Raw genomic sequence first — 57,671 nt, 5'->3', positions numbered from 1 at the left:
CTACCGGGCACGTGCTGTGCGGGCATCTGCATCCGCTGGCCGCGCTGCCCGGCATGTCGCGTCGCTGGCCGGCATTCTGGCTGCGCGAGCGCGTCACCATCCTGCCGGCGTTCTCGCATTTCACCGCCGGCATCGTGCCAACGCTGATCGAAGGCGAGCGCCTGGTCGCCTGTGTGGAAGGCGATGCGGTGGCGTTGCCGGTACGCTAGCGACACAGCAGTGCCGCTGCGATCACGCCAGCACGCATCAGATAGATCACGCGTGTGGCCCGCAACAACCCACACGCGCTACATCACGGCTTTAACGCCATCGGCCTCAGCACGTGTTTGCAGCTGCGGTTGCGGCACTGGTTGCGACAACGCCTCCACAAACTCCGGCGCCAACGCCAGCTTGCCGAACCAACCCTGCTGGGTACCGCTGAGCACACGCAGCATATGTCCGCGCCCGACAGGCACGCGGCCCATCGGGCGCATCAGCAGATCGCGTCCGTGTGCCCATAGATCGCGTTCGGACTGGAACAGCGGCGTCAACCAACGGCTCCAGCGGTGGTAGATCGCCACATGCGCCTGGCGTTCGCGCTGATAGTGCTGCAAGGCCGCATCCAGATCAGTGCCAACCCGCAACGCATCGCGCATCGCCAACGCGTCCAGCAGCGCCATGTTGACGCCCTGCCCCAGCTGCGGACTCATCGCATGAGCGGCATCGCCGGCCAGCACGAAACGGCCGCGATGCCAGCGCGTCACCACCGCGTCGCGGTAACTGGCACGCGCCAGTGCGCCATGCACTTGCACAGTTTCCAGGCGGGCGTGTGCATCCGGCCACATCTGCGCCACTTCATCGCGCCATGCCGTGATGCCGCGCTGTTCCCACGCGGCAAAATCGCTGCACGGCAGGCTCCAGAAAAAACTCAGCCGCGGCGTGTCGTCGCCGGGCCGCGTGCCCACCGGCAGCAGGCCGATCATCTTGCGTGCGCCGATATAACGCTGTCGCAGCTCATCGACGAACGGCCAATCCTCGCGTGGCAGCAGGCACCACAGCGCGCCCCACGGATAGACCCGATCCAGCCGCGTGCCCTGCGCCTGCGCGCGTAGCGTGGAGGCCGAGCCATCGGCGGCGACGATCAGATCGTACGGACCATGCCAGTGCCCGCGCTGGTCCTGCACACGCACGCCGTCGTGATCGATCGCGGTGATCTGCGTATCCACATGCAGCTGCGCCTGCTCCGGCCATGCATCGCGCAACAGCGCGAACAAGGCGCCGCGCTGCATGCCCAAGCCCATCAGCCGCGTATCCAGATCGCGATACTGCATGTCCATCACCGCGCGTCCGCACGGCGTCTCGCCATACAGCCGCCGCACCGGCGCGCCATGCGCAAGCGCCTGCGACAGCAATCCCATCTTCCACAACACCTGCAGGCCGCTGGGCTGCAACAGAAATCCTGCGCCCACCGGCCCGGGCGCGGCAGCGCGCTCGAACACATCCAGTCGATGCCCATCGGCGCCCAGCAGCACCGCCAGTGCCTGCCCCGCCGTGCCATAGCCCACTACCGCAATCCGTAATGCTCGTTGCATCGTCCCTGCTCTGTTTCGCTAGCACCGATCCCGCATGGACCGGTGCAAAAAAAACCCCGCCGTGGCGGGGTTCTTCAACCGCACAATCGAGTCACATCACTCGACCGGCGTGATGTTCGAAGCCTGGGCACCCTTGGGGCCCTGGGTCACGTCATAACTGACGCGCTGGCCTTCCTGCAGGCTGCGAAAGCCCTTGGAGTTGATCGCGGAGAAGTGCGCGAAGACATCGGCGCTGCCGTCCTCCGGTGAGATGAAGCCAAATCCCTTGGCGTCGTTGAACCACTTGACGGTACCGTTCGGCATGGTGATGCGAGACCTTTGCAATAATTAATGGGTGGTGTACGGCAGAGCGTACGCGCCGAGTATGCAAAGCTTATGCCCCAATGACAATCACCCGCGTGCAAGTTCGCCAATCAGCTCCGGCAATCCGGACGAGGCCGCATCGACGTTACTCAGCACCTCGGCCATGGTGATTTCCTGCGCGTCGCCGCAGCCGGCCGCCCAGTTCGCAACGATCGCCAAACACGCATATTCCAGGCCTTTTTCGCGTGCAAGCCCCGCTTCGGGCATGCCGGTCATGCCGACCAGATCGCAGCCGTCGCGACGCATGCGGGCGATCTCTGCAATCGTTTCCAGCCGTGGCCCTTGCGTGGTTCCGTAACATCCGTCGGCAACCAGCGTGACACCCGTCACTTTGGCTGCGGCAATGACTTTGCTGCGAAACATCGGCGAATACGGATGGCCGAAATCCACGTGCTGCACCTCGCTGCCCGGCTCTTCGCCGAAGGTGGACACGCGGCCCCAGGTGTAATCGATCAACTGATCCGGGCACGCCAATACGCGCGGGCCGAACCGCTCGGTGATGCCGCCCACGGTGTTGAGTGCCAGCACGCGCGAAGCGCCGATTTGCTGCAGCGCAGCGATGTTTGCGCGGTAGTTCACCTTGTGCGGGGGCAGCGAATGGCCTTCACCATGACGCGCCAGAAACGCCACGCGGTGACCCAGCAACATGCCGACGCGAATCGGCCCGGAGGGCGCGCCGTACGGCGTTTCGATCTGGTGCGTCTGCACCTCGTCCAGCTGCGCGAGCTTATAGACACCAGTGCCGCCGATGACGGCCAATGCGATGGAATTGGGGGGCACAACCGACCTCTGCTACGAAAAGACATGACGGCGCGCGCACGCGTGCGCGACGGACTGCCCGCAGCGATGCGGGCACACTGCGGGAATTACTGCTTCATCGCATAGATGGCGGGAATGCCGCGCAGCTGCTCGTTGACGTCCATGCCGAAGCCGAACACGTAGCGGTCGGCCACTTCCACGCCCACATAATCGGCAGCGACGCCGGGCACGCAGCGGTCATGGCGCTTGACGGTCAACACCGCCACACGCACGTCGGTAGCGCCCTGCTCCAGGCACCACTGGCGCACGCCCTGCAGCGTGTAACCCTCATCGAGAATGTCGTCGACCAGAATCACCCGGCGGCCGAACAACGCGGTGGCCGGGCGATGCTTCCAGACCAGCTCGCCGCCGGTGGTTTCGCCGCGGTAACGGGTGGCATGCAGGTAATCGAACTGCAGGTCCTGGCCGCGTGCGCCCAGCTCCAGCGCGAGCTGGCCGGAGAACGGCAGCGCGCCATGCATGATGGTGAGATATACCGGCACTTCGCCGGCATAGTCGCGCGCGATCGCATCGGCAATGGTGCCGACGGCGGCGTCGATGGCGGGGCGGTCGACCAGCAGATCGGCTTGGGCCAGGGCCTGGGAAATGGTGAGCGTGGACATCAGGCAATTGTTCCGAAAGGGGCGGAAGGGGAAGTGGTGAATGAGGCGTCGGTGCCGGCGAGCAGGCCATCCCAGCCCAGCGCGCCGCGGCCGATCAGGCCGATCAGTGCTGCGGTATTGAGGCTGCGGCCTTGCACGGCCTGCAGCGATGCATCGACCAGTTCCGGATGGCAGACCAGCACTACGTCGCAGCCGGCATCCAGGTGCGCATGCACCCGGCCCGCCACGCCACCGGCACTGAACGAGGCCGCCATGCCGATGTCGTCGGAGAACACCACGCCGCGGAAGCCCAGTTGCCCACGAAGGATCTGCTCGATCCAGCGCTGCGAATAACCGGCCGGTTCCGGCGCAACCTGCGGGTAGACCACGTGCGCCATCATCACCGCGTCGGCACCGGCCTCGATCCCGGCCATGAATGGCACCAGGTCCTCGGCCAGCAGCACGTCCAGCGGCCGCGGGTCGCTGGCATGGTCGACATGGGTGTCTTCCAGCACCGTGCCATGGCCGGGGAAATGCTTGAGCGTGGCGGCCATGCCGGCGCCGTGCAGCGCCTGCACATAGGCGCGGGTGAAGCTGGCCACGATCTGTGGGTCGTCGCTGAAGGCGCGATCGCCGATGGCGCGGTTGCCACGGCCCAGATCCACCACCGGCGCAAAGCTCAGGTCCACCCCGCTGGCGCGTACTTCGCTGGCCATCAGCTGCGCATGCGCGCGCGCGGCAGCAAGGGCGGCCTCGGGGTCATGCGCATACTGCACGCCGAAGCTCTGCAGCGGCGCCAGAGCGCTGTAACCGTCGCGAAACCGCTGCACGCGCCCACCTTCCTGGTCCACGCAGATCAATACCGGGCGCGGTGCGGCAGCGCGGATGGACGCGGACAGCTCGGCTACTTGCGTGCGCGAGGCGAAATTGCGCTTGAACAGCACCACGCCGGCGACCGCATCGTGCTGCAGCCAGTCGCGCTCCTGTGCACTGAGTTCGGTACCGGCAACGCCGATCAGAAGCATGTTGGGGGACTCCCGGGCCAGGCGCCACGTTGGCGCAGCGCGGCATTGTCGCAGATGCGCGTTGCAGCGTCAGATCGCGTATTCAGGCAGGTGCCCGAATTGGGGCGTTATGTCGCGTCGCGATGAGCTGCGCCAGCGTCCCCGCCCCGCGCTGCCCGACCGGCGCACCGTGCGTCAGGCCCAGTGCACTGCTTGTTAGAGCACCTCAAGATTCGCCCGCCAATGCGCGGCCTGCGCCTGCACCTGGGCCAGCACCTCCGGCGCCATGTCGTCGAGCTGCCGGTAGGGCATCGCCAGCCGCTCGTTGGCGTGCAGCAGCGTGCGCTGCCGCGCCAGGAAATCCCAATACAGCGCGTTATACGGGCAGGCCTGCGCGCCGACCCGCGCCTTGCGCTGGTACTTGCAGCCGCCACAGTAATCGCTCATGCGGTCGATATAGGCTGCGCCGCTGATATACGGCTTGCTGCCGAGCAGGCCGCCGTCGGCGAACTGACTCATGCCGATCGTATTCGGCAACTCCACCCACTCGAACGCATCGATGTAGACGCCCAGGTACCAGCGATGCAGCGCCTGCGGCTCCAGCCCTGCCAGCAGCGCGAAATTGCCGATCACCATCAGCCGCTGGATATGGTGCGCATGCGCGTTGGCCAGCGAGTTGCAGATGGCATCGGCCAGGCAGCGCATGCCGATCTGCCCGTCCCAGAACCAGTGCGGTAGCGGCGCATGCTGCGCCAGCTGATTGGACTGTGCATAGCCCGGCATCTGCGACCAATACACCCCGCGCACGTATTCGCGCCAGCCCAGAATCTGCCGGATAAAGCCTTCCACCGATGCCAGCGGCGCATGTCCGTCATGCAAGGCCGCCTCCGCGCGTTCGATCACCTCACGCGGATGCAGCAGCTTGACGTTGAGCGCGAACGACAGCAGCGAATGAAATAAACGTGGGCTGCGCGTGCTCATCGCATCTTCGTAGCGGCCGAAGTGCGGCAACCCGTGCGTAATAAACGCATCCAGGTGCTGCAGCGCTTCGTCACGGTCCAGCGGCCATGGCAAGGCATCGTCGTTCGGTGCGCCGAAGCTGCGCACGCCAGCCGCTTCGATGCAGCTCCACAACGCGCGATGATCGTGCGCTACGCGCCAGTCCTGCGGCGCCGGCGGATCGCCCGGCCACGGCGCGCGGTTGTCGTGATCGAAATTCCAGCGCCCGCCTTCCGGCTCGCCGGATGCATCAAGCAGGACCCGGTGGCGACGGCGCATCTTTCGATAGAACACTTCCATACGCCATTGGCTGCCGGGGCGGAAACACGCGGCCACCTCATCGCGCTCGGTCAGAAAATGCTCGCTATCGACCATGCGTGTGGCGAATGGCTGGCGCGTGCACCAGTCTCGCAGCGCTTCATCCAGCCGCCATTCGTCAGGCGCCTGATAGTCCAGATGGGTAGCGTGGTAATGCGCCATCAACGCGCCCAGATTGGCGGGAATCGACTGCCGATTGCTGGGGTTGTCGATGGCCACGTAACGCACACGATGACCGGCCTGCCGCAAGCGCGCGGCGAACGCGCGCATCGCCGCGAAGATCGCCAGAATCTTCTGCGCGTGATGCAGCACGTAATCGGTTTCTTCGCGCACTTCCATCAGCACGTAGACCACGCCCGCATCGGTCGCATCGAACCAGCTGTGTTGCGGATTGAGTTGATCGCCCAGAATCAGGCGCAGCGTGTGTGCGGGTGCCTGTGGGTTGAGGTCGGCTACGTGTGCCACGGCATTAATCGCGATCGCTGCGTACGGCATCGCTGGCGCGCACACGCTCCGCCAGCGCCACGCCGCTTTGCCAGGCGCCTTCCACCTTGCCGCCGGCCAACCAGTCGCCACACAGACCGATACGCAATTGCGCATCCCAGGCACAGCCGATCTGCAAGGGCGGATCTGTGCTGGCCACTATCCAGCGAGACGCAGCGCAGGACTGCGGCACTGGCAACCCAAGCGCGGCCAGTGTTGGCAACACACTGGCAATCACCGCCTCGGGCGTCGCGTCGAAATGCGCCTGGCTCCAATCGGCATTGGCATGCAGCAGCCAGGTTTCGCCGCCGGTTCGTCCAGGCTTGCTGGCGTTGCGTGCCACCCAGCGCAACGGGCCGGCGTTGACGAACAAGGCGTCGTAACCAGGGTCGACCGGCGTGTCGAAATGCAGCACCACCGCCCAGGCCGGCTGCATGTTTGCGCCAGCGGCAATCGTCGCGAGCGTGGGCGCGATGTGCTCCAGTAATGCAGCTGCTACCGGCGCCGGCACCGCCAGCAACACTGTGTCGAAGGCGTGTCTCGTATCGTCTCCCGACACAGCCAGACACCATGTGTCGCCGTCGCGCTGCAGAGATCGCACAGCGGTGCCCAATCGAACATCCAGGTCTGCCGCAAGCGCACGCGCCGGTGCGGCCATGTCCGGCACACCGACAAAGCGCGCCAAAACGCTCTGCGAGGGACGAAATTCGATGCCATCCCAACTCGCCACGCGCGCAGGCCAGGCCGCCGCAATGCCGGCCACAATCCATTCGTCCACCACCGTTGCAAACGCCGGATCGCGTGCGGTGAAATACTGCGCGCCGTGGTCGCACTGCCAGCCATCGCCTGCGCAACTGCGCATGCGCCCGCCGGGCACATTGGCTTGCTCGAACAGCGTTACCGTCCATCCCGCCGCCTGCAGCCGTTGCGCACAGGCAAGCCCTGCCAATCCGGCGCCGATCACCGCAACCGTCTTCGGGCGGGCGGGCTGTGTCATCTCGTCATGAGTTGGGAGTTGCAAGACGCCGCCGGCGGTTCACACTGCACAGCCGTCCGGCCCGCAGGCATCGGGACCACCGATCGGCGCCGATTCGGCCGCCAGCTGCAACAGTGCTTGCGCAAAACTCTCCGGCGGCTGTGCGCCCTGGATCAGGCTGCGTCCATCGATCACGAAACTGGGCACCGCACGGATTCCCAGCGCAGTGGCCTGCGCCAATTGCGCCTCTACCGCAACGATGCCTTCATCGGAGTCCAACAGTGCGCGCACGCGCGCCTCATCCAGACCGCCAGCGGCACCGGCAGACACCAGCGTTTCGGTCGCGCCCAGGTTGTGGCCTTCGGCAAAATGCGCATGAAACAGCGCTTCGATCACGGCCTCGACATCGCCCTCATGGCTCGCCAGCCAGATCAGCCGATGCGCGCGCAATGTACTGACCTGCACCTGCCCACGCCCGAAATCGAACGGCAAACCTTCGGCACGCGCAGTGGCCTGCGTCTGCGCCAGCATCTGATCCACGCGCGCAGCACCGCCGAACTTTTGCGCCAGCGCATCACGCAACGGTGTCGGTTCCAGTCCGGCGTCGGGATCCAGCTGAAACGCGTGGTAATGGATGTCCAGCGCAGGTGCCTGCGCACCAAGCGAGGCCACCGCCTGCTCGAAACGGCGCTTGCCGATCCAGCACCAGGGACAGACAACGTCAGACCAGATATCGATGCGCATGGGCGGGGATTGGAGATTCGTTATTGGGGATGCGCAGAGCATAAGCCCAATTCCAAGGCAGGGATTGGGGAGTCGCAACGCATCAGCCCAGGCCGACGCATCACCTCAGCTTTTACGAATCCCGACTGCCCAATCCCGAATCCCGGCTCTCCACCCACTGCGAGAACGGGTGCGAGGCCAGCGCCAGGTTGTAATAGCGCACATCGTCGGTGACTTCCGCGCCGACCCAGGCGGGCCTGGCAAACGCCTCGTCGGCACTCCCGAGTTCGATCTCGGCCACGACCAGCCCGGCGTTGTCGCCTAGAAATTCGTCCACTTCCCACACATGGCCCTGGTACTCGACCAGATGCCGGCGCTTGTCGATCAAACCGCCGACACATAGCGCCAGCAGCGCACGCGCATCGACCACCGGAATCGGGTAGTCGAACTCCTGCCGCGTATGCCCCACCTCACGCGATTTCAAATTGAGAAATGCGCTCTCGCCCTGGATGCGCACGCGCACCGACGCGTTCTGCGCGCCACTGCGCATCGCTGCCTGGTCGTTGATATAGCCCTGCGCCATCGGGATCACCGCATGCGCGGCGCTACGCCAACCGTCGCCGGTCACGAGAAACTTGCGTTCGATTTCAATGCCCATGTCCACAAGTATGGCGGGACCTGCAGAAAAATGCCTGGCCGACGCAGCCTTGCGACCTCTACACTCCGCCCCCTCTCATTCAAGGACAGAACGCCATGACAGTCAGCCGATACTCCACCCTGCACATTGCGGCGCTCACTGCTGCATTTGTGTGCGCAACTGCCACAGCCGGCGCTGCTGCAGCCACGCTCTCGCTGGCCCAGGCGCAACAGGCACTGGATGCGGCCATCGCCGATGACATGGCAGCCAACCCGCAGAAGCAGGGCGACGCGCTCATGTCCGCCATGTTCCGTCCGCGCTTGACCGCGTTGACCGGCTGCCTGCCGGCTGTCGACGCCAAACCGGAGACGCTCGATTGCATCGTCACCGGCCAGGCCGGGCCCAGCGAAAAACACATGACGCTGCGGTTTGTCCCGAAAGGGAGCGCGTGGGCGTTGCAGCACAGCGAGAAGGAAATGGAAGTCGCCGCGCCGGTACCGCCGCAGGATCGCGTGCAGGTGCTCCTGCGCGAGGCCATCAGCCAGATGCTTGCGCAGGAGAACGACGCGGCGATGCGCACGCGCATTCAAGACGCCGCGCGTACTGCGCAGGTCTCCGGTGTCGAGCGCTGCAAACTCGGCAGTGAGGCGCCAGTGGTCGAGTGCGACGTCATCGTTGAAGCCGAGGGCAAACGCGGCACGCGGCCGATGGCCTTCGCGCTGGTCGACGGGCAGTGGCAAAACGCCGTCGAAAAGAAAAACTAAGGACCAAAGTCACACCGTCCGGGCGACGGGTAACCGACGCCCGGAACATAATGGCCTAGCGCCGCTCAAACACCGCGATGCTTTCCACATGCGCCGTATGCGGAAACATGTCCATCGCACCGGCGGACTTGAGCGTAAAGCCCTGTTCGTTGACCAGATAGCCGGCGTCGCGCGCCAGTGACCCCGGATGGCAGCTTACGTAGACGATGCGCTCGAACTTTTTCAACGGCAGCTGCTGCAACACTTCCAACGCGCCCGAGCGTGGCGGATCCAGCAGCAGCTTGTCGAAGCCCTGCCGCATCCACGCGGTATGGTGCTGATCCTGGGTCAGGTCGGCCGCATAAAACTGCGCATTCTCCAGTCCATTGCGCTGCGCATTCTCGCGCGCACGCGCCACCAGCCCGGCATCGCCTTCCACGCCGACCACTTCGCGCACGCCGCGTGCCAGCGGCAGGGTGAAATTGCCCAGGCCGCAGAACAGATCCAGCACGCGGTCGTCCGGCTTGGCGTCGAGCAATGCCAGCGCATGCGCAATCATTTTCTGGTTGAGCGAGGCGTTGACCTGGATGAAGTCCAGCGGCCGGAACGCCAGTTCCACATCCCATTGCGGCAAGCGGAACGACAGCGGCACTTCTTGCGGCCACAACGGATGCACGCTCTCCACACCGCCCGGCTGCAGGAAAATCGCAAACGCGTGCGCCTGCGCAAATTCCGTCAGCGCCTGTAGATCGCGCTCGCTGAGCGGCTGCATATGGCGGATGGTCAGCACCACCGCTTCGTCGCCGGCAATGAATTCGATCTGCGGAATGTCGCGTTTGCCGTCCAGGCCTTCGACCAGCGCGGCCAGCAACGGAATCTTCTCGCCGATCTGCGGGATCACCGTGTAGCAGACCGACAGATCGGCCACGAAGCGCGGATCGAGCTCGCGGAAACCGACCAGCGTCTTGTCCTTCTTTTCCACCCGCCGCACCGAGAAGCGACCCTTGCGGCGGTAGCCCCAGTTGTCGCCCACCAACGCCGGCAGGATCGCCTGCGGGGTGACGTGGCCGATGCGCTCCAGGTTATCCATCAGCACGCGCTGTTTGGCCACAATCTGCTGCGACTCGTCCAGATGCTGCAGCACGCAGCCGGCACAGACGCCGAAATGCGGGCAGCGCGGGGTCACCCGTTGCGGCGATGCCTCCAGCACCTCCACCGTCTTGGCCTCATCGAAATGCCGGTTGCGCGCGGTGGGTTCGGCACGTACCACCTCACCGGGCAGGGCGCCGCTGATGAAGGTGACCTTGCCGCCCTCGCCCTCGCGGCGCGCAACACCGCGGCCGTCGTGACTGAGGTCGATAATGGCGATCTGGAACGGGGTACGGTCGAAACGGTTTCTGGTTCTGGCCACGTGGCGACGAGCTGCGGGCAAAAGGGTGCGTATTGTCGCAGATGCGATCGATGGAGGCCGCTAGAAGCGATGGGACAATTGTCGCGCGCCGCAAACACAGGCAAACTCCGGCTGCGCGCGGCGGTCACGACGCGGCATCGCTGACAAGGAGGCAGCATGAATATGGCGACACGTCAGGAACCCCACCCACGACTCTTGCTGGTGGAAGACGACCCGATCAGCCGCGGGTTTCTCCAGGCCGTCCTGGAAGACCTGCCCGCCCGGGTGGATTGCGCCGATTCCCTGTCTTCGGCGCTCGACCGCGCCCGCGAACATCGTCACGACCTTTGGCTGATCGACGTCAATCTTCCCGATGGCACCGGTAGCGAGCTGCTGCGCGCACTGCGCCTGTTGCATCCCGACGTCCCCGCACTCGCCCACACCGCCGACGGCACCATGACCATGCAACGCAGCCTGCAGTCCGATGGGTTTCTGGAAATGCTGGTCAAGCCGCTGAGCTCAGAACGTCTGCTGCAGGCGGTGCGTCGCGGACTGGCGCGCGGCCGTTACAGCGTGGCGCCGGTCGGCGTGGTCGACATCGCCGCCAGCGATTGGGACGAAGCGGCCGCACTCAGCGCGCTCAATGGCCAGCAGCACCATCTGAACGCGCTACGCGAATTGTTCCTGGCCGAGTTGCCGGGCACGCGCGACGCGGTGGATTCGGCCCTGCAGATCAGCGACGAGCCGGCACTGCGCAACCATCTGCACCGGCTGCAGGCCAGTTGCGGCTTTGTCGGCGCAGCGCGGCTTGCCGGCGCGGTGCGTTTACTGCGCGGCGACCCGCAATCGAGCACGGCGCAGACGCAGTTTCATGCGGCGGTGGCGGCGCTGCTGCACTGAACTGAGCGCCTGTCGCTGCGCGACGCTCAGGCTCGGACTCGGCGTTGTAGAGAGTGCGTACGGAGCTCGATTGAATGACGCGCCCAGCCGCGTAGCGAGTTTGCCTTGCTGATCAGCGCCGGCGCGCCAGATCCTCGAGCATTTCCCAGGACTTCAGACCGCGCCCGCCCAGGTGATGCAGCAGCACGCCACGCATGCTGCGGCGCAATCCCGGCATGTCGTCGGCCGCCGGCATGACGTCTTCGCCCAGCGCCAACAACGCCGCGCCGGTCACGGTCTCGCGCCGGTCCTGCGCCAGCCGCTCGCTCAACACGCGCAATGCGCCTTCCTGCGGATCGAGGCGGTAACGTGCCGCCGGGTCGATCGGTTGGCCGTCGTTGTCGTGTTGCAGATCGAAGGCAAACCCGAGCCCATCGAGTACATCGCGCTCGAACTGGCGCAGTCCCCAGGCCAACGGCAGGTTGGAGGCCAGATGCGCCCGCGCCCGCGCATAGCAATCGAACAGCTCGGGCACCGGGTCGTTGCGTGGAGCCAGCCGCAGCAGCAACTCGCTGATATAGAAGCCGGCCAACATGGTTTCGCCGGCCAGGCGCGGTGCAGTGTCCAAGGCCTCGGCCTGGCGCAGTTGCGCAAGCTCGCCGCGCTGCATTGCCGTGAACTGGATCAGTTGCAAGGGCTGCAATGCGGCGCGCAAGGCCTGTTTGCGCGCCGCGTGCACACCACGCGCCAGCAATCCCACCCGCCCCTGCTGCTCGGTGAGCACTTCCACCAGCAGACTGGTCTCGCGCCAGGGGCGCACATGCAGGACAAAACCGCGTTCGTTGTCGATCAGCATGGCGGCAGGCGGGACCGGGTCCCGGCCTTACTCGTACCCGAACGCCTTCAATGCCGCTTCGTCGTCCGACCAGCCCTCGCGCACGCGCACCCAGGTTTCCAGAAAGACCTTGGCACCGAACAGCCGCTCCATTTGCAAGCGCGCCTTGCCGCCGATTTCCTTCAGGCGGGTGCCGCCCTTGCCGATCACGATCGCCTTCTGGCCTTCGCGCTCGACCCAGATCACTGCGCCAATACGCAGCAATGCGCCATCTTCGGCGAAGCGCTCGATCTCCACGGTGGTGGCATAAGGCAGTTCTTCGCCCAGCTGGCGCATCAACTGCTCGCGCACCAGTTCGCCAGCCAGAAAGCGCTGGCTGCGATCGGTGATCTCGTCCTCGCCGAACATCGCCTCGGCCTCGGGCACCAGCTTGAGCAGGTCGCCGACCAGCGCTTCCAGGCCCTTGCGCTTGAGCGCCGACACCGGATGCACTGCAGCGAATGTGCGACCTTCACTGACCTGCGCCAGAAACGGGAACAGCGCGGTCTTGTCCTTGAGCCGGTCGACCTTGTTGACCACCAGCACCACCGGCACCTTGGAATCGCTGAGGACCTTGAAGGCCAGCGTGTCTTCTTCGTCCCACCGGCCGGCCTCGATCACCAGCACTGCGGCATCCACGCCTTCCAGCGAGCCGCGCGCGGCGCGATTCATCACCCGGTTCATGGCGCGCTTCTGCTCGCGATGCAATCCGGGCGTATCCACCAGCGCCAGCTGCCCCTCGGGGAAGGTGGCGATGCCCAGCAAGCGATGCCGCGTGGTCTGCGGCCGGTTGGACACGATGCTGACCTTCGCACCGACCAGCGCATTGGTCAGGGTGGACTTGCCGACATTGGGACGGCCGATCACGGCGACACTGCCGCTACGGTGGGGGGAAGAGGTTTCGCTCACGTGTTTGAATCCAGTTGTGCGATGACGAGGGTGGCCGCCTGTTGCTCGGCGAGGCGACGCGAGGTGCCCTGGCCTTCGGCGCGGGCGACGGGCTGTTCCAGAATGCAGGCGACATGGAACTGCTTGGCATGTTCGTCGCCGCTTTCACTGATCAGCGCGTAATTGGGCAGCGGGAGTTGCCGCGCCTGCAGCCATTCCTGCAGCCGGGTCTTGGGATCTTTTTCAGCCTTGCCCACCGGCAGCGCAGCCAATGAAGGCTCGAACCAGGGCAACACCACCTCACGGCAGCGCTCGAAGCCACAGTCCAGATAGATCGCCGCGACGATCGCCTCGACCGCATCGGCCAGGATCGAATCGCGCCGGTGGCCACCGGATTTCAGCTCGCCCGGACCAAGCGTCAAGCGCTCACCCAGATTCAGCGTGCGGCCGATGACGGCCAGCGCGCCTTCGCGCACGAGTTCGGCGCGCGCACGGGTCAATGCGCCTTCGTCGGCCTTGGGCCAGCGCTGATACAGCGCCTCGGCGATCAGCAGATTGACGATGCCGTCGCCGAGGAATTCCAGTCGTTCGTTATGCGGGGTCCCGGCGCTGCGATGCCGCAGCGCCTGGGCGAGCAGACCCGGATCGGCAAACGCGTGCCCGATCGGATCACCACGCTGGAAAGTTCTATTGCCCACCACGTCCAGTCATGTCCTGCGATGTATCGAATTTGCCGACCACATCGAGATTGCCGATCATTTCGCGACGCACTTCGTAGTTGACCTTCATGCGCCAGCCGCCTTCGATACGCTCGAACTTGACGTCTTCTTTTTTGACGTTTTCCGAATAATTGATGTACAGCCGACGGAAGAACAGATCCTGCAACTTGGACGGATCCATCTCACCGGCGCCGGGCTCTTTGGCCAGACCCTTCATCGCGGTGCGCACGGAATAATATTCCTGATACATCGGAAACAGCTTCATTCCCAAGTACAGGCCAAACCCCACCACCGCCAGCACCACCACGAACGACGTCAACGTCATACCGCTCTGCTTGCGCTTCATTGTGCTTCCCCTGGCACGCCGTGCGTGCATTTACTGGATTCCGGTCCCGATCCGCGACGGATCGAAACTCCCCTTGCAGAACCACCCTTCGCAATTGAGCCAGATCAGGAACGCCTTGCCGCGCAGATTGGCTTCCGGCAGAAAGTGCGTCTGGGTCCAGAAGCGGCTGTCTTCGCTGTTGTCGCGATTATCCCCCATCACGAAATAACTGGCGGCCGGCACGGTCCAGTCGCCCTGCCCGGCCGGCATGTTGCGATCCACCCATTCCAGCACGGTGTGCGTGCGGCCCGGCAGGTCCTCGACCAGCAACGTGGTACCGGTCATCTCGGCGCCCTTGCCCTTGCCGATGTACTCGCCCTTGACCGTGTAGCGCATCGGCTTGTCGTTGATGTACAGCGTATCGCCGTGGAAACCGATCTTGTCGCCGGGCAAACCCACAACGCGCTTGATCCAGTTCTGGTCGGGCGCATGCGGCGGCTTGAATACCACCACGTCCCCGCGCTTGGGCTCGCCGGTGGGGATGAACTTGGTATTGGTGATTGGCAGACGGAAGCCGTAAGCGAACTTGTTGACCAGGATGAAGTCGCCGATCAGCAGATTGGGCATCATCGAACTGGACGGAATCTTGTACGGCTCGGCCACGAAGCTGCGCAGGATCAGCACCACCGCCAACACCGGAAAGAACGCGCGCGAGTAATCGATGATCGCCGGCTCGCTGTCCAGCAGCCCGGCACGTGCGGCGCGGCGCTTGGCCAGAAACAACGTGTCCAGCAGCCAGATGAAGCCGGTGCCCAGCGTCAGCACGACCAGGGCGATTTCAAACCATTTCATTCGGGTTCCTTCGGAACAGGATTCGGGATTGGAGATTGGGGATTCGCAAAAGCTCAGGGCTGGCGCGTCGTTGCCAATCCCGAATCACGCATCCCAAATCCCTGCTACTTATCCATCTGCAGCACAGCCAGGAAGGCCTCCTGCGGAATCTCCACGCGGCCGACCTGCTTCATGCGCTTCTTGCCTTCTTTCTGCTTTTCCAGCAGCTTTTTCTTGCGCGAAACGTCGCCACCATAGCACTTGGCCAACACGTTCTTGCGCATCGCCTTGACCGTGGAGCGCGAGATGATCTGCGCGCCGACGGCGGCTTGAATTGCCACGTCGAACATCTGCCGCGGGATCAATTCCTTCATCTTCTCGCACAGTTCGCGGCCGCGCCGATCGGCGTAGCTGCGGTGCACGATGATGCTCAGCGCGTCGACCTTGTCGCCGTTGATCAGCGTGTCCACACGTACGAACGGGCCGGCATCGAAACGCAGGAAGTGATAATCCAGCGAGGCGTAACCGCGCGAGACCGACTTGAGCTTGTCGAAGAAATCCAGCACCACTTCGGCCATCGGCAACTCGTAGCTGATCTGCACCTGGCTGCCCAGATAATTGATACCGATCTGGCTGCCGCGCTTTTCTTCGCACAAGGTGATGATGTTGCCGACGTAATCGGGCGGGGTGAGGATGTTGGCGCGGATGATCGGCTCGCGGATCTCCTCCACATGGTTCAACGGCGGCAGCTTGGACGGATTGTCCATCGGGATCACGCTGCCGTCGGTCTTGAGCACTTCATAGACCACGGTCGGCGCGGTCGAGATCAGATTGAGGTTGTACTCGCGCTCCAGCCGCTCCTGCACGATTTCCATGTGCAGCATGCCCAGGAAACCGCAGCGGAAGCCGAAGCCCATCGCCTCGGAACTTTCCGGCTCGAAACGCAGCGCCGCATCGTTCAGACGCAACTTGTCCAGCGCTTCGCGCAGGTCCGGATAATCCTCGGCATCGACAGGGAACAGGCCGGCGAACACGCGCGGCTGCATTTCCTGGAAACCGGGCAGCGCATGCGGTGCCGGGTCGGCCGCCAGGGTCAAGGTATCGCCGACCGGTGCGCCGTGCACATCCTTGATCGAGGCGTTGATCCAGCCCACTTCGCCGGCGCCCAACGCGGGCAATTCCTTGCGCTTGGGGGTGAACACGCCGACCTTGTCGACCAGATGGGTGCGGCCGGTGGACATCACCAGGATCTTGCTGCCCGGCTTGATCTCGCCCTGCATCACGCGCACCAGCGAGACCACGCCCAGGTAGTTGTCGAACCAGGAGTCGATGATCAGCGCCTGCAGCTTGTCGGTATCGCGCGGCTTGGGCGGCGGAATGCGCTGCACGATCGCTTCCAGCACCAGATCGACGTTGAAGCCGGTCTTGGCACTGACCGCCACCGCGTCTTCGGCATCGATGCCGATCACCGCTTCGATCTCGGCCTTGGCGCGCTCGATGTCGGCGGTGGGCAGGTCGATCTTGTTGAGCACCGGCACCACTTCCAGGCCCTGCTCGACCGCGGTATAGCAATTGGCGACCGATTGCGCTTCCACGCCCTGGGCCGCATCCACCACCAGCAACGCACCTTCGCACGCGGCCAGCGAGCGGCTGACTTCATAGGAGAAGTCCACATGCCCGGGGGTGTCGATGAAGTTCAGTTGGTAGACCTGCCCGTCCTTGGCCGTGTAGGGCAAGGACACCGACTGCGCCTTGATCGTGATGCCACGCTCGCGCTCGATCGGATTGGAGTCGAGCACCTGGGCTTCCATCTCGCGCGCCTGAAGGCCGCCGCACAGCTGGATGATCCGGTCGGCCAGGGTGGATTTCCCGTGGTCGACGTGGGCGATGATGGAGAAGTTGCGGATATTCCGCATTGAATCTGAGGACATTGAGGTGGGCGCCGGCGGTGCCGTCGTCAGGGTAACGCAGCATTATCGCACGCTTTGGGGCAGGGATTAGGGAGTAGGGATTGGGGATTCGAAAAGGCAGAGCAAGAGCAAGCACCCGCGAGCGGGAGCCTGCTCTTGTCAATCCCGAATCACCAATCCCGAATCCCGGCCGCCCTCAGCCGCCAGCCTTCAAAGCGACATAGCTGGTCGCCTTGCCGTCAGTGACCAGCAACATGACCACATCGCCCTTCTTGACACTGGCCAGCGCGCGGTTGATGTCGGCGACGCTGCCGACCTTGGTGCGACCGACACGCGCGATGATCAAGCCCGGCGACAGCGGCGGCTGGGTGCTGCGCGCTGCCGCGCCAGTGACCGAGGCGATGCGCACGCCCTCGCCCGCTTCCAGGCCCAGGCGACTGCGCTCGGCGGCGGTCAGATCGGCGAGCTGCAGCCCGAGCAGTTCCACACTGGCCGGTGCGCTGGGCTTGCTGTCGTCGGCAGCGGTGCGCGGTGCGGCGTTGCCGGCCGGGTTGTCCAGCGTCGCCAGGGTGACAGCTACCTTGCGCGGCTTGCCATCGCGCAACACGTCCAGGTTGACCTTGGTGCCCGGCGCCATCAGGCCGATCATCGGCGGCAGATCGCTGAAGACATCGATCGGCTTGCCGTTGACGGCGGTGATCACATCGCCCACTTCGATCCCGGCCTTGGCGGCCGGGCTGCCGGCGGGAATGTCGTTGACCAGCGCGCCGCGCGTGTCCGGCAGGCTAAGGCCCTGCGCCTTGAGCGAATCGATCGGGCCGACCGCCACACCCAGCATGCCGCGACTCACATGGCCGGTGGCCTTGATCTGTTCGGCGGCACTGAAAGCCAGATCGATCGGGATCGCAAAACTGATCCCCATGTAGCCGCCCGAGGCGGAGAAGATCTGCGAGTTGATGCCGACCACTTCGCCACGCGTGTTGAGCAGCGGGCCACCGGAGTTGCCCTGATTGATCGCCACGTCGGTCTGGATGAAGGGCACGTAGCGCTGATCCGCATACGGGTTGCTGCGGCCGATGGCACTGACGATACCGGCGGTGACCGAGTGATCCAGCCCGAACGGCGAGCCGATCGCCACCACCCACTGGCCCGGCTTAAGCGAATTGGAATCGCCCAGGCGCACCGTTGGCAGGCCCTTGGCCTCGATCTTGAGCAGCGCCACATCGAACTGCTCGTCGCTGCCGACCACCTTGGCCTTGAACTCGCGCCGGTCGGTCAGCTTGACGGTCACTTCGCTGGCGCCATCGACCACGTGATGGTTGGTCAGCACATAGCCGTCGGCCGAAATGATGAAGCCCGAGCCCATCGACTTGCCGGCAATGCCGCCATCGTCATCGCCCTGCCCTGGGCCACCCGGCCCCTGGCGCGGCCCGCCCGGCATCTGGAAATCCGGCCCGAAGAAGCGGCGGAAGAACTCCGGCATCTGCTCATCGCCCGGCATCGCGCCGCCGTCCTGCCCACCCGGCCCACCGCGCCGCTGGCGCGCCATGGCGTCCTTGCGGGTGATGGTGGTTTCGATATTGACCACGCCCGGGCCGACCTGTTCGACCAGATTGGTGAAGTCCGGCAGGCCCGCCACCAGCTGCGGCGCCGGCGTGGCGCTGCGGTTGGCGGCAATCGGTGCGGCGTCCTTGGCGGCGGGCGCAGGCTGCTGCGCGCAAGCGGCCAGCGGCAGGGTCATGGCGATCAGGCCGAACATCTGGGTGCGGATGCGATGGTTCATCAGGTTGCCTCCGATGGCAGGGCGACAGGGGCCAAAGCCCCTGCCTTTGCAGGGGTCCGGCACGATAACGGAAGGGAGGACGCCAAACCGATGAAGGTCGGCGGCGGGATCAGTCTTGCGGCGGCTGCACCGGCAGCGGCCGGCTCGCTGCCGGGCTGGCAATCGCTTGCGGCGCAGGCTCGAACGGATAGAACGCCGGGCCCGGGCGGCTTTGACTGAAGCTGGCATTGAGCGGACTGTCGCCAGCGCCGGACAAGGCCGCGCGTGGCCAGGGCCGCGCCTGCAAGGTCATCTCGGAATGCGTGAACGGGTTCGACGGCGTGGCCGGACGCACTGCTGGAGCAACCGGTGCCGGCGTGGCAGCGGCCACCATGCGGGTCGGCGCCTGCTGCTGGCGGGCAGCGACACTGCGGGCCGCCTGCTGATTGCGCGTGGCCGCACCGCGACGGGTGGAAGCCAGCGCAGCGGCAGGCACCGCTGCAGCGAGCGCGACACCCTCGTCGGGTGTGGCCGGATCCGGTGTCGCCGGCGCTTTCGGCGCTGCCGGCGGCTGCACTGCGGCGGGCATCTGCGCGGCCGAGGCGAACACCGGCACCTGGGCGGCAGGCCGCGCCGTCTCGGGCAAACGCTCGCGCGCCATGAACAAGGCGATCGCCGCGACCGATGCCGCAATCGCCGCGCCACCACCCCAGCGCCAGCGCGTCGCCGGGCGCGTAGAGGGTTGCGCCTGTGGAGCGGGCTCCTCGGCAATAGCCGTGCGCACACGCGCTGCGAAGTCCAGCGGTGCAGGCGCACTGGCTGCGCCGCGCAGCACATCGCCGCACAGCTGCCAACGTTCGTGGCAACCGGCCAGCTCGTCGTCGTGCGCCAGACGGCGCAACAAGAAGCGCGACTCGTCGGCGTTCAATTCGCCATCCACCAGCGCAGACAACTGCTGGCGATAGTGAAGCTCGAACTTGTCGGTGGTGGACATCACAGGGGTATGGCTCATACGCGGTGTCGCTCACGGGTAGCGCTTTCGGTCTCCAGCAGAGGCCGCAGCTCGATGTCGATGGCCTCGCGCGCCCGGAAGATGCGCGAGCGCACCGTTCCGATCGGGCAATCCATTTTTCGCGCGATTTCGTCGTAGCTCAGCCCATCCACCTCGCGCAGGGTGATGGCCGACCGGAGTTCTTCCGGCAAGGCTTGGACCGCACGCATCACCGTTTGTTCCAACTCCTGTCGCATCAATTCGCGCTCCGGGGTATCGGTGTCGCGCAAGCGGGTCGCCCCATCGAACTGCTCGGCATCGCTGATCTCGATGTCGTCGGTGGGCGGACGGCGGTTGTGCGCAACCAGATGGTTCTTGGCAGTGTTCACGGCAATTCGGTGCAACCATGTATAGAACTGCGAATCGCCGCGGAAACTGTTGATCGCGCGGTAGGCGCGCACAAACGTATCCTGGGCCACGTCCTGACATTCGCTCCAATCGGCGATGTAGCGCCCGATCAACGCAACGATGCGGTGCTGGTATTTGCGCACCAGCACATCGAACGCTGCGCTCTCTCCGCGCTGCACACGCCGGACCAATTCCAGGTCCAACTCCTGAGGTGTATCGACTCCGGCCATGTCGGGCCGCACTCCTGTCAGCCCACCGAAGTCGGGCAATGAGACCGCCATTGAAAAGAAAAGTTCATACCGATCCGTACGATCGTCACGCATCAGGGTAGCGGCACCGATGCGCCGCTGGCGACGCCTCGCACCAAGCGCACGCGGCCCTGTCGACAGGTATGGGTATTTGACGTGAAGGAAACAACCTCTGGATGATAACGATCTTTCCTTATATCTCCGGACGGCCAGACGCATGCTTCCAGGTTTCGACGGGCTCCGATTCAGCCATTGGCAGGCCGACCTGCGCGAGGACGGCGTGGTCGTGCTCAGCCTTGATCGCCAAGGTGCACCGGTCAACGCGTTTTCGCAGGAGGTGCTGCTCGAACTGGGCGCGCTGATCGAACGACTGGCACTGGAGCCGCCCAAGGGCGTGGTGCTGCGCTCGGGCAAGGCCAACGGCTTTATCGCCGGCGCCGACCTCAAGGAATTTCAGGAATTCGACCGCAAAGGCACCGTCAACGACGCGATCCAGCGCGGGCAGAGCGTGTTTCAGAAGCTGGCCGAACTGCCCTGCCCCACGGTCGCGGCGATTCATGGCTTCTGCATGGGCGGCGGTACCGAGATCGCGCTGGCGTGCCGGTATCGGGTGGCCTCCGACGATGGCAGTACGCGTATCGGCCTGCCGGAAACCAAGCTCGGCATCTTTCCCGGCTGGGGCGGCAGCGCCCGCTTGCCGCGCTTGATCGGTGCGCCGGCGGCGATGGATCTGATGCTGACCGGCCGCACCGTGTCGGCCAAGGCCGCGCGCGCGATGGGCCTGGTCGACAAGGTCGCCGCGCCTGCGGTGCTGGTGGATGTCGCCGCCGCACTGGCGCTCACCGGCAGCAAGCGCCCGTTCAAACAACGCGCCACTGCGTGGGCCACCAACACCTTGATTGCGCGCAAGCTGCTGGCGCCACAGATGCGCAAACAGGTCGCACGCAAGGCGCGCAAGGAGCATTACCCGGCGCCGTATGCGTTGATCAACGTGTGGGAACGCGCCGGTGGCAGTGGCATCCAGGCGCGCCTGGCCGCCGAGCGCAATGCGGTGGTGAAACTCGCCAGCACGCCGACCGCGCGCAATCTGATCCGCATCTTCTTCCTCACCGAGCGCCTGAAAGCGCTAGGCGGCAAGGACGCTGGCGCTGCGGCGCTGGCCCCTATCCGCCATGTGCATGTGATCGGTGCCGGCGTGATGGGCGGCGATATCGCGGCCTGGGCGGCGTACAAGGGCTTTGAGGTAACGCTGCAGGATCGCGAGCAGCGCTTCATCGATACGGCGCTGGGCCGCGGCGGCGAGTTGTTCGCCAAGCGCGTCAAGGACGAGGCCAAGCGGCCGGCGGTGGCGGCGCGCCTGCGTGGCGACCTGGCCGGCGCGGGCGTGGCGCAGGCGGACCTGGTGATCGAAGCGATCATCGAGAACCCGCAGGCCAAGCGCGAGCTGTATCAGTCCATCGAGCCGCAGCTCAAGCCCGATGCCTTGCTGACCACCAATACCTCGTCGATTCCGTTGACCGAGCTCCGCGGGCATATCCAGCGCCCGGCGCAGTTTGCCGGCCTGCACTACTTCAATCCGGTATCGATGATGCCGCTGGTGGAAATCGTGCAGCACGACGGGCTGGATCCGGCCAACGTCGCGCGCCTGGCGGCGTTCTGCAAGGCGCTGGACAAGTTCCCGGTGCCGGTGGCGGGCACACCCGGTTTCCTGGTCAATCGCGTGCTGTTCCCGTATCTGCTCGAAGCGGCCACCGCGTATGCCGAAGGCGTGCCGGGCCCGGTACTGGACAAGACCGCAGTGAAGTTCGGCATGCCGATGGGACCGATCGAACTGATCGATACGGTGGGGCTGGACATTGCTGCAGGCGTAGGTGCGGAACTCGCGCCCTTTCTGCACCTGCCGATTCCCGCAGCGCTGGCCACGGTGGAAGCAGGCAAGCGCGGCAAGAAGGACGGCCAGGGCTTGTACAAGTGGGAGAACGGGCGCGCGGTCAAACCCGAGGTCGCCAGCGGCTACGCGGTGCCGGCGGATCTGGAGGGCCGCTTGATCCTGCCGCTGCTCAACGAAGCGGTCGCCTGCCTGCACGACGGCGTGGTAGCCGATGCGGATCTGCTCGATGCCGGCGTCATCTTCGGCACCGGCTTTGCCCCGTTCCGTGGCGGCCCGATCCAGCACATCCGCAGTGTCGGCGCCGACGCGCTGCTGGAACGGTTGCAGGCACTGCATGCGCGTTACGGCGATCGTTTCGCGCCGCGCCCAGGTTGGGATTCGCCGTTGTTGCGTGAGGCGGTGGTGTGATTTTGTCTCAAATCCGATAACAAAAAAGGCCACCATTGGCGGCCTTTTTTGTTTGGAGCACCACACTACCCATCAGTGATGATGGCGCGCGCCATGCAGGTGCGAGTGGCCTTGATGGCTGTCTTCTGCAGCGCCTTTCGACACGCTTGGCGTCCCGCACGGCTCGGTGCCGCAGTCGCCGCTTTCCACCTGCAGGGTGACGTGGGTGATCTCGAAGCGCTCGTGCAGGAGTTGGCCGAGCGCGTCGCGCAGGCGGTCGCGGTCGGTGGTTTCGCCGACCACCACGTGTGCGGTGAGTGCGGGTGTGCTGGAGGCCAGTGCCCAGACGTGCAGGTCGTGGACGTCTTCGACGCCGGGATAACTGCTCAGCGCTTGCTGCACCTGAGGCAGGTCGATGCCTTTGGGCACGCCTTCGAGCAATACGTTGATCGCTTCGCGCAACAGCACCCAGGTGCGCGGCAGCACCCACAGGCCGATCAGCACGGCCAGCACCGGGTCGATCCACTGCCAGCCGGTCCAGCGGATCAGCAGCGCGCCGATGATCACCGCCACCGAGCCAAGCATGTCGCTCCAGACTTCCAGATAGGCACCCTTGACGTTGAGACTCTCGCCGCTGCCGGCGTGCAGCAGCTTCATCGCGATCAAGTTGATCACCAGGCCGAAGCCGGCGATCCACAGCATGCCGCTGGAGGAAATATCCTGCGGCGCGCGAAAGCGTTGCGCCGCTTCCCACAGGATGTAAGCGCCGACTGCGAACAACAGCGCGCCATTGGCCAGCGCGCCGAGCGCCTCCAGGCGCACATAGCCATAGGTGCGACGCGCATCGGCAGGGCGACGGCTCAGCCGCACCGCGACCAGCGCGATCATCAGGCCGACGGTGTCGGTGGCCATATGCGCGGCGTCGGACAGCAGCGCCAGGCTGTTGGTGATGAACGCGCCGATGACCTCCGCCAACAGGAAGGTGGCGGTCAGCGCGAGCGCCCACCACAACGGTTTCTCGTGGCGGATCTCGCTAGGTGCGTGGTTGTGGTCGTGTCCCATGGATGCGGTGGCCTCGTGCGATGCGCGCACCTTAGGCGCACGCGATGGCGGAGACTATTACACCTGCGCGTGATGACATCACATCACGCGGGCGCAGTGATGTGCCTTATTGCCCACAGGCCGGGTGGCAACTTGGAGCGGCTAACAAAAGCTCTCGAACGCCGCAGCAATGGCGGCAACGTGCTGGCCACACTGCCTTCGTTGACGAGTGGAGTGATGTCGGTAGTGGCAGTGACATTGCTCGGATCGAGAGGAGCCGATCAGACCGCACATCATCGGACGGCCGCACTGCATGCACTACTTGCCCTGCTTGCCCTGCTTGCAACCATGCACACCGACACTCTCGACTGGTCCTTGCCCGCTCACCGTCGCGGGACCTTACGCGGCATGGATGCCGCGTAAGAGCCTACATGGACGTACTTGCGGCGTGTCCCGCGACGGTGAGCGGGCAAGGGCCCTGCAGAAAAGCCACAGATCAGCCGCTCTGCCTTGCGGCGTGTCCCGCGACGCTGGGCGGGCAAGGGCCTCGCAGACAAGCCACAGATCAGCCGCTCTGCCTTGCGGCGTGTCCCGCGACGCTGGGCAGGCAAGGGCCCCGCAGACAAGCCACAGATCAGCCGCTCTGCCTTACGGCGTGTCCCGCGATGGTGGCCGGACAAGGGCCTCGCAGCCAAGCCGCAAATCATCCGCTCTGCACCCGACGCATACCCGTTCGATCACCTATCAAAACGGATGCGAGTTACATCAAGACGGATACGAGTTACAACGCCGGCGACGCCCACCTGGTGGTGGGCGTAGTAGCTCTATTAGCCACTCTCAAACCTTGGCCACCAGCTTGATCACGCTGGAAAAATCCAGCGCACCGTTACCGGCCTGGCTGTTCATCGCGTACAGATTGCGTGCCAGCTCGCCGAGCGGAATCGACACGCCCGCCTGCACTGCGGATTCGGCGACCAGCCCCAGATCCTTGAGCATCAGATCGTTGCCGAAGCCGCCGCTGTAGCCGCGCGAAGCCGGTGCGTTGGGCAGCACGCCCGGCCAGGGATTGCAGACTTCGGTGGCCCAGCTGCGCCCGGTGCTGACCGCCATCATCTGCGACAGCACCGCCGGGTCCAGCCCTTGCGCGACGCCCAGCGCCAGCGCCTCGCCGGTGGCCGCCATGATCACGCCCAGCGCCATGTTGTTGCACAGTTTGGCGACCTGGCCGGCACCGTTGTCGCCGACGTGGAAGATGTTCTTGCCCATTGCCTGCAGCACTGGGCGGGCGCGCTCAAGCGTCTCGGCTGCACCGCCGACGATGAAGGTCAGCGTGCCGGCCGCCGCGCCCGCGGTACCGCCAGAAACCGGCGCGTCCAGCATTGCCAAGCCACGCGCCTGCGCCGCGGCGGCGACCTTGCGCGCGGTGACCGGCGCGATGGTGCTGCAGTCGATCACCAAGGCACCTGCGGGAATCTGCGCCAGAATGCCGGCCTCGCCGAAGTACAGGCCTTCGACATGGCGGCTGGCCGGCAGCATCGAGATCACGATCTCCGCATCGGCCAAGGTGTCGTGCGCCGAGCTGGCGGCGTGCGCGCCGGCGGCGGCGGCAGCGTCCCGCGCGGCAGGCACCAGATCGAAGACGCGTAGCTGGTGCCCGGCCTTGATCAGGTTGGCAGCCATCGGCCCGCCCATATTGCCCAGGCCGATAAAAGCGATCTTGCTCATGGTGTCGGTTTCCAGGTTAGAACGATCATCAATAGTTAGTGCGGTCATGGATTGGCGGCTGGCTCGCAAGGCGGCCATCGCAAACTTCGGGCTTGCCGGTGCCAATGCGAATGTTGCGATTCCCCCGCCGCGTGCGCGTTGCGCTAGCCATCAACCGCATTTGCCAGCCACTCAGCATTCACCGACTTCACGTGCAGCAAGATCGGCAAGCGGGTGCTCTGCGGCGGGCCAGGGCGATTGAAAGAATGCAGCAGCCCACTGCGTATCCGCTTCTTCCAGCGAGGCCGGTTGCCATTGCGGCTGGCGGTCCTTGTCGATCAGCAGCGCGCGGATGCCTTCGGCAAAGTCGCCATGTGCGGCGACGTGCAGCGCCGCCACGTATTCGGTGCGGAAGGTATCGGCCAGGGTGCTTGTGGCCGGATGACGTTGCAGCTCCCAGGCCAGTCGCGCGGAACTGGGCGCGCCAGCTGCGAGCGTTGCGCGTGCGGCTTGCAACCAGGCGTCTTCGCTTTGCAGTGCCAGGATCGCAGCGACCACCTCTTCCAGCGTGTCGCCCGCCACCAGTTGCTCGATCAAGGCCGCATGCACTTGCAAGGGGCCGGGCTCCAGAGCTTGCGCAATGCCGTGCAAAAACGCGCTGAGTTGGCCGCGGTCGTCCTGCACATTGTCCGTCCAGGCGTGCGCGCTCAAAGCATCCAGCACGGCGGCATATTGCGCGTGCTCCAGACGCACATCCGCCAGACCCGCGTAGATAGCGTCGCTCGCATCCAACGGAGCGCCCGTCAATGCCAGAAACAATCCGGCGCCGTGCAGCACGCGGCGCAACAACCAGCTGCCACCGACATCGGGAAACAAGCCGACGCTGATCTCGGGCATCGCCAGACGCGAGCGCTCGGTGACCACGCGATGGCTGGCGCCGGACATCAGGCCGATGCCGCCACCCATGACAATACCGTGGCCCCAACACAGCAGCGGCTTGGGATAGGTATGGATGCGATGGTCGAGCCGATATTCTTCTTCGAAGAACGCTGCAGCATATCCATTGCCTTGCGGTTGCGCGACGCGTTCCTGCGCATCCGGCACCGCCTCGCGATGCGCGCGCATGCTCTGGTACAGACCATGCAGATCACCGCCCGCGCAGAACGCTTTCTCGCCGGCACCACGCAACACCACGCAGGCGATCTGCGCATCGTCGGCCCAGACGCGCAGCTGCGCATCCAGCAGGCGCGTCATCTGCAACGACAGGCCGTTGAGCGTCTTGGGCGAATTCAAGGTGGCGATGCCGATGCGATGCCCGTCCGCGCAATCGCGTTGCTCGAACAGCACCGGTGCCTCTTCAGTTGCGTTGACATCCACCATCAGCCGTTGCTCCACTGCGGCGCGCGCTTCTCGAGGAATGCCGCGACGCCCTCGGCCTGATCGGCTTGCTCGAACAGATCGACAAAGGCTTCGCGCTCGGCAACCAAGGCCGCAGCGTGCGTGCCATGGCGGGTGGATTGCACCAGGCGTTTGCAGGCCGCCACGCTCACCGGGCTCTGCTTGCCGGCACGCTGCGCCCATGCAACTGCCAGCGCGCGCGACTCGCCCTTGCCCACCACCTCTTCCACCAGGTCGATCCGGTGCGCGGTGGCGGCATCGATACGCTCGCCCAGCAGGATCATGCGCTTGGCCCAGCCCTCGCCGACCAGGCGCGGCAGGTTCTGGGTGCCACCCGCGCACGGCAGCAAACCGACGCTGGCTTCCGGCAGCGCCAGATGCGCCTGCTGCTCGGCAATGCGCAGGTCGCAGGCCAGCGCGCACTCCAGACCACCGCCCATGGCATAGCCGTTGATGGCGGCAATCGACATGCCACGGAAGGCGCTCAAGGCCTCGAACGCTTCGCCGAAGCGACGCGCGGCCTCGCGTGCAGCGGCCTTGTCGCCATCGGCAAATTGCTTGAGGTCGGCCCCGGCGCTGAAGAACTTTTCGCCCTCGCCGGTGATCACCAGCGCATACACGCTGCGGTCGGCATCCAATGCATGCACCAGGTCGCGCAAGGCGGCCAGACTCTGCACGGTCCAGGTATTGGCCGGCGGGTTGCTCAACGTGACGATGGCGACATGCCCATCGCGCTCGACCTGCAGGCCGGTATGCGCGCGCCCTTCCCAATCGCTCATCGCAGTTCCTCCTCGCCGTTGAGCAGGTGCCGCGCAATGATCATGCGCATCACTTCGTTGGTGCCCTCAAGGATGCGATGCACGCGGCTGTCGCGCAGCAGGCGTTCGATCGGGTACTCGCGGATATAGCCGTAACCGCCGTGGATCTGCAGTGCGTCGTCGCAGATCGCAAAGCCGGCGTCGGTGGCGAAGCGCTTGGCCATGGCGCACCACACGGTGGCATCGTGGCTGCCGGCATCGAGCTTGCGTGCGGCGGTGTGCACCATCTGCCGCGCGGCCACCAGTTGGGTGGCCATATCGGCCAGCTTGAATTGCAGCGCCTGGAAATCGGCCAACTTTTTGCCGAACTGGCGGCGCTCGCCCATGTAACGCCGCGCCGCATCCAGTGCGCCCTGCGCCGCCCCCAGCGAACACGCCGCGATGTTGATGCGGCCGCCATCCAGCGCCTTCATCGCCATCTTGAAGCCCTCGCCTTCCTTGCCGAGCAGATTGCCGGCCGGGATGCGTACATCGGTAAAGGTCACCCCGCGCGTGGGCTGGCTGTTCCAGCCCATCTTTTCTTCCTTGCGGCCGTAGCTGATGCCGGGCGCGTCGGCCGGCACCACGAAGGCGCTGATGCCGCGTGCGCCATCGTCGCCGGTGCGGGCCATCACCACCAGCACATCGGTGGCGCCGGCGCCGGAAATGAAGGCCTTGCTGCCGTTGAGCACATACGCGTCGCCATCGCGCTGGGCGCGGGTTTTCAACGATGCCGCGTCCGAGCCGGCACCTGGCTCGGTCAGGCAATACGAGCCCAGCTTGGCACCGCTGGTCATCGCCTCGCCCCACTGCGCGCGCACCGTGTCATTGCCATAGCTGGCAATCAGCCAGGTGGCCATGTTGTGGATGCTGATGAAGGCCGAGGTGGACGGATCGACCGTGGCGAGCTCTTCGAACACCACTGCTGCATCGAGCCGGCGCATGCCCAGGCCGCCCACGCCTTCGTCGGTGTACAGGCCGCAGAAACCGAGCTCGGCGGCCTTGGCGATCGCCTCGCGCGGGAAGTGACTTTCTGCGTCCCATTGCGCGGCATGTGGGGCGAGTTCCTTGTCGGCGAAGTCGCGCGCGGCGGCGCGGAAGGCCTCCTGCTCGTCGTTCAAATCGGCCGCGTTGGGGTGTAGCTGGATGGCTGCATTCATGGCGATCGGATCACTTGAGAGAGATGGTGGTGTTGACGCCGTGGCCCAGCGTTTCGTCGTCGAACCAGCGCGCGGTGACGGTCTTGGTCTGGGTGTAGAACATCACCACCTGCTTGCCGTACGGGCCCAGGTCGCCGAGCTTGGAGGCACGCGAGCCGGTGAACGAAAACAGCGGTACCGGCACCGGAATCGGCACATTGATGCCGACCTGGCCCACATCGATGTCTTCCTGGAAACGGCGCGCAGCAGCACCGGACTGGGTGAACAACGCGGTGCCGTTGCCGTTGGGATTGGCGTTGACCAAGGCGATGGCGTCATCCAGCGTGGCCGCTGACAGAATCACCAGCACGGGCCCGAAGATTTCTTCGTCGTAGATGCGCATGCCCGGGGTGACGCCGGAGAAGATCGTCGGGCCGACAAAGTTACCTTGCTCAAAGCCCGGTACGTGCGGTGCGCGACCATCCAGTTCCAGCGTGGCGCCCTGCTCCACGCCGGAGGCGATCAGGCTCTCCACACGCTCGCGTGCGGCGCAGGAAATCAGCGGGCCGACGTCGGTGCCCTGCGCACTGCCCGCACCCAGCTTCAAGGTCTTGGCCTTGGCAACTAGTGCCGGAATCCATTGTTGCGCCTCGCCCACCAGCACCAGCGTGGATGCCGCCATGCAACGCTGGCCGGCGGCACCAAAGGCGGCACCAACCATCGCGTTGAGGGTCTGTTCCTGGTTGGCGTCCGGCAGCACCACGGCATGATTCTTGGCGCCCATCATGCATTGCACGCGCTTGCCGGCCAGCGATGCGCGGCGATAGACGTGCGTGCCCACCTTGGTGGAGCCGACGAACGACAGCGCCTTGATCTCGGGGTGGTCGCACAGTGCGTTGACTACCTCTTCGCCGCCGTGCACCACGTTGAGCACGCCCTTGGGAATGCCTGCTTCCAGCGCGAGCTCCACCAGGCGCATGGTGACCATCGGGTCCTGCTCGGAGGGCTTGAGCACGAAGGTGTTGCCGGTGGCGATGGCCATCGGAAACATCCACAGCGGGATCATCGCCGGGAAGTTGAACGGGGTAATGCCTGCGCACACGCCCAGCGGCTGCAGCAGGCTGTAGGTGTCCACGCCGTTGGCGACGTTATTGGCCAGCTCGCCCAGCTGCAGATTGCCGATCGCCGCGGCGTGTTCCACCACCTCCAGCCCGCGGAACACATCGCCTTCGGCATCGGCCAGGGTCTTGCCCTGCTCGGCACTGAGCAGCGCGGCCAGCTCGGGCATGTGCTCGCGGATCAGTTGCTGGTACTTGAGGAAGACACGCGCGCGGGTGCCGATGGGCGTCTTGCGCCAGCTGACGAAAGCACGGCTGGCGGCGGCCACTGCGGCGTCGACTTCGGCCGTGGTGGCGAACGGCACCTGCGCCAGCACCGACTGGTCGGCCGGGTTGACCACGTCCTGCCAGTGCGAACTGTCGGAAACCACAAATTCGCCATCGATCAACAGGGACACGCGGGGGACGGATTCGCTCATTGCAGGTTCGCTCGCGGAAGGGTCGATACAGATGCTTCGCATTGTTCGCACCCCTCGCCGGCATTCCCAGCCGCCAATTGCTTAATCGCGCTAAGCTGGCGGCACAATTTTGCGAATCTTGCGAATGCCACACACGCAGCCACTTCTGCGCCACCAACTCGGCCTGCGCCTGCAGCGGCTGCGCCAGCGCCATGGCCTGACCCAGGCCGAACTGGCGCGCCGGCTGGCGTTGTCGCCGAGCTATCTCAACCAGATCGAGCGCAACCAGCGCCCGTTGACGCTGGCGATCCAGCAGCGGCTCAAGGCCACCCTGGGCGACCTGGAAGGCCTGCTTGACCTGGACGACCCCGCCGCGCTGGTGGAACCCTTGGACGAATCGCTGCGCAGCCTGGGCCACAGCCTGTCGGCGGCCGAGCTGCGCGTGCTCACCGGCAATCTGCCGCAGGTGGCGCAGGCACTGCTGGATCTGCACCGCGCCCATCGGCACCTGCTCGAGCGCAATGCCGCACTGGAACTGCAGATCGGCGCCGACCATGCCGCACTGCCGTCGCTGTCGCCCGGCGAGCAGGTGCGCGATTACTTCAATCGCGCGCACAACTACCTGCCCGAACTGGATGAGCGCGCCGAAGCGCTGTATGCCGAACTCGGGCTGACCCCGGACAACCTTGCGCTGCGGCTGCGCCAACGCCTGGCCGATCGCCATGGCTTGTTGGTGCAGGACGCCACCGACCTGCTCAGCGACAAGCGGAGCGTGGATGCGCAGGCACGCGTGCTGTGGCTGCCTGCGCATCTGCGCCCGGGCCAGCAGGCATTTCAGATGGCGGCGCAATTGGCGTTGCTGGAGTGTGCGCCGCTGCTGGAGGCGCGCATCGCCGATGCCGGATTCGAAGATGCCGAGCGCATCGCGTTGTCGCGCATTGGTTTGTCGAACTATTTCGCCGGCGCCCTGGTGATGCCGTATGGCGAATTTCTGCACAGCGCGCAGACCTGCCGCTACGACATCGAATGGCTGGCCGATCGTTTCGATGTGGGCTTCGAGGCGGTCTGCCACCGGCTCAGCACCTTGCAGCGGCGCGGTGCAGCCGGCTTGCCGATCTTCTTCATGCGGGTGGACCGCGCCGGCAATGTGTCCAAACGTCACTCGGCCACCGACTTCCACTTCTCGCATGTCGGCGGCGCCTGCCCGTTGTGGATCGTCTACGAAGCCTTCAATCAGCCCGACCGCATCCTGACCCAGATCGCGCGCATGCCCGATGGCCGGCGCTATTTCTGGCTTGCGCGGCAGGTCAGCAGTGGCGCGCCCGGTTACGGCCGCCCGCGCAAGACCTTTGCATTAGCGATGGGCTGCGACCTGCGCCATGCCGATCAACTGGTGTATGCGCGCGGCTGGGACCTGAATGCGGTGGACGACGCGGTGCCGATCGGCCCGGGCTGCCTGACCTGCGAGCGCAGCGACTGCGTGCAGCGTGCCTTCCCGGCATTGCCTCGATTGCCTGCCAGCGCGCGCTAGGCAGCAAACAAGGCTGCGCATGCGCTCCAATGCAACCTTTGGTGACCATGTCGCCACTTAAGCCGCAACTGTGACGGGCCATTCGCTATCGCTGCACTGCAGCATTCCAACGTGAGATAGCTCACGCAAAATGCTTCATTGGAATGGAATGGCTTGCGCTTCTACCCTGAAGCGGACACATGCAGGACAGAGGAACGCCAACGCGATCGCTCGATGAGCGTTGCAGCGTCACGCAAACGAACCGTGCTTCACACCGCAATACCGCACTACCTCAGTCATGCCCGCGCGGATGCGCCAGAAGCGCCACTGCGCCAGACGGCCGCAGCAACGGCCACCATCTCCATTCGGTAACTTTGTCCTGGGAGGGATCAAACGATGCCCGTTCACCACACCGGCCACTCGGCCAGCCGGCGCCTGCGCCGCACCCCTGCGCGCGACGTCCTCTGCACCACCATCGCCTTCGTTCTGGCCAGCGCGTTCAGTGCGCACGCACAGGACAGCGCGGCTGCGCCTTCCGCAGCGCAGGCCAGCGACAGCACCACCGCCGCGCCGCCACCGGTCACACTCGACAACATCACCGTGATCGGCCAGCGCGCCAGCCTGAATCAGGCAGTGCAAGCCAAGCAGATGTCCGATCACGTCATGGAAGTGATCTCGGCCGACAACATGGGCCAGATGCCCAATGTCACCGTGGCTGAAGCGCTGGTGCGCCTGCCCGGCGTCAATGGCACCCGTGACCGCGGCAACGAGAGCCTGGCCACCGTGCGCGGCCTGGGCCCGCGCATGACCATGGGCACCGTCAACGGGCGCGAAATCGCCTCCTCCGAGCCCAATCGCGCGGTGCGCTGGGAAGTGTTTCCCACCGAGATCGTCTCCACCGTCAAGGTCTACAAGACCCAGTCGGCGGATCTGGTGGCCGGTGGCCTGGCCGCAACGGTGGACATCTCCACCATCAGCCCACTGGACTACACCGGCCCGGGCTTTGTCGGCACCGCCGGCCCGGTGTTCTACGACCACGCCAAGGACGTGGACGGCTACACCCCGTGGGGCAACCGCTTCGGCGCCAGCTGGGTGCACAAGATCAACGACAACCTGGCAGTTGCGCTCGGCGCCACCTATCAGAAGCAGAAGAACTCCAACTCCTCGATCGGTAGCTGGGGCTACACCGATGCCACCACCTCGCGCGATGTGGATGGCGACGGCACCGTGGACCCCACGCCATTCGGCGCGGCCGACCAGCTCAAGCTGACCGACCAGACCCGCACCGGTGCAATGGGCACGGTGCAATGGCGCTCGGGCAACTTCGAGTTGAAGTTCGACGGCCTGTATTCGCGGATCGAAATCGACGAAGACCAGTTGCAGAACTGGTTCAACGGCCTGGCCTACAGCACGTTCTCCACCGGTGCCAATCCGTACACCACGCCTGGCTCGTCCTACACCATCGTCGATGGCGATGTGGTCGCCGGTACGCTGGCCAATTCGAACCTGCAGGTCGACCATGTGGTCAGCCACTACAACGAGGTCAAGACGCTCACCGCCGGTGGTTTGAACGCCAAGTGGAACGGCGATGTGTGGACGCTGGGCAGCGACCTGTCGTTCTCGCAGGCCAAGCGCGACAACACCTGGCAGGCGGTGCGCTTCGGCAGCAACCCGGACACCGTCTCGTTCGATTTCCGCCGCAGCGTCACCCCCACCATCAGCACCAGCTCGGACACGCCCGAATACGGCATCGCCGGCCAGACCGAGCCGCAGGCGCTGCGCGACAAGATTGCCGCACTCGCGCTCAACGCCAGCCGCGCGGTCGATGCCGGCCCGTTCACCTCGCTGGAATTCGGCGCACGCGCCGCGCGTCGCGAAAAGCAGAACCGCCGCTTCATCAGCAATCAATCCGGCTACGACCAACCGATTTCGGCGTATCAGGGCCTGATCTATCCGGTCACCATGCCGGACTTGAACGTGCCCACGCTGACCGGCGGCAACATGGACGCCATCGCCGAGATCGGCTTCGGCGGCTTCGATCCGAGCACGCTCGACGAACAACTGCTCGACCACTGGAACGTCAAGGAAGACGTGCGCGAAGCCTTCGCCAAAGCGGTGTTCAGCTCGCAGGTGTTCGGCACCGATGTCACCGGCAATATCGGCGTGCGCCTGGTCAACACCAAGACCACCAGCGACGGCTTCGATTCGGTCGGCAACACCGTGCAGGCCAGCACCGACAGCAAGGAATACACCGACGTCCTGCCCAGCGCCACCGTCAACTTCCTGATCGACGATCAACGCATCCTGCGCTTTGCGGTGGCCAAGGTCATCGCGCGTCCGCCGCTGGACGAGCTGCGCACCGGACGTCGCCTGGACGACCCCAATGTCACCGTCGGCCAGCTCACCGGCAGCGGCGGCAACCCGCAGCTGGATCCGTTCAAGGCCACCCAGGTCGATGTGTCGTATGAGTGGTACTTCCACAAGGAAGCGCTGGCGGCGATTGCGGTCTACCGCAAGGAAGTGGATTCCAGCATCGGCTACCGCACCGACCGTGAAGTGATCAATGGCCTGGATTACCTGGTCAGCGCACCGTTCAATGGCGGCGGCGGGCATATCAACGGTGTGGAGCTCACCTTCCAGACGCCGTTCTACTTCATCCCGCACATGGAAAACTTCGGCGTCTATTCCAACTTCTCGCTGGTCGATTCCGACCTCAAGGAATTCTCGCCGGTCGACAACCCGTTGCCGCTGAGCGGCCTGGCGCGCAAGACCGGCACCTTCGATCTGTGGTACAGCAACGGCAGTTTCGAAGCGCGTGTGGGTTACAAGTACCACAGCCCCTACACCGTGGTGTACGGCTGGAATGCGGCGCGTCTTGCACGTCTGCAAAGCGAAGGCACGGTGGATCTGAGCCTGAACTGGCAGTACAGCAAACAGCTCAGCTTCCGCTTCCAGGCCGGCAATCTCACCAACGAACCGCTGCGCGCCTACACCGACAACAAGCCCAACCGCCTGGCCAATCAGGACGACGGTGGCTACCAGGTGTTCGGCCGTCGCTATGCGCTGGAAGCCAGCTACAAGTTCTAAGCGCAGCTGACACCCCTGCTGCGCGACTGCGACACCGGTGCGGTTGGTGCGTGGAATCGGATCTGTCATCGACGTTCCGATTCCACGCACCAACCGCACGACAGCACCGCTGCGTGCGGCATGCTGTCACCCGCTCCACGTTTTCTGTCGAGGAATTGCATGCGCTCTACACGCCGTCTCTGGACGCCCGCGCTACTGGCGCTGGCCATCTCCACCTTCGCACACGCCGCCCCGGCCCCCGCCACGTTGTATCTCGGTGCGGACCTGTCCTACGTCAACGAGATGGAAGAGTGCGGTGTGCAATACCGCGAGAACGGCGTGGTCAAAGACCCGTTCGAACTCTTCCACGCGCACGGTGCCAATCTGGTGCGTGTGCGGTTGTGGAACGACGCACGCTGGACCCGCTACAGCGACCTGTCCGATGTCAAGAAGACCATCGCACGTGCACGCGCGCAAGGCATGCAGGTCTTGCTGGACCTGCACTATTCCGACGATTGGGCCGATGGCGAAAAACAGCTGATTCCCAAGGCCTGGGCCAGCATCACCGACACCGATGAGCTGGCGCGCACGTTGTATGGCTTCACCTACGACACGCTGAGCGCGCTCGACCGTGCCGGCCTGATGCCGGAACTGGTGCAGGTGGGCAACGAAAGCAATTCCGATCTGATGGACAGCATTCCCTGGGACAAGAAGCGCCCCATCGACTGGCAACGCAACGCCAAACTGTTCAATGCCGGCATCAAGGCCGTGCGCGATATCAGCGCACGCTCCAGCATCAAGCCACGGGTGATGCTGCATATCGCCCAGCCGGAGAATGTGGAACCGTGGTTTGCCGCCGCCACCAAGGCCGGCGTTACCGACTACGACCTGATCGGCATCAGCTACTACCGCAAATGGTCGACCCAATCGATGGCCGAGCTGGGCAAGACCATCAAGCGCCTGCGCGGCCGCTACGACGCCGATGTGGTGGTGGTGGAAACCGCGTATCCGTGGACGCTGGAGTCCGGCGACACCTCGCACAATCTGCTCGGCGAAGACTCGCTGATTCCCGGCTACCCGGCCACACCGCAAGGCCAGTCCAAGTACATGATCGATCTCACCCAGCTGGTGATCGACACCGGCGGCGCCGGCGTGGTGTATTGGGAACCGGCATGGACCAGCAGCAGCTGCAAGACGCGCTGGGGCACCGGCTCGTCGTGGGAAAACGCCAGTTTCTTCGATTTCAAGCATGACAACGAGGTGTTGCCGGCGATCGATTTCATGCGCCACCCGTATACGGGCGTGCCTGCATCGCGCAAGCCAGCAACAGGCAACCCTGCTTCGACCAAACAAGACCAAGCTGCCGACGCCAGCAAGAGGACGCAGCCATGACCGGCATCAATCGCCGCGAGCTGCTGCGCGGCATGTTGGCAAGCGGCGTGAGCGCCGCTCTCCCCGTCGGCGCAGCCGGCGCATTAGTGCCCGCCATCGCCGGTGCAGCGCCAGCCGTAGGCAAGAACGCAACGCCGCTTGCCGCGCTCGGCGATGCAACGCTGGCACCGCGCGAACGGCTGCTATTCGACTTTGGCTGGCGCTTCCATCTCGGCCACGCCAGCGACCCATCGCGTGACTTCGAGTTCGGCACCTTCCAGCGCACCTTCGCCAAGGCTGGCAAGGACACCGCGACCGCCTCGCAACTGGCCTTCGACGACAGTGCCTGGGAACTGCTGGATCTGCCGCACGATTGGGCCGTTACCCTGCCCTTCCGGCAGGAACCCATCTCGGCCACCATCACCGAAGAAGACCCGGCCGCCGCGCACGGCTACAAACCGCTGGGCACGAGCTTTCCGGAACACAGCGTGGGTTGGTATCGCCGCACGCTGCAGATTCCCGCAAGCGATTTGGGCAAGCGCATCAGCCTGGTGTTCGACGGCGTGTTCCGCGATTGCATCGTGTTCTGCAACGGCCACATCGTCGGGCGCAATGCCAGCGGCTATTGCGGCTTCGAGGTCGACCTCAGCGAAGTGATCGACTACGGCAAGCCCAACCTCATCGCCGTGCGCGTAGATGCCACGCTGGGCGAAGGCTGGTTCTACGAAGGTGCCGGCATCTATCGGCATCTGTGGCTGCAAAAGACCGACCTGCTGCATCTGCCGCAAGACGGCGTGTTCGTGCGCAGCACTGTACAAGGCGACAACGCAACCGCGCAGGTGTCCACCGAAGTCCGCAACGACGGCACCGCCCCGCGCCAGTGCAACGTGCAAGCGCGCGTGACAGCACCGGATGGGCGCGTCGTCGCACAGGCGGTCAGTGCAGCGGTCACCATTGCAGTGGGCCAGGTGCAGGTTGTCGAACAGACACTTCCGCTGGGCCAGACCGCGCTATGGTCGATCGATACCCCGCAGCTCTACAGCCTCACCACCAGCGTGCACAGCGACGGCAACGCGGTCGATGCGGTGGTCACGCCGTTCGGTGTGCGCACGGCTGTCTTCGATGCGCAGCGCGGTTTCCTGTTGAACGGCACGCCGCTCAAGCTGCACGGCACCAACAACCACCAGGATCACGCCGGCGTCGGCACCGCCATCCCGGACAGCCTGCACGAGTGGCGCCTGCGCCAACTCAAGTCGATGGGCTGCAACGCCTATCGCAGCTCGCACAATCCAGCCACGCCTGAACTGCTCGCGCTATGCGATCGCCTGGGCATGTTCGTGATCGAAGAGACCCGGCGCATGTCCACCGACCCGGAAGCCATGGGCGAACTGGAGACAATGGTGCGGCGCGGGCGTAATCATCCCAGCGTGATCCTGTGGTCGCTCGGCAACGAAGAGCCGCAACAGGTCACCGAGCGCGGCGCACGTATCGTGAGCCGCATGCAGCAACGCGTGCGTCAACTCGACCCCACCCGCCCCACCACTTTTGCCATGGACAAGGGCTTTGGCGATGGCGTCGGTCAAGTGGTCGATGTAGTCGGTTTCAACTACCGCACCAGCCAGATGGACGGCTTCCACGCGCAATACCCCAACATCCCCATCTACGGCAGCGAAACCGGCAGCACCGTGTCGGTGCGCGGCAACTATCAGCGCGACGATGCACGCGGCTATACCCGCGCCTACGACCTGGACCACCCGTGGTGGGCGAGCACTGCCGAAGCCTGGTGGAGCTATGTCGCACAACGTCCGTACATCGCCGGCGGCTTTATCTGGACCGGCTTCGATTACCGCGGCGAACCCACACCGTATAACCGTTGGCCGAATGTCGCCTCGCAGTTCGGCGTGCTCGACAGCTGCGGCTTTCCCAAGGACAACTACTGGTACTACCGCGCGCAATGGACCAGCGAACCGGTGCTGCATCTGTTCCCGCACTGGAACTGGGACGGCCTGCTGCAGCCCGACGACAAGGGCCGCGTCGCCGTGTGGTGCCATACCAATCTCGACGCGGTGGAACTGCTGGTCAACGGCGTCAGCCAGGGCCTGCAACAGGTGCCGGCCTACGGGCATGTGGAATGGCGCGTGGCTTATGCGCCGGGCGTGATCGAAGCGCGCGGCTATCGCGGCGGCAAGCTGGTGCTCACCGAACGCCGCGAGACAGTCGGCAAACCGGCTGCGATCCGCTTGAGTTGCGATCGCAACGCATTGCGCGCCGATGCCGAAGATGTGGCCGTGGTGAAGGTAGAGATTGTGGATGCACAGGGCCGCATCGTTCCCACCGCCGACACGCACGTGCAGTTCGCGGTACGCGGCGCAGGCAACCTGATCGGCGTCGGCAACGGCGACCCCAGTAGCCATGAGGACGACAAGGCACCGCAGCGCAAAGCGTTCAATGGCTTGTGCATGGCGTTGCTACAGGCAATTAAAAAGCCCGGCGACATCATCTTGCAAGCGACTGCGCAGGGCCTGACGCCAGCGACCCTGCGCGTGACTGCCCAAGCGACCAAACCACGCGCAGCAGTCATCTGACGCAACTCGCCCCGTTGGTCACGGGGCGAGGCTGGCTCAGTCCTTACTCGGCGAGCTCGCGCATGACCTTGATCAGGTCGGACTTGCCTTCGAAACCGATGCCCGGCAATTCCGGCATCACGATGTGCCCGTCTTGAACTGTTACGCCATCCGGAAACCCGCCATACGGCTGAAACAGATCCGGGTAACTCTCGTTGCCGCCCAAGCCCAACCCTGCGGCAATGTTGAGCGACATCTGATGACCACCGTGCGGGATGCAACGCGCGGGCGACCAGCCGAATTGTTCGAGCACCTCCAGCGTGCGGAGATACTCCACCAGGCCGTAAGACAGCGCGCAGTCGAACTGCAGATAATCGCGATCAGGGCGCATGCCGCCGTAGCGCAGCAAGTTGCGTGCATCCTGGTGCGAGAACAGGTTTTCGCCCGTCGCCATCGGCCCTGGATAAAATTCGCTCAGGCTGGCTTGTAGCGCGTAGTCGAGCGGATCACCGACTTCTTCGTACCAGAACAGCGGGTAGTCGCGCAGCATCTTGGCGTAGGCGATGCCGGTCTCCAGATCGAAGCGGCCGTTCGCATCGACCGCCAGACGGGCATGGCTACCAATTTCCTCAAGCACCGACTCGATCCGGCCGCGGTCCTCGTCGATGGAGGCGCCACCGATCTTCATCTTGACCACGTTGTAACCGCGATCCAGATAGCCACGCATCTCTTTGCGCAGGGCGCTGTTGTCCTTGCCCGGGTAATAGTAGCCACCGGCTGCATAGACAAAGACGCGGGGATTAGCTTGCCGGCCTTTCATCTGCGCCAGATAACGAAATAGCGGCATGCCGGCAATCTTGGCGGTGGCATCCCAGACCGCCATATCCAGCGTGCCCACCGCCACAGAGCGCTCACCATGACCGCCCGGCTTTTCGTTGGACATCATCGCCTTCCAGACCCTGGAGGGATCCAGATTGTCGCCGGCGTCGTTGCACAACGCAGCGCTCTCGGCTTCCAGAATGCGATCGCGAAACCGCTCGCGTATCAGTCCGCCCTGTCCATAGCGCCCATTGGAGTTGAAGCCGTAGCCGACGACCCGACGGCCGTCGCGCACCTGATCGGTGACCACCGCCACCAGACTGGCGGTCATCTTGGAAAAGTCGATGTAGGCGTTACGGATCGGCGAGGAGATCGGCTTGGTGATTTCGACGACATCGATGATACGCATTGGGTAGTCTCCCGCGAGGTGTGGTGAGTTATGAATCGGTTGAAGAGGCCGCGACAGGCATTGGCTCGCCCGCCTGTTGACGACGAATGATTTCCTGGGTCTTGGAGATATCCAGCGCGCCATCCCACTTGGCGATCGCAAGGGTGGCAACACTGTTACCGATCAGATTGACCACCGCCCTGGCCTCATTCATGAAGCGATCGACGCCCAGCAAAAGCACCAGCCCTGCAACAGGCAGCGTGTCGATGGTGGAAAGCGTTGCGGCCAACGCGACAAAACCCGCGCCAGCAACGCCAGCGGATCCTTTCGAGGTCAGTAGCAACACCCCAAGCAGTACGATTTGTTGATAGACCGGTAGCGGTGTATTGGTCGCTTGCGCGACGAAAATGGCCGCCATGGTCAGATAGATACAGGTGCCGTCCGCATTGAAGGTGTATCCCGTTGGCAGAACCAGGCCAACCGTCGATTTGCGCACGCCGGCCAGTTCGAGCTTCATCATCATGCGCGGCAGAACGGCTTCGGTCGAACAGGTTCCGAACGTGACAAGCAGTTCGTCCTTGATGAAGCGGAGAAGGCGCAGCAGCGGAAAGCCGGTCCACCGTGCGATCGCTCCCAACACCACGAAAACGAACAGTGCCGAGGTCACGTAGACGGCCAACATCAAATGCCCAAGCGACCACAGGGTGGCCAGGCCATACTTGCCGATCGTGAAAGCAATGCCTGCACCGGCACCCAGCGGCGCGAGCCGCATCACCATGTTGATCATCTTGAACAGCGCCTGCAGCCCGTTATCGATGAGATCGACCAGCGGCTTGCCACGCTCGCCCAGCTGCAACAGCCCCACTGCAAACAACACCGACACCAGAATGACCTGCAGCATGTTGCCCTTGGCAAAGGCATCCACCAACGTGGTGGGAATGATGTTCAACACAAAATCCACCATGCCCGCGTCGTCTTTTGCACGATCGACATACTGGCCAATCGCGCTGCTGTCGATCGATGCGGCATCGATGTTCATGCCATCGCCCGGCCGGATGATGTTCCCCACCACAAGACCGATCGCCAGCGCCAGTGTCGAGACGACCTCGAAGTAAATCAGCGCCTTGATGCCGGTTTTTCCGACCTCTCTGACGCTTCCCATCTTGGCGATCCCGACCACGACCGTTCCAAAGATGATGGGGGCCAACAGCATCTTGATCAGCTTGATGAAACCCTCTGCAGCAGGCTGCATGACCACACCCAGATGCGGCCAGACATAGCCCACCAGGCCACCAATGACGATGGCGATCAAGACCTGCACATAGAGTTGGCTCAACGCCCCTCTCATGCCACTTCTTTTCTGCATGATCGCCCGCTCCCGTCGACATGCGAATTCACCGGAATTGCCGCTTGCTGGACGACCTGCGTGTCGAGGCGTTGCAAGCTCGAGTCAGAGCGTAAGGGGCACTCCCCAAGCGCTGCCAATGCCTTTTTTATGCGCTTGATGCACAATCGGCATCATGGAACTGACATGGCTCGAAGACTGCCTGGCGTTGGCTGACACCCTCAATTTTTCGCGCGCGGCACAGCGTCGCTTCGTCACCCAGCCGGCCTTCAGTCGGCGCATTCATGCCCTCGAAGAATGGTTGGGCACGCCGCTGTTTACGCGTTCGCGCAAAGAGGTGCTGATGACGCCGGCTGGAGAAGCCTTCGTTCGCAAAGCATCCGGATTGGCCGCGGCGATTTACGCCGCGCGGCAAGAAGCGCTTGAGGTGGCCGGACAACAACGGCCTGCGTTGGCATTCCTTGCCACACATGTTCTCTCCTTCACCTTCTTTCCGGCCTTCGTAAGACGCATCGAATCAAATACCGGCATCGGCGCATTTCAGCTGGTCTCCGACACGCTCAGGGCGTGCGAAAAACTGATGCTGCAAGGGGCAGCACAATTCCTGCTGTGCCACCATCATCCGCGCATGCCGCTTGGGCTGGATCCCGAACACTTCGAGCGAGTTGCGGTGGGCAGCGATGTGCTGCAGCCCTTCAGTGCACCGAAGGAAAATGGCGAAGGCAGCCCGCGCTGGTCGCTCGCTTCCACCGATGCAATGCCCTTGCTGTCTTACAGCGCAGATTCCGGGCTGGGCCGCATCATCGCCGGGCATCCGGCGTTCAAGGACGTGGAAGCGCGCCTGACCCCTGCACTCACCTCCGATCTTGCCGCGACCTTGCTGGCCATGTGCCGCTCCGGTGGCGGGGTGGCCTGGCTGCCGCGCACGCTGGTGGAAGAGGACGTCGCCAAAGGGCGGCTCGTCCATGCAGCGCCCGGACACACGCAGTGGGATATCAGCATGGAGATCTGTCTGATACGGCACATCGGCAGCTTGTCCCAGCAAGCCGAAGACATGTGGGAAAAGCTCAAGCAGGGCAAGTTGGAGCATTAACACACGTGGCGCTGCACGCTTCCAGGCTGCAAGCCTAACGCCGTTATCCGCTTGCGGGGCGGCCCGGCGCTCCCGCGCACAACCCTTCCATGACCGTCTCCATCAGCCAGGTCAGGCGGGGCTGCCAGTTCTCGGTGGCGTCTATCTGCCAGATACCCGCAATGGCCAGGAAAAACTTGTCTGTGGTGATCCCCGGACGGATTGTTCCGGCCTTCTCGTTGGCATCGAGCAGCAGTTGCGCGGCAGCGATCACGGGCGCATAGCCTGCATTGCCCGCGCATTCTTTCGCGTTGGCGACTGTCCGCAGTGCATCCGCCAGACCCGCCTTGGTGATGGCGTATTCGGCCAGGCGGTTCATCCATTCGCGGAGTGCTTGCTCCGGCGGGAGCGTCTTCAGCAGCTGCTCGGCTAAACCGGTGACCTGCAGCATTTCGTGGCGATAGACCTCGATCACCAAGGCCTCCCGGGTCGGGAAGTGCCGGTAGAAAGTCCCCTGCCCGACACCCGCCTTCTTGGCAATTGCGCTCAGTGGAACATCGGCCGAGCGCACCAATTCCGCAAGCGCGACGGACAGAAGGCGCTCCCGGTTCTGCACTGCATCAGATCGCTTTGGCTTCTCCACACCCCAACCCTTTAATGAACTCGTTGACAAACGGACAATTGTCCGCCAATGTTTTGGGAAGCGGATGACTGTCCGTTTTGATTTTACCCCTTTCTGCAATCAGGAGACATCCGTGAAGAACAGCGGCAATACCATCCTCATCACCGGCTCGACCTCCGGCATCGGACTTGGGCTAGCACTCCGGCTCCAGCAGGCTGGAAACAGGGTCATCGTTTCCGGACGAAAGAAGCCGCTGCTGGATCAGATCACCGCCGAGCATCCGGGCCTTGATGCGATCGAAATCGATGTCGCAGACGCCGACTCTGTGGTGCAGGCCAGCCGCGTGGCGGCCGAGCGCTATCCCGGCTTGAATGTCGTGATCAACAATGCCGGCATCATGCCGAGCGAGAACGTCTTCAAGCCAGAGTCCTTGAAGGCAGCCGAAGAGGCGATCGCCATCAACCTGCTCGGCACCATCCGGATGACCTATGCATTCCTGCCGCAACTTGCCGCCAATACCGACAGCGTCATCATCAACGTCAGTTCCGCATTGGGCTTTGTGCCGTTCCCGGCCGCGATGAGCTACAGCGCCAGCAAGGCCGCCGTGCACTCCTTCACCGAAGGCTTGCGTGTGCAACTGGCCGACAGCAACGTGCAAGTCATCGAGCTGGTACCGCCGGGCGTTCGCACCAAGTTGTATGGCCAAGGCAACGACGAGCACGCCATGCCCCTGGACGAATTCCTCGACGAAGCACTGGCGCTTTTGCATGCAGAACCCACACCGAAGGAAATCGTCGTGGAACGTGCCAAATTCCTTCGCGATGCTGCCGCCAACGGCAGCTACGACGAGATGCTGGGAATGCTTTCTGCGGTCACGTTTTAAGACTGTGGCAGAACAGTCGAGTCGTCAGCACCGCGCTCCCGCTGTGCTGAGGACAGTGGCTCATCAACTCTAACGCGAGGCTGGGACGCAGATACCGCTTGTGCGCATCGGAGATCAGCGCGCCGCACTCACCGCGCGATTGCGCGCAACGATCGTCTCATGACTTGGCGGTGCGTCGCCGCCGAAGAACTCCGCCATCAAGGCGTCGCGATGACGCGGTGCATCGTCCTTTACTGCAGCCTTGAGCGCTGACGCCAATGCGGCAACCGAAAGCTCGGTGCAATACGCAGGAGTGCCTGGCTGCAGCCGCCAAGAATCTGCAAGATTCCCCGCATCGACCGAGTCGAACCCGGCATCGTCCAGCAGTTGCTGCGCGATCGCCTTGCCGGCCAGACTGTCGCCCGCCACCGGGATGGCAATCCGGTTTTCCGTGCCTGCAGGCTTGCCGCGCTCGGCCAGCGTCTTGGCGAGCACGGCATTGAATGCCTTGATGATGGGCCGGCCGACTTGCTCGCTCGACCAGACGCTTTCCAGCTTGCCGTCCTCGACTTCCGGGATCCGGGTGCCCAGCTGCGGGTAGTAGTTCGACGTATCGATCACCACCACCTCCGCAGGCACGGTGGAGAACAGGCCGGCAACCTCGGGAATCTTGGCAAACGGGATCGACAACACGATCACCTCCACGTCCTCGACCGCCGCTGCAGCGGTGACAGGCTCGGCGCCGATCTTTTCGGCCAATTCGCGAATGCTGTCGGGGCCTTTGGATGCAGCCAGTTTGACGATGTGCCCTGCCGCTACGAATTTGCGCGCCAACGTGCCACCGATGTTGCCTGCGCCAATGATGCCGATTTTCATGTTCGCTCCATTCAAAAATAGGTGGGGTTTTGTTGCTCAAGCAGTGATGCGTGGATCGCGGCCGTATTGGGCAGATGCGCCCAGATGGTCGCGAAGCGTGCTGCCCCGGTAATCGCGATGAAACAGACCGCGCGCTTGCAGGATCGGGACGACGCCATCGACAAAGGCATCGATGCCGTCGTCGTTGATATCCGGCGAAATCCAGAAGCCATCGGCCGCATCTGCCTCGAACCAGGCCTGCATGTGATCGGCCGCCTCGACCGCCGGGCCGACAATCACCGGGTGATAATCGATGACGCCATGCGCCAGAATGTCGCGCAGGCTCCAACCCTCACGCGCGATCTGCAACGCCTTTGGCGAGCGAGGATCCTGCGATGACGGGCGTGCCGCAGCCAGTTGCGCCGGCGACAGCGGCCGGTCGAGCGCAGTGGGATCCAGACGCACCCCGAGCATCTGTTGCAGGTAACCCAGCCGCTGAGGAAACGTGTGCGCGGTCAGTGCGATCCGGCGATCCAATGCCGCGCGGCGGTCCTGCGCAATTGTCGTCATCAACCCCGGAATGAACTTGATCTCGTCCGGATCGCGGCCGGCCTGCTCGGCGGCATGACGGAACGCCGCACGTTGCGCCCGAGCGTCTTCGATACTGAAACTGGCACCGATCACGGCACTGGCATAGCGTCCGGCCAGCTTCAGCGCGTTCGGGCCGCCGCCCGCGTGGAAGATCACCGGCTGTCCCTGCTCCGAGGGTGGGATATACAACGGCCCACGGGAACCGACGAACTTGCCCTGCAGGTTGATCGGTGCAATTTGCGCGCCGTCTGCAAACCGCCCAGCGGCCTGGTCGTGCAGCCAGGCGTCCTTTCCCCAGCTGCCCCACAAGGCCTGCACCAGTTGCACGACCTCGTGCGCGCGTGCGTAGCGATCAGCGCTGGATGGAAGTGTTCGCCCGTAGTTCGCAGCGACATCCTCGCCACTGGAGGTCACCGCGTTCCAGCCGGCACGCCCGTGACTCATGATGTCCAGCGCCTTGAATTGCCGTGCAAGGTTGAACGGTTCGTTGAACGTCGTGGAGCCGGTGGCCACCAGACCGATACGCTCGGTGCCGCGCGCCACCGCAGCCAGGGTCATCATCACGTCCAGATTGAAGTGCGGCGCTTCGTTGTCGATATCGGCAACGGCGCTCGGGCCATCCGGCAGGAAAATGAACTGGAATTTCCCGCGCTCGGCGGCTTGCGCCTGGCGCACGCGGGCATCGAAGCTGGTGTAGTTGGTCGGGTCGATCCACGGCATGCGCCAGGCCCCTGGTTGGGACCCGTACCCATTGCCCAGATGCAGGCCAATGATCATCGTCTTGGACGTACGCATGCGTTTCTCACCCTGTGGCTGTGGTTCGTGAGTCGGCCGGCGACTAGCCAGTGAGTCGACGAACGTGGCCATCTTCCGTTTGCAACGTCTTGTGTTGCATGGCGCTCAGGAAAAGGAGAGGCCCTCCGTTTGTTGCGAAGAACTATATGGAGATACACTCCGGATATCAAGCGCCAGACCTGCCGACCATGCCTCCCGACGTTCAGCCACGCCCCCCCCGAGCCGATGCCCAACGCAACAAGACCCACATCCTTGAGGTGGCCGGCGAAGCCTTTGCCGAGGAAGGCATCGACGTATCGATGGACAGCATTGCCAAGCGAGCAGGCGTTGGCCCGGGCACGTTGTATCGCCACTTCCCTACCCGCGACGCCCTGCTGGCAGCGCTACTCGAAACGCATTACGCCAACCTTGAGCAAGTGCGTACCGCCATTACCGCCGAAGAGCGCGACCCGGAGCGTGCGCTGCAGCGATGGATTGAAGCGCTGGGAACCTGGATGAACGCCTACGAAGGCCTCCCGGAACCGCTCCGTGCCGCATGGTCCCAACCCAGTTCGGTGTTGATGCCGACATGCACCTCCATGGTCGAGGCCTCAAGCGTTTTCCTCGAGGCTGCACAGCGCTCTGGTCAGGCGCGGGCAGCGTTGAGCGGCCGCGACATCTTTCTTGCCGCGCTTGCGATTGCATGGGCAGGAGCTGCAAGCGGCGGCGCGGACAGCGACGCCCGGCCAGTGCTGCTGGAGGTCTTGCGCTCAGGGTGGGCGCTTCCGACTTAGAGCGGCCAACAAAAGCGACTTCACGGTTGCGCGTCATCATGCAAGCGATCCGCAATCCCGCAAACCGAGTAATTTGGACACGCCTGGGAAGCTCTGGACAAGGCGGTTCACGACGCAGGTTCGCCACGTGGTCTGAATGCGGCGATGTCTATCTCCATTGCGTCGCTTGACGCGTCTCAATCCCGCCAAACTCCGTCACCCCGGATGCTTCCCCTCGCGGCGTCTGGCCGCGAGGGAATGCAAGCCCTCATCGCAAGCGCGAGAACGCACCGATACCCGCGATCGCCAGCCGCTCGGCGGGTACCGCCGTTTCCGCGAACGACAGCCGCAGGTAGCGGATCTGGCGGACCTCGGGGAAATTCAGGCGCTGGGTCGAGAGCGCATAGGCGATATTGGACAACTCGCCGGCGCCAGCCGGCTGCCAGCGCTTGCCATCTTCGCTGGTCTCGGCGCGATAACCCTTCGGTGGCGCCGCACCGTTCATCACCGTGCGCGAGGGCGTCAGGCTGAAACCGGCAACCTGACGCAGCGCGCCGAGGTCGATGGTCGCCTGCGCGGGATGGCCGGGCGTGGGCGCGGGCGTGATCCAGATCGTGCTGGCATCGTCGTCGAGTAATTTTTCCGCCCCTGGCGCGCTGGCCTCGACGATGCGCCAGCCAGCGGAGGACAACACATCCGGCGCGTTTGCCGTCGGCCGCGCGACCGGCACTGGCGCAACGGCACGGAACAGCGCGAATTCGCTGATCGCCGGGCACACCGGCGCCTCGAGCACCACCAGGCGCACCCGGCGCGCGGCGACCGGGCGATCCAGCCGCACGATGCGCTGTGCACCGATGCATTGCGCTTCGGCCAGCCGCCGCCATTGCCCATCGACCTCGGCTTCGACCGCGAAGCGGGTGACGCGCACGCCCAGCGGCAGGTATTCGCGCAGCCGGATCAGGTCGAAGCTGTGCACCGCCGACAGCTCCAGCGTCAGCGTCGGCGTGGTGGCATCGTCCGGCGTAGACCAGTAGCTGTCCGGCTGGCGGTCGAGCACGCGGGCCGGCTCGAACCCAGGGCCGCGCGATGCGCTGGCGCTGGCCTTGGCACCCTTGGCCAGATCGATGGCGAAGCTGGCGCGGATCGCGTCGCCGAAACTCTGCAGCACCGCCACATCGTGGTCGGCGATGCGGCCGCGTCGGTCGGGCGGCAGATTGAGGTTCATGTTGGTGCCACGCGCGACGGAGGTGTCGAAATAGCGCACCAGATTCTCCGGGCTACGCACCTTGCCGTCTTCATCGGCGTGGTAGAACCAGCCCGGGCGGATCGACGTGTTGGTTTCGGCCGGCCACCATAGCGCCCCGCCGCGCACGCCGGAATTGCCGTTTTCCTGGGTATACGGGGCATTGGGCATGGTCGGCCAGGATGGATCGCCGGCGATACCGTCCTCGTTGCCGCCCCAGCGGATATCCGCGCCGAGCGGGTCGAAGGTACAGGCCATCGGCTGATGCTGATGCACCAGCTCGATCATCCGTGGCCAGTTGTAGTACGCGGGCGCATCGATCTTGCGCGATTCGCGCGCTCCGCCGTAGTAGCCGTCGCCGCCATTGGCGCCGTCGAACCAGAACTCGAACAGGTCGCCGTAGCCGGTGCAGAGCTCGACGATCTGCTTGCGGAAATAGTCGAGATAGCCGGGGCGGCCGTACTCGGCATGGTTGCGATCCCAGGGCGAGAGGTAGATGCCGAACGCCAGGCCGGCGCGTCGACACGCCGCTGCCATCTCCCCGACGATGTCACCCTTGCCGTTCTTGTAGGGCGAGTTGCGAATGCAATGCTCGGTCAAGCGCGTCGGCCAAAGACAGAACCCGTCGTGGTGCTTGGCCGTGAAAATAAGCCCTTTCAGATTGCCGGCTTTGGCAGCAGCAACGATTTGATCGGGTGAAAAATCGCTGGGATCGAATTTGCGCGGATCCTCGTCGCCGTAGCCCCATTCCTTGTCGGTGAAGGTATTCATCGCAAAATGCACGAAGGCGTATTGCTCCCACCGATGCCAGCGCAGCTGTCGCTTGCTGGGCAGCGCACCCCACGGTGCCGGCCCGTTGGCGCGCGGCGCTTGCGCGATGCGCGCTGCCGATGCACTGAAGCTGGCGCTAGCGGCCACCACACCCGTGGCAAGAAACGTACGACGATCGATCATTAGCGCCTCCGACTTTGCACAAGCTTCGATCTTAGCTTTTCCAACAGCGAAGAGTCGTCATTCCGAAGCAATAGACGGCTGTGCACGCACACGGGATGCCCCCAGCACGGCCGGCGTTGAAGCGCATGCGAAGCAAGCCGCGAGCGTTCGTGGCTTGACGGCCGTGCCCCGGCCCACGCTGCCGTGTTGGTGCTCGCATATCAATGCATTTTCCGCACGCGACGCGAGCTCCGCGAACAAGACAAACAATGTCCGGCCAACGACAACCAACAAAGACCGCACGACAGCTTGAGCGGGCTAACACCTGTCAAGTTTTGTCATCAACATTGACCGTAGACTTCTCATTTTGGCTGGCACTGACTTGCCGGGAGTCCATAGATCGTGGCGTAGCTGCAAGTGATCGAGCTGCCCGAGCCCCACCCCCCAGGTATCAGAACGCCCAGGCAGGCAGCCGTACGCACTAGCGGCGATGTTGCGGATGCATCTGCCATCGCGGCGGTATGCGTTGAGCGATCCAGCAATGGACAAAGCGCGGCACGAGATCCCCATCTTGCGTGGTTTCACCAAGCTCAAGCCGACGACACGCTTCAACTCGGCGGTTCCATTTGAACCTCAACGATCTTGGCGGGTTGTGCAGAGCTTCCACCATCGGCGCAAGCAAGCAGGCGTCAAGGAAATGCACAGCGCGCCGTCTTTCGCCTTCATTTTTGACGACAGCGAAAACGCTAGATCGTGCACCTATCGCAGATCCACATCACGCGGAAAGTAGCGGCGAAATTTTTCTTCCCAGGCCTGGAATTGTTCCAGCGTGTATTCATCCATTGGCCGTTCCACAGAGGCGACTGCCTTGTTCTGTGCAACGACTGCGATGCGCTGAGACGACAGTTCGTCCCATGCTTTTCTCAGGGCGACCGGATCTGGATGCGAGACCAGCATGGCTTCCAGTAGCGTGGCCTGCGCCACGCGCGCGGCGAGCAGATCGCTGAGTGCGTCGGTGACGGCCTGCATCCATTCCTGATTGCGGTTATCCATGCGGCGTGTCGTACGTAATGGTGGGTCGGTGACTGTAGCGCGGCGGCTGCAAGAACACTGTGCAGTCGGCGTCGGCTCGCAGGGCGGGACATCGTCAGCAAGGTCGCCCAACCCTCCGCGGCTGCGGCCAAGGAGATCAAGAGCCTGATCGACGATTCAGTCGAGCGCGTCGCCGAAGGCTCGACACTGGTGCATAGCGCCGGCACCACGATGGCCGAGATCGTCGCCAGCGTGCAGCGCGTCACCGACATCATGGGCGAGATTTCCGCCACATCGCAGGAGCAGTCGGCCGGTAGCGAACAGGTCAACCTCACTGTCACCCGGATGGACGAAACCACGCAGCAGCATGCAGCGCTGGTGGAAGAAGCAACGGCTGCCTCACGCTCGGCTTTTTGACTCAAGCAATCAATGATTTCTCTGGGATTTGCGTCGGTACATATCGGCCCGACGTCAGCCCTGGTTTACTCAGGTAACTGCACCATTTCACCGTTCGCCCTCCAGGCTCTACTGCAATCAGCATGTGCCGCAAGCTGGCACGCAAGAGCACACTGGGCTCACCTATTTTGCCACCTGATGCGCTTTGACCTTCGCGATCCATTGCCGCACATGCTGCTGCAGCATCACCAGCGGCATGTCGCCATCACCGAGCACCGCAGTATGGAATGCGCGCAAGTCGAAACGATCGCCGAGTTCTTTCTGCGCCTCTGCACGCAGCGCCATGAATTGCAGTTGCCCCACCTTGTATCCCAACGACTGGCCTGGCCACACGATGTAGCGGTCGATTTCGAACTGCATGCTCGCCTCGTCGTCGGATGGATGCGCGTGGAAGAAGTCCACCATCTGCTGACGATTCCAGCGCTTGTAGTGCACGCCGGTATCCAACACCAATCGATTGGCGCGCAATAGATCAGCCGATAGCCGGCCGTAGTCGCTATAGGGATCTTTGTAGAGCCCGACGTCCTTGCCCAAGCGCTCGGCATACAGTGCCCAACCCTCGCCGTAGGCGTTATACCCACCCTGCTGGCGGAACGGCGGCAATGGTAGCGTCTGTGCAAGCGAGACCTGCAGATGATGGCCTGGCACGCCCTCATGATAAGCAATAGTTTCAACGTTGATCAGCGTGCGGTGAGCGACGTCGCTGATATTGACTCTCAGCACGCCCGGCTTGCTGCTTTCCGGGTTGCTTTGCAGGTAACGGGCGGGCGGATATTTGCCCTGGAATGCCGGCATCGGCTCAACTTCCAGGGGCTTTTTCGGCACCTGCTCGAATAACTTTGGGAGCTCCCGCTGCATTCCCGCGACGTAGTGACGGTATTGCTCCAGTAGCTGCTCGCTGGAGGTCGCGAAGCGGCGCTTATCGGCTGCCACCGCCTTGCGGAAGCTGGCCAGGTCCGCATAACCCTGCGCCTTGGCAATGACGGTCATCTCGGCTTCGATGCGCGCAACCTCCTGCAGCCCGATCTGGTGGATTTGTTCAGGCGTCAGATCGGTGGTGGTCTGGGTACGCACCAAGTATTGGTAGAGTTTCTCGCCATCAGGAAGCGACCACAGCCCCTCCTGCGTACGTCCTTGCGGGGCGTATTCATTGCGCACGAACGCGGACAGCTTGGCGTAGGCCGGGCGAACCTGCTGATCGATCGCTTCAAGCAGCTGCTTCCTGAGCGCATCGCGCTGATCGGCGGGCACCACGCCGTCGAGTTTTTCCAATGGCGAGGCAAATGGGTTCTGCGCGCCACGCTGAGCCACGATTCCGTCAATCTGCTCGGGCACGCGCTCAAGCAGATAGCGCGGCGGCATCAGGCCATCCTTGGCGCCCTGCCGCGAGACGTCGATGACTCGATCGACCACTGCAGGAAGCGTCTGCAGGCGTTTGATGTAGTCCTGGTAGTCCTTGGCGGTGTCGAAGGGGAAGCTGTCGCTGTAGCCAGCAAGCGTGAGATGGATGCCTTGCATCGGGTCCAGCGGCATCTCGTAGGTCTTCAGGTCGATACCGTCCAGCGTGTCGCGCAGCTGGCCGAGCATCATCTGCAGGCTGAGTTGACGTTGTTCGTCCAGCGCTGCGGCATCCACCGCTTCGAACTGCCTGAGCAGACCCGCTACGGCGCGGCGCTCTGCAGGCACGGCCTGTAGCGAGTAGTCGCTCCAGCGATCGTTGTAGCGCTTGTCGCCGATGGTGCTCGCGAACTCCGGGGCCTGCTTGAGTTGGTGTTGCCACTGCGCGTCAAGCAGTGCGTCGAAGGCCTTGGCTGCCTGTTCAGCTGTCTGCCCGAGTGTTGAGGTTGCCACCTTGTTTTCGGCAGGCGGCGCCGGCTTGCAGGCGGTGAACAACGCGGCCGTCAGCAGACCGACGGCAAGGGGACGTAGAAGATGCATGAATTACTCCAAGTAACACGTACGGTCCATGCGCAGCTACACGCATCAGCGAGATCGCAAACACACGAAATTTCTGCTCGCACACCACTAGATTTGGCACACGCGCGCTGGATGCCTGCGTCGGGCACATAGCCGCATCGGCAGGCCTCATGCAATCACCGCAGCTTAGAGCAGTCGTCATCGCGCGGCCGATCGCAGTCGGCGTGGCTTCGCGTTTAGGGATGGTCTGATCAACGGCATCGGAGGATGAGCCTAACCACATCGACCAGGCTGACGGCGCTCAGATCCTCGATTTTTTTGCCGTTTCCGGCGCGTTTGCAGGGTGTTGCCCGGGTTACAGGCGCACGTTCCCCATCGTCGGCAGTAACTGCTTTCGCTTCATCCACAGGTTCGATAGCGCAAACAAGGTCAGCACCTGCGCGGTGTTCTTGGCCAGGCCGCGATAGCGGACCTTGGTGTAGCCGAACTGGCGCTTGATCACCCGGAATGGATGCTCCACCTTCGCGCGCACGCTGGCCTTGAAGTGTTCCCAACGTCTTTCCCGAGCACGCTCGCGTTTGTTGCCGAGGGCTTGCATCGTCGAGGGCCTGGCGGCGATGAAGAATGCAGCCTTGCAGGCCTGCAGTTCTTCGCGTTTGTCCGCACCGGTGTAGCCGCTATCGCCGAACACGCTGTCTTCTTTGCCATGCAGCAACGTGTGCATCACCGTGACATCGGCGACGTTGGCGGCTGTGCAATGGACGTGGTGCACCAACCCGGAAAATTCATCCACGCCGATGTGCGCCTTCATCCCGAAATACCACTGATTGCCCTTCTTGGTCTGATGCATCTCAGGGTCGCGCGCGTTGTCGGCATTCTTGGTCGAACTGGGCGCCGCGATCAGCGTCGCATCGACGATCGTGCCCGACCGCAGGCTCTGGCCCTTGCGCGCCAGATGCGCGTTGACCGCTTCCAGCATCCGCGCGGCAAGGCCATGGGTCTCCAGCAGGCGCCGAAAGTTGAGAATCGTGGTCTCGTCCGGAACGTTGTCCAAGCCACCGAGCTGGGCAAACCGCCGCAAGGTCGGGATCTCGTGCAGTGCTTCTTCCATCGCCGGATCGCTCAGCGCATACCACTGCTGCAGCAGATGAATCCGCAACATCGTCGCCAGTGCGTACGGCTGCCGACCTGGCCGGCCCGATACCGGATAGTGCGGCGCGATCAGACCGAGCAGTTGCTGCCACGGAACCACCTGCTCCATCTCGGCCAGAAAGATCTCGCGCCGGGTCTGCTTGCGCTTGCCCAGGCCCTCAGCGTCACCGAACGTCAGTTGCATGGATCACTCCTCAACATCAGGCGGGTAGTGTCGCGTATCTGTGGTGCGTTGTTCAGAGGTTCCTTAGCGCCATCGACTGCTAAAGGAGGAACTTCCACGCACTTGCGGACAAAGCCGGTCATCACTCGCGCCGCTTTGATCACCTAGTGACGGCACGCGCTGTGAGATCGCGACGCATCCAGCCGGGCGGTCACAGCAACTGGCCACATCTGCTCGACCGGCGCCGCGATTCGCACTCCGGTCCAGACGGGTGTCCCAATGCCCGAATAGGCGTCAACTGGCCGCGAGCCGACAATGACATCCGTGCTTCGATTTTCGATGGCGCGTCTCCGCCAACATGCCGTCCCTTAGACTGCCTCAAAGCACGCTTTGTGCCGACCAACTTGCGCCGGTCGCGTGCCGTCCTCAGCGCTTCAGGCCGCGCGATCCGCCGCCATGAGTCGTTCGCCGCACCGCGCGTGGCGCATTGTCGGCCGGGCACGAGGATTTTTAAGCCGGTGCGCTTAAACTTGCATCCGGGCCGCGCAGTCTGCCGCTCCAATGCAACACGCTGCTCTGGGCTCTCCCCACTGCGTCGCACCGTCGATTGATGCCGTCAACGGCGCCGCAACAGCAGCGCAACACGGAACTCGCTTGTCGCAGCGACCGCCCTGATCGACCGCACACCCTGGAAGGACGTTTCTTGCAAAACACTGATTCAAAAGACAAATCCAAGGCCATCAGCGGAGCAGTCGAACACACCCCGCTGATGAAGCAATTCTTCGCCGCCAAGTCGGACTACCCCGACCTGCTGCTGTTCTTTCGCATGGGCGATTTCTACGAGCTGTTCTACGACGATGCGCGCAAGGCCACGCGGCTGCTCGATATCACGCTGACCCAGCGCGGCAGTTCCGGGGGTGCGCCGATTCCGATGGCCGGCGTGCCGGTGCATGCCTACGAGGGCTATCTGGCGCGGCTGGTGGCGTTGGGCGAGTCGGTGGCGATCTGCGAGCAAATCGGCGACCCGGCGCTGGCCAAGGGCCTGGTCGAACGCAAGGTGGTGCGCATCGTCACGCCCGGCACGGTCACCGACGAGGCGCTGCTGGACGAGCGCCGCGACACGCTGTTGATGGCGATCTCGCGCAGCAAGCAAGGCTACGGCCTGGCCTGGGCCGATCTGGCCGGCGGGCGTTTTCTGGTCAACGAAGTGGACAGCGTGGATGCGCTGGAAGCGGAAATCGCGCGCCTGGAACCGGCCGAGCTGCTGGTGCCCGACGAAGACAACTGGCCGGAATTCCTGCGTGGACGCGTCGGCGTGCGGCGTCGGCCACCGTGGTTGTTCGACGCCGATAGCGGCCGTCGTCAACTGCTGGCGTTCTTCAAGTTGCACGACCTGTCCGGCTTCGGCATCGACGACAAGCCATGCGCTACCGCCGCCGCTGGCGCGCTGCTGGGCTATGTCGAAGAGACCCAGAAACAGCGGCTGCCGCATCTGACCTCCATCGCGATGGAAGTGGCCAGCGAGGCGATCTCGATGAACGCGGCCACGCGCCGGCATCTGGAGCTGGACACGCGCGTCGATGGCGACACCCGCAACACCTTGCTCGGTGTGCTGGACAGCACGGTCACGCCGATGGGCGGGCGCCTGCTGCGCCGTTGGCTGCATCGCCCGTTGCGCCTGCGCGAGGTGCTGGTACAGCGCCACCACGCGGTCGGCAGCCTGATCGACACCGGCGCCGATGCCGACGTGCGCGAGGCCTTCCGCGCGTTGGGCGATCTGGAACGCATCCTCACCCGCGTGGCGCTGCGCTCGGCGCGCCCGCGCGATTTTTCCACCTTGCGCGATGGCCTGGCGCTGCTGCCGAAGGTGCGCACCATCCTCGCGCCACTGGATTCGCCGCGCCTGCAGACGTTGTACGCAGAACTCGGCGAACACGATGCCACCGCGCATCTGCTGATCAGCGCAGTGGCCGAACAACCGCCGCTCAAGCTCAGCGACGGCGGCGTCATCGCCACCGGTTACGACGCCGATCTGGACGAGCTGCGTCGCCTGTCCACCAATGCCGACCAATTCCTGATCGACCTGGAACAGCGCGAACGCGCCAGCAGCGGCATCGCCACGCTCAAGGTCGGCTACAACCGCGTGCACGGCTACTACATCGAGATCAGCAAGGGCCAGGCCGAAAAGGCCCCACTGCACTACAGCCGCCGGCAGACGCTGACCAATGCCGAGCGCTACATCACCGAGGAACTCAAGAGCTTCGAGGACAAGGTGCTGTCGGCGCGCGAGCGTTCGCTGTCGCGCGAAAAACTGTTGTACGAAGGCCTGCTGGACGCACTCGGCGGCGAGCTTGAAGGCCTCAAGCGCTGCGCAAGCGCATTGAGCGAACTGGATGTATTGGCCGGCTTCGCCGAACGCGCGCAGGCGCTGGATTGGTCGCAGCCGGAACTGGACAACGCACCGTGCCTGCGCATCGAACGCGGCCGCCACCCGGTGGTGGAAGCGGTGCGCGACCAACCGTTCGAACCCAACGATCTGGACCTGCACACCGACCGCCGCATGCTGGTCATCACCGGCCCGAACATGGGCGGTAAATCGACCTACATGCGCCAGAACGCGTTGATCGTGTTGCTGGCGCATATCGGCAGCTATGTGCCGGCCAGCCGTGCAGTGATCGGGCCGATCGACCGCATCCTCACCCGCATCGGTGCCGGCGACGATCTGGCCCGCGGGCAATCCACCTTCATGGTAGAAATGGCCGAAACCAGCTACATCCTGCATCACGCCACGCCGCAATCGCTGGTGCTGATGGACGAAATCGGCCGCGGCACTTCCACCTACGATGGCCTCGCATTGGCCGACGCAGTGGCCCGCCATCTGGCGCACACCAATCGCTGCTACACGCTGTTCGCCACGCATTATTTCGAACTCACCGCACTGGCCGACGAATCGCATGCCGGCGGTACCAGCGGCATTGCCAACGTGCACCTGGATGCAGTCGAACACGGCGAGCGCCTGGTGTTCATGCATGCGGTCAAGGACGGCCCGGCCAATCGCAGTTTCGGCCTGCAGGTCGCCGCGCTGGCCGGGCTGCCCAAGGCCGCGGTAACCCAGGCGCGTCACCGTCTGGCCGAACTGGAACAACGCGGCGGCGAAAGCCATGTCGCACAGATGGCCCCGGCCGCATTGGATGCGCCGCAGCAGTTCGGCCTGTTCACTGCGCCCTCCTCTGCCGCGCAAGAAGCACTGCAGGCGCTGGACCCGGACGAACTCACGCCCAAGCAGGCGCTGGAGGCGCTTTATCGGCTGAAGGCGTTGCTGTGAGTGCCGGGATTCGAGAGTCGGGATTGGGGATTCGTAACAGCGCCGTTTGCGGCGCTTGCGGATCCGTTGCGGCGGCAGGGTTGGGTGGTCGGTTGAATGCTGTTTTGCAGGGATTGGGGATTCGTAACCGCATGGCTGCATGACCGACGCGTGCGGCCCTGCTAATCCAGTGCAGTTGCAGGTTTGAGTGTTTGCTTGAACGCTGCCCTGCAATAGCGCCGGCTCGCGCGACATCATGCTGCACGGTAACGCACACCGCGCGGTTTGCTCTGCTGCCGCGACAGGCGCACCCTGCCTCGACGTTTTGTCCAACCGGAGAGCACACCGATGACCACGTCCGCCTCGTTGACCGACCAACTGGCCGCGCAACTGCAGGGCCCGCAGTTGCAGCAACTCGCCAGCCGGCTCGGCATCGCGCCCGAGCAGGCGCAATCGGCGGTGCAGACCGCCCTGCCCTTGTTGATGGGCGCACTGGGCCGCAACAGCCAGCAGGCCGGCGGCACCGATGCCTTGTTGGGCGCCC

Annotated in this window: 46 protein-coding genes and 3 pseudogenes (2 of these 49 cut by a window edge); 15 read left to right on the top strand and 34 right to left on the bottom strand. The window is 64.2% G+C overall.

Going from position 1 to position 57,671, the window contains the following annotated elements; all coding sequences use genetic code 11:
* A protein-coding gene (pdeM, locus tag NMB96_RS13215; RefSeq protein WP_023903262.1) for a ligase-associated DNA damage response endonuclease PdeM crosses the window boundary here: on the top strand, positions 1-209 show its end. Its footprint begins 436 nt before the window's first position; the window shows 209 of its 645 coding nt (coding positions 437-645); its start codon lies off the left edge, out of view; its stop codon occupies positions 207-209.
* A gap of 78 nt (positions 210-287) precedes the next feature.
* Here pdeM and NMB96_RS13210 read toward each other — a convergent pair whose 3' ends face one another.
* The 9 genes from NMB96_RS13210 to NMB96_RS13170 form a co-directional block, all read right to left on the bottom strand.
* Positions 288-1,571, bottom strand: coding sequence for an FAD-dependent oxidoreductase (locus NMB96_RS13210; RefSeq protein ID WP_023903261.1), 1,284 nt, complete (start codon positions 1,569-1,571; stop codon positions 288-290).
* A gap of 96 nt (positions 1,572-1,667) precedes the next feature.
* Positions 1,668-1,874, bottom strand: coding sequence for a transcription antiterminator/RNA stability regulator CspE (gene cspE, locus NMB96_RS13205; RefSeq protein WP_003488188.1), 207 nt, complete (start codon positions 1,872-1,874; stop codon positions 1,668-1,670).
* A gap of 87 nt (positions 1,875-1,961) precedes the next feature.
* Complete coding sequence (locus NMB96_RS13200; protein WP_183086839.1) at positions 1,962-2,714, bottom strand: S-methyl-5'-thioinosine phosphorylase; 753 nt, start codon at positions 2,712-2,714, stop codon at positions 1,962-1,964.
* Positions 2,715-2,800: 86 nt separating this feature from the next.
* The gene (locus tag NMB96_RS13195; RefSeq protein WP_006449878.1) at positions 2,801-3,355 is read right to left on the bottom strand and encodes a hypoxanthine-guanine phosphoribosyltransferase; all 555 of its coding nucleotides are present in this window, start codon (positions 3,353-3,355) and stop codon (positions 2,801-2,803) included.
* Positions 3,355-4,359 carry a beta-N-acetylhexosaminidase gene (nagZ, locus tag NMB96_RS13190; protein WP_023903259.1) on the bottom strand — a complete coding sequence of 335 codons (1,005 nt, stop codon included), beginning with the start codon at positions 4,357-4,359 and terminating at the stop codon, positions 3,355-3,357. The genes NMB96_RS13195 and nagZ overlap by 1 nt, the downstream gene beginning before the upstream one ends.
* A gap of 195 nt (positions 4,360-4,554) precedes the next feature.
* On the bottom strand, positions 4,555-6,150 hold the full coding sequence (locus NMB96_RS13185; RefSeq protein WP_043889054.1) for a cryptochrome/photolyase family protein: 1,596 nt from the start codon (positions 6,148-6,150) through the stop codon (positions 4,555-4,557).
* Positions 6,125-7,159: an NAD(P)/FAD-dependent oxidoreductase gene (locus tag NMB96_RS13180; protein ID WP_374728755.1), complete on the bottom strand. Its 1,035-nt coding sequence runs from the start codon at positions 7,157-7,159 to the stop codon at positions 6,125-6,127. Before NMB96_RS13180 ends, NMB96_RS13185 begins: the two co-directional genes overlap by 26 nt.
* Positions 7,160-7,174: 15 nt before the next feature.
* Entirely contained in the window at positions 7,175-7,858 is a 684-nt protein-coding gene (locus tag NMB96_RS13175; RefSeq protein WP_043889053.1) for a DsbA family oxidoreductase, read from the bottom strand.
* 112 nt (positions 7,859-7,970) lie between these two features.
* Positions 7,971-8,495 (bottom strand): CYTH domain-containing protein, encoded by a 525-nt coding sequence (locus NMB96_RS13170; RefSeq protein ID WP_043889052.1) that lies wholly within the window; start codon positions 8,493-8,495, stop codon positions 7,971-7,973.
* 239 nt (positions 8,496-8,734) lie between these two features.
* On the opposite strand from NMB96_RS13170, the gene NMB96_RS13165 reads away from it, so the two are divergent.
* Positions 8,735-9,238 (top strand): hypothetical protein, encoded by a 504-nt coding sequence (locus tag NMB96_RS13165; protein ID WP_225970174.1) that lies wholly within the window; start codon positions 8,735-8,737, stop codon positions 9,236-9,238.
* Positions 9,239-9,293: 55 nt separating this feature from the next.
* Here NMB96_RS13165 and rlmD read toward each other — a convergent pair whose 3' ends face one another.
* Positions 9,294-10,628, bottom strand: coding sequence for a 23S rRNA (uracil(1939)-C(5))-methyltransferase RlmD (gene rlmD / locus NMB96_RS13160; RefSeq protein ID WP_043889051.1), 1,335 nt, complete (start codon positions 10,626-10,628; stop codon positions 9,294-9,296).
* A 156-nt stretch (positions 10,629-10,784) separates the two neighbouring features.
* Here rlmD and NMB96_RS13155 point away from each other — a divergent pair, with 156 nt between their 5' ends.
* Positions 10,785-11,507 carry a response regulator gene (locus NMB96_RS13155; protein WP_023903252.1) on the top strand — a complete coding sequence of 241 codons (723 nt, stop codon included), beginning with the start codon at positions 10,785-10,787 and terminating at the stop codon, positions 11,505-11,507.
* Positions 11,508-11,619: 112 nt separating this feature from the next.
* On the opposite strand, the gene recO is transcribed toward NMB96_RS13155, so the two are convergent.
* The 9 genes from recO to rpoE form a co-directional block, all read right to left on the bottom strand.
* Positions 11,620-12,342 carry a DNA repair protein RecO gene (gene recO / locus NMB96_RS13150; protein WP_255085006.1) on the bottom strand — a complete coding sequence of 241 codons (723 nt, stop codon included), beginning with the start codon at positions 12,340-12,342 and terminating at the stop codon, positions 11,620-11,622.
* A 27-nt stretch (positions 12,343-12,369) separates the two neighbouring features.
* Positions 12,370-13,269 (bottom strand): GTPase Era, encoded by a 900-nt coding sequence (gene era / locus NMB96_RS13145; protein ID WP_023903250.1) that lies wholly within the window; start codon positions 13,267-13,269, stop codon positions 12,370-12,372.
* Entirely contained in the window at positions 13,266-13,946 is a 681-nt protein-coding gene (rnc, locus tag NMB96_RS13140) for a ribonuclease III (protein WP_023903249.1), read from the bottom strand. The genes era and rnc overlap by 4 nt, the downstream gene beginning before the upstream one ends.
* Positions 13,936-14,343, bottom strand: coding sequence for a DUF4845 domain-containing protein (locus NMB96_RS13135; RefSeq protein WP_026064646.1), 408 nt, complete (start codon positions 14,341-14,343; stop codon positions 13,936-13,938). Before NMB96_RS13135 ends, rnc begins: the two co-directional genes overlap by 11 nt.
* Positions 14,344-15,144, bottom strand: coding sequence for a signal peptidase I (lepB, locus tag NMB96_RS13130; protein WP_255085005.1), 801 nt, complete (start codon positions 15,142-15,144; stop codon positions 14,344-14,346).
* A gap of 104 nt (positions 15,145-15,248) precedes the next feature.
* A complete protein-coding gene (lepA, locus tag NMB96_RS13125) occupies positions 15,249-17,039 on the bottom strand; it encodes a translation elongation factor 4 (protein ID WP_006449892.1) in 1,791 nt (596 codons plus the stop codon).
* 190 nt (positions 17,040-17,229) lie between these two features.
* Positions 17,230-18,816 carry a DegQ family serine endoprotease gene (locus tag NMB96_RS13120; RefSeq protein ID WP_255085004.1) on the bottom strand — a complete coding sequence of 529 codons (1,587 nt, stop codon included), beginning with the start codon at positions 18,814-18,816 and terminating at the stop codon, positions 17,230-17,232.
* A gap of 109 nt (positions 18,817-18,925) precedes the next feature.
* Positions 18,926-19,807 (bottom strand): sigma-E factor negative regulatory protein, encoded by an 882-nt coding sequence (locus tag NMB96_RS13115; RefSeq protein WP_255085003.1) that lies wholly within the window; start codon positions 19,805-19,807, stop codon positions 18,926-18,928.
* On the bottom strand, positions 19,804-20,424 hold the full coding sequence (rpoE, locus tag NMB96_RS13110; protein ID WP_255086971.1) for an RNA polymerase sigma factor RpoE: 621 nt from the start codon (positions 20,422-20,424) through the stop codon (positions 19,804-19,806). The genes NMB96_RS13115 and rpoE overlap by 4 nt, the downstream gene beginning before the upstream one ends.
* A 235-nt stretch (positions 20,425-20,659) precedes the next feature.
* On the opposite strand from rpoE, the gene NMB96_RS13105 reads away from it, so the two are divergent.
* A complete protein-coding gene (locus NMB96_RS13105; RefSeq protein WP_255085002.1) occupies positions 20,660-22,741 on the top strand; it encodes a 3-hydroxyacyl-CoA dehydrogenase NAD-binding domain-containing protein in 2,082 nt (693 codons plus the stop codon).
* Between the two features lie 72 nt (positions 22,742-22,813).
* Here the strand turns inward: NMB96_RS13105 and NMB96_RS13100 are convergent, their stop codons facing one another.
* The 6 genes from NMB96_RS13100 to NMB96_RS13075 all read right to left on the bottom strand — a co-directional run bounded on the left by NMB96_RS13100 (position 22,814) and on the right by NMB96_RS13075 (position 30,336).
* Positions 22,814-23,782 (bottom strand): cation diffusion facilitator family transporter, encoded by a 969-nt coding sequence (locus NMB96_RS13100; RefSeq protein WP_255085001.1) that lies wholly within the window; start codon positions 23,780-23,782, stop codon positions 22,814-22,816.
* An 816-nt stretch (positions 23,783-24,598) separates the two neighbouring features.
* Complete coding sequence (gene mmsB, locus NMB96_RS13095) at positions 24,599-25,501, bottom strand: 3-hydroxyisobutyrate dehydrogenase (protein WP_255086969.1); 903 nt, start codon at positions 25,499-25,501, stop codon at positions 24,599-24,601.
* 156 nt (positions 25,502-25,657) lie between these two features.
* Entirely contained in the window at positions 25,658-26,860 is a 1,203-nt protein-coding gene (locus tag NMB96_RS13090) for an enoyl-CoA hydratase/isomerase family protein (protein ID WP_255085000.1), read from the bottom strand.
* Positions 26,845-27,642: an enoyl-CoA hydratase gene (locus NMB96_RS13085; protein ID WP_255084999.1), complete on the bottom strand. Its 798-nt coding sequence runs from the start codon at positions 27,640-27,642 to the stop codon at positions 26,845-26,847. The genes NMB96_RS13090 and NMB96_RS13085 overlap by 16 nt, the downstream gene beginning before the upstream one ends.
* Positions 27,639-28,820: an acyl-CoA dehydrogenase family protein gene (locus NMB96_RS13080; RefSeq protein WP_023903234.1), complete on the bottom strand. Its 1,182-nt coding sequence runs from the start codon at positions 28,818-28,820 to the stop codon at positions 27,639-27,641. The genes NMB96_RS13085 and NMB96_RS13080 overlap by 4 nt, the downstream gene beginning before the upstream one ends.
* A 10-nt stretch (positions 28,821-28,830) precedes the next feature.
* Entirely contained in the window at positions 28,831-30,336 is a 1,506-nt protein-coding gene (locus NMB96_RS13075; protein ID WP_043889046.1) for a CoA-acylating methylmalonate-semialdehyde dehydrogenase, read from the bottom strand.
* Between the two features lie 124 nt (positions 30,337-30,460).
* Between NMB96_RS13075 and NMB96_RS13070 the strand changes: the two genes are divergently transcribed.
* The 4 genes from NMB96_RS13070 (at position 30,461) to galA (ending at position 38,847) form a co-directional block, all read left to right on the top strand.
* A complete protein-coding gene (locus NMB96_RS13070) occupies positions 30,461-31,846 on the top strand; it encodes a helix-turn-helix domain-containing protein (protein WP_255084998.1) in 1,386 nt (461 codons plus the stop codon).
* A gap of 375 nt (positions 31,847-32,221) precedes the next feature.
* Positions 32,222-34,912, top strand: a complete 2,691-nt coding sequence (locus NMB96_RS13065; RefSeq protein WP_255084997.1) for a TonB-dependent receptor — start codon at positions 32,222-32,224, stop codon at positions 34,910-34,912.
* A gap of 159 nt (positions 34,913-35,071) precedes the next feature.
* On the top strand, positions 35,072-36,283 hold the full coding sequence (locus NMB96_RS13060) for a glycoside hydrolase family 53 protein (RefSeq protein WP_023903229.1): 1,212 nt from the start codon (positions 35,072-35,074) through the stop codon (positions 36,281-36,283).
* Positions 36,280-38,847, top strand: a complete 2,568-nt coding sequence (galA, locus tag NMB96_RS13055) for a beta-galactosidase GalA (protein ID WP_023903228.1) — start codon at positions 36,280-36,282, stop codon at positions 38,845-38,847. The genes NMB96_RS13060 and galA overlap by 4 nt, the downstream gene beginning before the upstream one ends.
* A 43-nt stretch (positions 38,848-38,890) precedes the next feature.
* Here the strand turns inward: galA and NMB96_RS13050 are convergent, their stop codons facing one another.
* Both NMB96_RS13050 and dctA read right to left on the bottom strand, forming a co-directional pair.
* Positions 38,891-40,054 (bottom strand): mandelate racemase/muconate lactonizing enzyme family protein, encoded by a 1,164-nt coding sequence (locus NMB96_RS13050; protein WP_183086840.1) that lies wholly within the window; start codon positions 40,052-40,054, stop codon positions 38,891-38,893.
* 28 nt (positions 40,055-40,082) lie between these two features.
* The gene (dctA, locus tag NMB96_RS13045; RefSeq protein WP_043889044.1) at positions 40,083-41,381 is read right to left on the bottom strand and encodes a C4-dicarboxylate transporter DctA; all 1,299 of its coding nucleotides are present in this window, start codon (positions 41,379-41,381) and stop codon (positions 40,083-40,085) included.
* 172 nt (positions 41,382-41,553) lie between these two features.
* Between dctA and NMB96_RS13040 the strand changes: the two genes are divergently transcribed.
* The gene (locus tag NMB96_RS13040; RefSeq protein WP_255084996.1) at positions 41,554-42,471 is read left to right on the top strand and encodes a LysR family transcriptional regulator; all 918 of its coding nucleotides are present in this window, start codon (positions 41,554-41,556) and stop codon (positions 42,469-42,471) included.
* 43 nt (positions 42,472-42,514) lie between these two features.
* Here the strand turns inward: NMB96_RS13040 and NMB96_RS13035 are convergent, their stop codons facing one another.
* The gene (locus NMB96_RS13035; protein ID WP_255084995.1) at positions 42,515-43,093 is read right to left on the bottom strand and encodes a TetR/AcrR family transcriptional regulator; all 579 of its coding nucleotides are present in this window, start codon (positions 43,091-43,093) and stop codon (positions 42,515-42,517) included.
* Positions 43,094-43,205: 112 nt separating this feature from the next.
* On the opposite strand from NMB96_RS13035, the gene NMB96_RS13030 reads away from it, so the two are divergent.
* On the top strand, positions 43,206-43,955 hold the full coding sequence (locus NMB96_RS13030; RefSeq protein WP_255084994.1) for an SDR family oxidoreductase: 750 nt from the start codon (positions 43,206-43,208) through the stop codon (positions 43,953-43,955).
* A 114-nt stretch (positions 43,956-44,069) separates the two neighbouring features.
* On the opposite strand, the gene NMB96_RS13025 is transcribed toward NMB96_RS13030, so the two are convergent.
* Both NMB96_RS13025 and NMB96_RS13020 read right to left on the bottom strand, forming a co-directional pair.
* Complete coding sequence (locus NMB96_RS13025; protein WP_255084993.1) at positions 44,070-44,810, bottom strand: NADPH-dependent F420 reductase; 741 nt, start codon at positions 44,808-44,810, stop codon at positions 44,070-44,072.
* 36 nt (positions 44,811-44,846) lie between these two features.
* A complete protein-coding gene (locus NMB96_RS13020; RefSeq protein WP_043889043.1) occupies positions 44,847-46,175 on the bottom strand; it encodes an NtaA/DmoA family FMN-dependent monooxygenase in 1,329 nt (442 codons plus the stop codon).
* A 146-nt stretch (positions 46,176-46,321) separates the two neighbouring features.
* Between NMB96_RS13020 and NMB96_RS13015 the strand changes: the two genes are divergently transcribed.
* Positions 46,322-46,948, top strand: a complete 627-nt coding sequence (locus tag NMB96_RS13015; RefSeq protein ID WP_043889725.1) for a TetR/AcrR family transcriptional regulator — start codon at positions 46,322-46,324, stop codon at positions 46,946-46,948.
* A 247-nt stretch (positions 46,949-47,195) separates the two neighbouring features.
* Here the strand turns inward: NMB96_RS13015 and NMB96_RS13010 are convergent, their stop codons facing one another.
* Positions 47,196-49,124 (bottom strand): alpha-L-fucosidase, encoded by a 1,929-nt coding sequence (locus NMB96_RS13010; RefSeq protein ID WP_023903219.1) that lies wholly within the window; start codon positions 49,122-49,124, stop codon positions 47,196-47,198.
* A 405-nt stretch (positions 49,125-49,529) separates the two neighbouring features.
* Here NMB96_RS13010 and NMB96_RS13005 point away from each other — a divergent pair.
* Positions 49,530-49,695 (top strand): annotated as a pseudogene (locus NMB96_RS13005) (IS5/IS1182 family transposase); the annotation flags it as partial.
* A gap of 167 nt (positions 49,696-49,862) precedes the next feature.
* On the opposite strand, the gene NMB96_RS13000 reads toward NMB96_RS13005, so the two are convergent.
* Positions 49,863-50,156 carry a hypothetical protein gene (locus NMB96_RS13000; protein WP_006449167.1) on the bottom strand — a complete coding sequence of 98 codons (294 nt, stop codon included), beginning with the start codon at positions 50,154-50,156 and terminating at the stop codon, positions 49,863-49,865.
* A gap of 93 nt (positions 50,157-50,249) precedes the next feature.
* Here NMB96_RS13000 and NMB96_RS12995 point away from each other — a divergent pair.
* A pseudogene (locus NMB96_RS12995) lies at positions 50,250-50,543 on the top strand (methyl-accepting chemotaxis protein); the annotation flags it as partial.
* Positions 50,544-50,714: 171 nt separating this feature from the next.
* Here the strand turns inward: NMB96_RS12995 and NMB96_RS12990 are convergent.
* Together NMB96_RS12990 and NMB96_RS12985 are read right to left on the bottom strand one after the other, a co-directional pair.
* Entirely contained in the window at positions 50,715-52,529 is a 1,815-nt protein-coding gene (locus NMB96_RS12990) for a DUF885 domain-containing protein (protein ID WP_255084992.1), read from the bottom strand.
* Positions 52,530-52,863: 334 nt separating this feature from the next.
* Positions 52,864-53,844, bottom strand: coding sequence for an IS5 family transposase (locus NMB96_RS12985; protein WP_183086593.1), 981 nt, complete (start codon positions 53,842-53,844; stop codon positions 52,864-52,866).
* A gap of 748 nt (positions 53,845-54,592) precedes the next feature.
* Between NMB96_RS12985 and mutS the strand changes: the two genes are divergently transcribed.
* Both mutS and NMB96_RS12975 read left to right on the top strand, forming a co-directional pair.
* The gene (mutS, locus tag NMB96_RS12980; RefSeq protein ID WP_374728763.1) at positions 54,593-57,148 is read left to right on the top strand and encodes a DNA mismatch repair protein MutS; all 2,556 of its coding nucleotides are present in this window, start codon (positions 54,593-54,595) and stop codon (positions 57,146-57,148) included.
* Between the two features lie 327 nt (positions 57,149-57,475).
* Positions 57,476-57,671 (top strand): annotated as a pseudogene (locus NMB96_RS12975) (DUF937 domain-containing protein) (it continues 419 nt past the right edge of the window).

Source organism: Xanthomonas hortorum, assembly GCF_024339125.1.
Taxonomy (GTDB): domain Bacteria; phylum Pseudomonadota; class Gammaproteobacteria; order Xanthomonadales; family Xanthomonadaceae; genus Xanthomonas; species Xanthomonas hortorum.
Note: the sequence above shows the minus strand (reverse complement) of the source record. Positions and strands in the feature narration are given on the sequence as shown.

Bases quoted from the DNA above. Each gene is read 5' to 3' on its own strand.
- NMB96_RS13210 (WP_023903261.1), bottom strand. From the start codon at position 1,571: ATGCAACGAGCATTACGGATTGCGGTAGTGGGCTATGGCACGGCGGGG.
- cspE (WP_003488188.1), bottom strand. From the start codon at position 1,874: ATGCCGAACGGTACCGTCAAGTGGTTCAACGACGCCAAGGGATTTGGC.
- NMB96_RS13195 (WP_006449878.1), bottom strand. From the start codon at position 3,355: ATGTCCACGCTCACCATTTCCCAGGCCCTGGCCCAAGCCGATCTGCTG.
- nagZ (WP_023903259.1), bottom strand. From the start codon at position 4,359: ATGCTTCTGATCGGCGTTGCCGGTACCGAACTCAGTGCACAGGAGCGC.
- NMB96_RS13185 (WP_043889054.1), bottom strand. From the start codon at position 6,150: ATGCCGTACGCAGCGATCGCGATTAATGCCGTGGCACACGTAGCCGAC.
- NMB96_RS13175 (WP_043889053.1), bottom strand. From the start codon at position 7,858: ATGCGCATCGATATCTGGTCTGACGTTGTCTGTCCCTGGTGCTGGATC.
- NMB96_RS13170 (WP_043889052.1), bottom strand. From the start codon at position 8,495: ATGGGCATTGAAATCGAACGCAAGTTTCTCGTGACCGGCGACGGTTGG.
- NMB96_RS13165 (WP_225970174.1), top strand. From the start codon at position 8,735: ATGGCAGCCAACCCGCAGAAGCAGGGCGACGCGCTCATGTCCGCCATG.
- NMB96_RS13155 (WP_023903252.1), top strand. From the start codon at position 10,785: ATGAATATGGCGACACGTCAGGAACCCCACCCACGACTCTTGCTGGTG.
- recO (WP_255085006.1), bottom strand. From the start codon at position 12,342: ATGCTGATCGACAACGAACGCGGTTTTGTCCTGCATGTGCGCCCCTGG.
- NMB96_RS13135 (WP_026064646.1), bottom strand. From the start codon at position 14,343: ATGCACGCACGGCGTGCCAGGGGAAGCACAATGAAGCGCAAGCAGAGC.
- lepB (WP_255085005.1), bottom strand. From the start codon at position 15,144: ATGAAATGGTTTGAAATCGCCCTGGTCGTGCTGACGCTGGGCACCGGC.
- lepA (WP_006449892.1), bottom strand. From the start codon at position 17,039: ATGCGGAATATCCGCAACTTCTCCATCATCGCCCACGTCGACCACGGG.
- NMB96_RS13120 (WP_255085004.1), bottom strand. From the start codon at position 18,816: ATGAACCATCGCATCCGCACCCAGATGTTCGGCCTGATCGCCATGACC.
- NMB96_RS13115 (WP_255085003.1), bottom strand. From the start codon at position 19,807: ATGAGCCATACCCCTGTGATGTCCACCACCGACAAGTTCGAGCTTCAC.
- rpoE (WP_255086971.1), bottom strand. From the start codon at position 20,424: ATGGCCGGAGTCGATACACCTCAGGAGTTGGACCTGGAATTGGTCCGG.
- NMB96_RS13105 (WP_255085002.1), top strand. From the start codon at position 20,660: ATGCTTCCAGGTTTCGACGGGCTCCGATTCAGCCATTGGCAGGCCGAC.
- NMB96_RS13100 (WP_255085001.1), bottom strand. From the start codon at position 23,782: ATGGGACACGACCACAACCACGCACCTAGCGAGATCCGCCACGAGAAA.
- NMB96_RS13085 (WP_255084999.1), bottom strand. From the start codon at position 27,642: ATGAGCGATTGGGAAGGGCGCGCGCATACCGGCCTGCAGGTCGAGCGC.
- NMB96_RS13080 (WP_023903234.1), bottom strand. From the start codon at position 28,820: ATGAATGCAGCCATCCAGCTACACCCCAACGCGGCCGATTTGAACGAC.
- NMB96_RS13075 (WP_043889046.1), bottom strand. From the start codon at position 30,336: ATGAGCGAATCCGTCCCCCGCGTGTCCCTGTTGATCGATGGCGAATTT.
- NMB96_RS13070 (WP_255084998.1), top strand. From the start codon at position 30,461: ATGCCACACACGCAGCCACTTCTGCGCCACCAACTCGGCCTGCGCCTG.
- NMB96_RS13065 (WP_255084997.1), top strand. From the start codon at position 32,222: ATGCCCGTTCACCACACCGGCCACTCGGCCAGCCGGCGCCTGCGCCGC.
- NMB96_RS13060 (WP_023903229.1), top strand. From the start codon at position 35,072: ATGCGCTCTACACGCCGTCTCTGGACGCCCGCGCTACTGGCGCTGGCC.
- galA (WP_023903228.1), top strand. From the start codon at position 36,280: ATGACCGGCATCAATCGCCGCGAGCTGCTGCGCGGCATGTTGGCAAGC.
- NMB96_RS13050 (WP_183086840.1), bottom strand. From the start codon at position 40,054: ATGCGTATCATCGATGTCGTCGAAATCACCAAGCCGATCTCCTCGCCG.
- dctA (WP_043889044.1), bottom strand. From the start codon at position 41,381: ATGAGAGGGGCGTTGAGCCAACTCTATGTGCAGGTCTTGATCGCCATC.
- NMB96_RS13040 (WP_255084996.1), top strand. From the start codon at position 41,554: ATGGAACTGACATGGCTCGAAGACTGCCTGGCGTTGGCTGACACCCTC.
- NMB96_RS13025 (WP_255084993.1), bottom strand. From the start codon at position 44,810: ATGAAAATCGGCATCATTGGCGCAGGCAACATCGGTGGCACGTTGGCG.
- NMB96_RS13020 (WP_043889043.1), bottom strand. From the start codon at position 46,175: ATGCGTACGTCCAAGACGATGATCATTGGCCTGCATCTGGGCAATGGG.
- NMB96_RS13015 (WP_043889725.1), top strand. From the start codon at position 46,322: ATGGAGATACACTCCGGATATCAAGCGCCAGACCTGCCGACCATGCCT.
- NMB96_RS13010 (WP_023903219.1), bottom strand. From the start codon at position 49,124: ATGATCGATCGTCGTACGTTTCTTGCCACGGGTGTGGTGGCCGCTAGC.
- NMB96_RS13000 (WP_006449167.1), bottom strand. From the start codon at position 50,156: ATGGATAACCGCAATCAGGAATGGATGCAGGCCGTCACCGACGCACTC.
- NMB96_RS12990 (WP_255084992.1), bottom strand. From the start codon at position 52,529: ATGCATCTTCTACGTCCCCTTGCCGTCGGTCTGCTGACGGCCGCGTTG.
- NMB96_RS12985 (WP_183086593.1), bottom strand. From the start codon at position 53,844: ATGCAACTGACGTTCGGTGACGCTGAGGGCCTGGGCAAGCGCAAGCAG.
- mutS (WP_374728763.1), top strand. From the start codon at position 54,593: ATGAAGCAATTCTTCGCCGCCAAGTCGGACTACCCCGACCTGCTGCTG.